The organism is Brasilonema angustatum (genome assembly GCF_059505445.1).
On sequence record NZ_JCACKO010000033.1, the window covers coordinates 1 to 52,458 of the forward strand.

Annotated in this window: 35 protein-coding genes and 1 tRNA gene; 18 read left to right on the forward strand and 18 right to left on the reverse strand. The window is 41.6% G+C overall.

The features are described from left to right. Positions 1-164 precede the first annotated feature (164 nt). The 4 genes from pheT (at position 165) to hetI (ending at position 4,953) form a co-directional block, all read left to right on the forward strand. Positions 165-2,597, forward strand: coding sequence for a phenylalanine--tRNA ligase subunit beta (gene pheT, locus AC5JM2_RS08200; RefSeq protein ID WP_495834402.1), 2,433 nt, complete (start codon positions 165-167; stop codon positions 2,595-2,597). Between the two features lie 98 nt (positions 2,598-2,695). After that, positions 2,696-2,965 carry a YciI family protein gene (locus AC5JM2_RS08205; protein WP_495834403.1) on the forward strand — a complete coding sequence of 90 codons (270 nt, stop codon included), beginning with the start codon at positions 2,696-2,698 and terminating at the stop codon, positions 2,963-2,965. A 132-nt stretch (positions 2,966-3,097) separates the two neighbouring features. Continuing rightward, positions 3,098-3,499, forward strand: coding sequence for a hypothetical protein (locus AC5JM2_RS08210; protein ID WP_495834404.1), 402 nt, complete (start codon positions 3,098-3,100; stop codon positions 3,497-3,499). Between the two features lie 734 nt (positions 3,500-4,233). After that, positions 4,234-4,953, forward strand: a complete 720-nt coding sequence (gene hetI, locus AC5JM2_RS08215) for a 4'-phosphopantetheinyl transferase HetI (protein ID WP_495834405.1) — start codon at positions 4,234-4,236, stop codon at positions 4,951-4,953. A 501-nt stretch (positions 4,954-5,454) separates the two neighbouring features. Here the strand turns inward: hetI and AC5JM2_RS08220 are convergent. The 8 genes from AC5JM2_RS08220 to AC5JM2_RS08255 all read right to left on the reverse strand — a co-directional run bounded on the left by AC5JM2_RS08220 (position 5,455) and on the right by AC5JM2_RS08255 (position 24,463). After that, positions 5,455-6,972: a thioester reductase domain-containing protein gene (locus AC5JM2_RS08220; protein ID WP_495834406.1), complete on the reverse strand. Its 1,518-nt coding sequence runs from the start codon at positions 6,970-6,972 to the stop codon at positions 5,455-5,457. Positions 6,973-7,029: 57 nt separating this feature from the next. Beyond that, on the reverse strand, positions 7,030-8,697 hold the full coding sequence (locus AC5JM2_RS08225) for a PfaD family polyunsaturated fatty acid/polyketide biosynthesis protein (protein ID WP_495834407.1): 1,668 nt from the start codon (positions 8,695-8,697) through the stop codon (positions 7,030-7,032). Between the two features lie 116 nt (positions 8,698-8,813). Further along, positions 8,814-13,652 (reverse strand): PfaB family protein, encoded by a 4,839-nt coding sequence (locus tag AC5JM2_RS08230; protein ID WP_495834408.1) that lies wholly within the window; start codon positions 13,650-13,652, stop codon positions 8,814-8,816. Between the two features lie 178 nt (positions 13,653-13,830). After that, positions 13,831-15,576 carry an SDR family NAD(P)-dependent oxidoreductase gene (locus AC5JM2_RS08235; RefSeq protein WP_495834409.1) on the reverse strand — a complete coding sequence of 582 codons (1,746 nt, stop codon included), beginning with the start codon at positions 15,574-15,576 and terminating at the stop codon, positions 13,831-13,833. A 65-nt stretch (positions 15,577-15,641) separates the two neighbouring features. Further along, positions 15,642-16,166, reverse strand: a complete 525-nt coding sequence (locus AC5JM2_RS08240; RefSeq protein WP_495834410.1) for a hypothetical protein — start codon at positions 16,164-16,166, stop codon at positions 15,642-15,644. A 156-nt stretch (positions 16,167-16,322) separates the two neighbouring features. Next, positions 16,323-21,863 carry a beta-ketoacyl synthase N-terminal-like domain-containing protein gene (locus AC5JM2_RS08245; RefSeq protein ID WP_495834411.1) on the reverse strand — a complete coding sequence of 1,847 codons (5,541 nt, stop codon included), beginning with the start codon at positions 21,861-21,863 and terminating at the stop codon, positions 16,323-16,325. Positions 21,864-22,060: 197 nt separating this feature from the next. Then, complete coding sequence (locus AC5JM2_RS08250; protein ID WP_495834412.1) at positions 22,061-22,348, reverse strand: hypothetical protein; 288 nt, start codon at positions 22,346-22,348, stop codon at positions 22,061-22,063. 753 nt (positions 22,349-23,101) lie between these two features. Further along, positions 23,102-24,463, reverse strand: coding sequence for a ParB/RepB/Spo0J family partition protein (locus AC5JM2_RS08255; protein WP_495834413.1), 1,362 nt, complete (start codon positions 24,461-24,463; stop codon positions 23,102-23,104). Positions 24,464-25,478: 1,015 nt separating this feature from the next. On the opposite strand from AC5JM2_RS08255, the gene AC5JM2_RS08260 reads away from it, so the two are divergent. The 6 genes from AC5JM2_RS08260 (at position 25,479) to AC5JM2_RS08285 (ending at position 32,597) form a co-directional block, all read left to right on the forward strand. Further along, the gene (locus AC5JM2_RS08260; RefSeq protein ID WP_495834414.1) at positions 25,479-26,705 is read left to right on the forward strand and encodes an ABC exporter membrane fusion protein; all 1,227 of its coding nucleotides are present in this window, start codon (positions 25,479-25,481) and stop codon (positions 26,703-26,705) included. 256 nt (positions 26,706-26,961) lie between these two features. Then, positions 26,962-28,140: an ABC transporter permease DevC gene (gene devC / locus AC5JM2_RS08265; protein WP_495834415.1), complete on the forward strand. Its 1,179-nt coding sequence runs from the start codon at positions 26,962-26,964 to the stop codon at positions 28,138-28,140. Between the two features lie 260 nt (positions 28,141-28,400). Beyond that, on the forward strand, positions 28,401-29,405 hold the full coding sequence (locus AC5JM2_RS08270) for an NAD-dependent epimerase/dehydratase family protein (RefSeq protein WP_495834416.1): 1,005 nt from the start codon (positions 28,401-28,403) through the stop codon (positions 29,403-29,405). Between the two features lie 117 nt (positions 29,406-29,522). Further along, complete coding sequence (locus AC5JM2_RS08275) at positions 29,523-30,512, forward strand: glycosyltransferase family 2 protein (protein ID WP_495834417.1); 990 nt, start codon at positions 29,523-29,525, stop codon at positions 30,510-30,512. A gap of 261 nt (positions 30,513-30,773) precedes the next feature. Then, positions 30,774-31,241: a DUF2141 domain-containing protein gene (locus AC5JM2_RS08280; RefSeq protein ID WP_495834418.1), complete on the forward strand. Its 468-nt coding sequence runs from the start codon at positions 30,774-30,776 to the stop codon at positions 31,239-31,241. A gap of 96 nt (positions 31,242-31,337) precedes the next feature. Continuing rightward, complete coding sequence (locus tag AC5JM2_RS08285) at positions 31,338-32,597, forward strand: glycosyltransferase family 2 protein (RefSeq protein WP_495834419.1); 1,260 nt, start codon at positions 31,338-31,340, stop codon at positions 32,595-32,597. A gap of 29 nt (positions 32,598-32,626) precedes the next feature. Here the strand turns inward: AC5JM2_RS08285 and AC5JM2_RS08290 are convergent, their stop codons facing one another. Together AC5JM2_RS08290 and AC5JM2_RS08295 are read right to left on the reverse strand one after the other, a co-directional pair. Beyond that, positions 32,627-33,589 carry an NAD-dependent epimerase/dehydratase family protein gene (locus AC5JM2_RS08290; RefSeq protein ID WP_495834420.1) on the reverse strand — a complete coding sequence of 321 codons (963 nt, stop codon included), beginning with the start codon at positions 33,587-33,589 and terminating at the stop codon, positions 32,627-32,629. 767 nt (positions 33,590-34,356) lie between these two features. Further along, positions 34,357-34,584 (reverse strand): hypothetical protein, encoded by a 228-nt coding sequence (locus AC5JM2_RS08295; protein ID WP_495834421.1) that lies wholly within the window; start codon positions 34,582-34,584, stop codon positions 34,357-34,359. Between the two features lie 41 nt (positions 34,585-34,625). Between AC5JM2_RS08295 and AC5JM2_RS08300 the strand changes: the two genes are divergently transcribed. Beyond that, a complete protein-coding gene (locus tag AC5JM2_RS08300; protein ID WP_495834422.1) occupies positions 34,626-35,891 on the forward strand; it encodes a glycosyltransferase in 1,266 nt (421 codons plus the stop codon). Between the two features lie 392 nt (positions 35,892-36,283). Here AC5JM2_RS08300 and AC5JM2_RS08305 read toward each other — a convergent pair whose 3' ends face one another. Next, positions 36,284-37,558, reverse strand: coding sequence for a tetratricopeptide repeat protein (locus AC5JM2_RS08305; protein ID WP_495834423.1), 1,275 nt, complete (start codon positions 37,556-37,558; stop codon positions 36,284-36,286). 393 nt (positions 37,559-37,951) lie between these two features. Between AC5JM2_RS08305 and AC5JM2_RS08310 the strand changes: the two genes are divergently transcribed. From AC5JM2_RS08310 to AC5JM2_RS08330, 5 genes are all read left to right on the forward strand, one after another. Next, entirely contained in the window at positions 37,952-38,569 is a 618-nt protein-coding gene (locus tag AC5JM2_RS08310; RefSeq protein WP_495834424.1) for a chromophore lyase CpcT/CpeT, read from the forward strand. A 42-nt stretch (positions 38,570-38,611) separates the two neighbouring features. Beyond that, positions 38,612-38,788 (forward strand): hypothetical protein, encoded by a 177-nt coding sequence (locus tag AC5JM2_RS08315; RefSeq protein WP_495834425.1) that lies wholly within the window; start codon positions 38,612-38,614, stop codon positions 38,786-38,788. A gap of 40 nt (positions 38,789-38,828) precedes the next feature. Continuing rightward, a tRNA-Cys gene (locus AC5JM2_RS08320) sits at positions 38,829-38,900 on the forward strand. 122 nt (positions 38,901-39,022) lie between these two features. Next, on the forward strand, positions 39,023-40,003 hold the full coding sequence (locus tag AC5JM2_RS08325) for a caspase family protein (protein ID WP_495834426.1): 981 nt from the start codon (positions 39,023-39,025) through the stop codon (positions 40,001-40,003). A gap of 27 nt (positions 40,004-40,030) precedes the next feature. Further along, positions 40,031-42,466: an NACHT domain-containing protein gene (locus AC5JM2_RS08330; RefSeq protein WP_495834427.1), complete on the forward strand. Its 2,436-nt coding sequence runs from the start codon at positions 40,031-40,033 to the stop codon at positions 42,464-42,466. A gap of 70 nt (positions 42,467-42,536) precedes the next feature. Here the strand turns inward: AC5JM2_RS08330 and AC5JM2_RS08335 are convergent, their stop codons facing one another. The 3 genes from AC5JM2_RS08335 to AC5JM2_RS08345 all read right to left on the reverse strand — a co-directional run bounded on the left by AC5JM2_RS08335 (position 42,537) and on the right by AC5JM2_RS08345 (position 43,666). Next, on the reverse strand, positions 42,537-42,878 hold the full coding sequence (locus tag AC5JM2_RS08335; RefSeq protein WP_495834428.1) for a DUF5615 family PIN-like protein: 342 nt from the start codon (positions 42,876-42,878) through the stop codon (positions 42,537-42,539). A 3-nt stretch (positions 42,879-42,881) separates the two neighbouring features. Then, the gene (locus AC5JM2_RS08340) at positions 42,882-43,208 is read right to left on the reverse strand and encodes a DUF433 domain-containing protein (protein ID WP_495834429.1); all 327 of its coding nucleotides are present in this window, start codon (positions 43,206-43,208) and stop codon (positions 42,882-42,884) included. 182 nt (positions 43,209-43,390) lie between these two features. Next, positions 43,391-43,666, reverse strand: coding sequence for a lipopolysaccharide assembly protein LapA domain-containing protein (locus tag AC5JM2_RS08345; protein ID WP_495834430.1), 276 nt, complete (start codon positions 43,664-43,666; stop codon positions 43,391-43,393). Between the two features lie 152 nt (positions 43,667-43,818). On the opposite strand from AC5JM2_RS08345, the gene AC5JM2_RS08350 reads away from it, so the two are divergent. Further along, positions 43,819-44,988 carry an LLM class flavin-dependent oxidoreductase gene (locus AC5JM2_RS08350; protein ID WP_495834431.1) on the forward strand — a complete coding sequence of 390 codons (1,170 nt, stop codon included), beginning with the start codon at positions 43,819-43,821 and terminating at the stop codon, positions 44,986-44,988. A gap of 221 nt (positions 44,989-45,209) precedes the next feature. Here the strand turns inward: AC5JM2_RS08350 and AC5JM2_RS08355 are convergent, their stop codons facing one another. From AC5JM2_RS08355 to hflX, 3 genes are all read right to left on the reverse strand, one after another. Then, positions 45,210-46,982 (reverse strand): multicopper oxidase family protein, encoded by a 1,773-nt coding sequence (locus AC5JM2_RS08355; protein ID WP_495834432.1) that lies wholly within the window; start codon positions 46,980-46,982, stop codon positions 45,210-45,212. Between the two features lie 433 nt (positions 46,983-47,415). Further along, the gene (locus AC5JM2_RS08360) at positions 47,416-47,874 is read right to left on the reverse strand and encodes an EamA family transporter (RefSeq protein ID WP_495834433.1); all 459 of its coding nucleotides are present in this window, start codon (positions 47,872-47,874) and stop codon (positions 47,416-47,418) included. Between the two features lie 410 nt (positions 47,875-48,284). Next, positions 48,285-50,081: a GTPase HflX gene (gene hflX, locus AC5JM2_RS08365; protein ID WP_495834434.1), complete on the reverse strand. Its 1,797-nt coding sequence runs from the start codon at positions 50,079-50,081 to the stop codon at positions 48,285-48,287. 157 nt (positions 50,082-50,238) lie between these two features. On the opposite strand from hflX, the gene AC5JM2_RS08370 reads away from it, so the two are divergent. Then, positions 50,239-50,883, forward strand: a complete 645-nt coding sequence (locus AC5JM2_RS08370; protein ID WP_495834435.1) for a Uma2 family endonuclease — start codon at positions 50,239-50,241, stop codon at positions 50,881-50,883. Positions 50,884-51,001: 118 nt separating this feature from the next. On the opposite strand, the gene AC5JM2_RS08375 is transcribed toward AC5JM2_RS08370, so the two are convergent. Then, positions 51,002-52,021 (reverse strand): DUF389 domain-containing protein, encoded by a 1,020-nt coding sequence (locus AC5JM2_RS08375; protein WP_495834436.1) that lies wholly within the window; start codon positions 52,019-52,021, stop codon positions 51,002-51,004. Between the last annotated feature and the right edge of the window lie 437 nt (positions 52,022-52,458).

Genomic DNA, 52,458 nt, shown 5'->3' on the forward strand with positions numbered 1-52,458 from the left:
AAAAACCTGGCTTCTTTGTTTTTATTGATTAATTTATTCTTTGGAAGTCCCTAAAACAGCTTTTGTGTGCATAATTCCAAAATGTGTGAGGAACTTCGTGGAATAGTTCTAGAATAGTCTATGCATTAATTTAGCTTAGATTTCAGACAAGGCAACACAAGACCATGCGTATCTCACTGAAATGGTTGCAAGAACTAGTGGAGTTGAAACTTAGCCCAGAAGAATTAGCAGAAACGCTGACACTATCTGGGTTTGAGGTAGAAGATATTGAAGATCGCCGCACTTGGGCTGCAGGTGTTGTTGTCGGGAAAGTGCTGGAACGACAACCGCATCCCAACGCCGACAAATTAAGTGTTTGCCAAGTCGATATCGGTACGGATGAAACTTTAAATATCGTTTGTGGTGCTTCCAATGTCCGGGCAGATATTTACGTACCCGTAGCAACTGTAGGCACTTACTTACCAAACATCGATTTAAAAATAAAACCCGCGAAACTGCGAGGAGTTCCATCACAGGGGATGATTTGTTCCCTCAAGGAACTGGGTTTGCCCAATGATGTAGACGGGATTTATATTTTTCCTCAAGATAACTTGGCACTTGGTAGCGATGTGCGTCCACTGTTAGGTTTAGATGATGTGATTTTAGATGTCACCGCAACTGCTAACCGTGCTGACGCCTTATGTATGGTTGGTATCGCGCGGGAAGTCACAGCCCTGACAGGGGCAAAGCTAACACTTCCCGAACCAGGTGAAGTTTCGATTTCCAATGGTGGGTTTAATTTAACTTTAAAAATTGCTGATACACAAGCTTGCCCAGCATATATTGGCACGGTGATTGACCAGGTAAAAATTGCACAATCACCTGAGTGGCTGCAACAGCGCTTGCGTGCTGCTGGAGTGCGACCCATCAATAATATTGTAGATATTACTAACTACGTGATGTTGGAATGGGGACAGCCACTACACGCTTTTGACGCTAACCGTTTACAATCCGTTGCTGGAGGTGAAAATCTCGCGATTGGTGTCCGCTTCGCCAACGCTGGGGAAACTCTCAAAACTCTCGATGGACAAACTCGTACTCTATCTACACAAAATTTGCTGATCACCGCTAATGATAAACCTGTTGCGATCGCAGGAGTTATGGGTGGCGAAGAAACCGAAGTCCATGATGGAACTCAAAAGCTAGTTTTAGAAGCAGCGCTATTTGATTCAGTCGCAATTCGCCGTTCTTCCCGTAGTGTCGGTTTAAGAAGCGAGTCCTCCGGAAGATACGAACGGGGAGTCAACCGCGCTGAGTTGGAAGTCGCAACTCGTCGTGCGTTATCGCTGATTACCGAACTGTCTGGAGGAGTGATAGTACATCAAGAAATTAATGATTCTCGTCCTGATCGTTCTACCTGGTCGCGTTCGATTGAATTACGCTTAGACCGAGTCAACCAGGTTCTCGGACCAATCGATTTAGATGAGCAAACAGGAGAAATCCAAGGCGAAGATGTTGAACGCATTCTCACAGCATTGGGATGTCAGCTAACTTCCATACCCGACCATAGGTGGATGGTTTCCGTACCTCCCTATCGTTACCGCGACTTAGAACGGGAAATAGACTTAGTTGAAGAAATTGCTCGTCTCTACGGCTATGATCGCTTTTGCGATACCTTGCCAGACAAGGCAGAAGCAGGTTATTTGCCTGTTGATCAAGAATTGGTTCGCAAGTTACGAGCACTATTGCGAGCAGAAGGATTGACAGAATTAATCCACTATTCCTTGGTAAAACCTGGGGAAGATAGACAAATTGTCCTGGCAAATCCCTTATTTGTTGAATATTCGGCGTTGCGAACTGACTTGATATCGGGATTAATTGATGCATTTCAATACAACCTCGAACGGGGTAATGGTTCGCTGAACGGCTTTGAAATTGGACGAATTTTCTGGCAAGAAGAGGGTTTGCAAGAAGCAGACGCCATTGCTGGGATTATGGGAGGCGATATTTCCTCCAGCAAGTGGACAAGAAGCGATCGCCCGCAACCTATGACCTGGTTTGAAGCCAAAGGTATTTTAGAAAATGTGTTTCAACAGTTTGGCTTGCAGGTAGAATATCAACCTGATTGCAGAGATTCCCGCTTGCACCCAGGACGCACAGCTTCCCTATGGCTAGGAGGTAATAGGCTTGGTGTGTTTGGGCAATTGCATCCCCAACTGCGGCAACAAAAAGGTTTACCAGATTCAGTCTACCTGTTCCAGTTGGATCTAGATGTGCTTTTGGATTCTCTAGACGATGATAAAATCTTAGTACGACAATTCCACCCTTACTCCACTTATCCAGCCGCAGACCGAGATATTGCTTTCTTTGCGCCTATTAAAGTGAGTGTTGCCGAAATAGAAAAAGTCATCACCAAAGCAGGTAAAGAATTACTCGAATCTGTAGAATTGTTTGATGAATATCGCGGAGAGCATGTGCCCCAAGGACAGCGGAGTTTGGCATTTCGCTTGATTTATCGGACAAGCGATCGCACCCTCACCGATAACGAAGTTGAACCAGTACATAATAAAGTCCGCGAAGCCCTAGCGGAGAAATTTGGCGTAACTTTGAGGAGTTAAGCCACAAGAAACAAGAGTGAAAACTAAAGAAGTTCTTTCCTCTTGTTTGTTCCTGTTTTGTTGAACTTTGATTCTTTGGATTTTGAATTCGTAAAATTATGCCTAAATATGTCATGTGGGGAACTTACTGCCAAGACGTTCTGGAAAAACGCGCCCCTTACCGTCAAGCACATCTAGATGGATTGGCAAAACAGAAAGAATCTGGTGTGTTAGTTACTATTGGTCCTACGACAGATGTCACTAAAGTTTTTGGCATTTATGAAGCGGAAAACGAAGCGATCGTACGCCAATTAGTAGAAGCCGATCCGTATTGGCAAAATGGTATCTGGACTGAGTATTCTGTCCAAGAGTGGATTCAGGTTTTTTGAATAAAAGGTACGGTAATCATGAAAGCATTTTCATTGAGAAAAAGTTTTTCATTGTTTAGACTAGAGAAAAGGTAAAAACAGGAACAACTTCAACTTTTATCTAGTCGGTTGATGAGTTGAAAAGGTGATTCTATGAACAAAATTTTGAAACGCGCATTTATGCCCAGCCTATTGGCTGCAACTTTAACTGGTGTTAGTTTCGTTCCAGCTCGACCTGCGTCTGCTGATGATAAAGTCCTTGAGGATACAGCCATTGGAGCCGGTGTTGGCGCTGTCTCAGGCATCATTAGAGGACGTAGCGTGATAAAGGGTGCCATTAATGGTGCTGGTACTGGTGCTGCTATCAATGGTGCTAATGGCCTTAGAGGCACTCGCAGAGAAAGAGACAAACGCAGCATCATTCAAGATGCTGCAGTAGGTGCAGGCGCCGGTGCAGTCACTAATGGTATTACTAACGGTGGTAGAGGTACCTTTGGCAGTGCAGCAACAGGTGCAGCAACAGGTGTAATTATCAATCAAATCAGAAAGAAATAGTAATATCGTCTCGAAATTAGACCGCCTCAGTTCAGAATTGAATTGAGGCGGTCTTGATATTAGAAGAACTTATTATATAGTTAAAAAATTAAAAATCGGTTACAAAAAAACTATTAGGATAACCATTAAAAGCTGTATAATAACGGGAAGTCAAAAAGCAAAACTGATTTTGACAACGCACTTTTTCTTGTATCTCTTGAAAAAAGCGACAAGACCGTTTGACTTTAATTTGAGTGTGAGATTGGGGTTTTCTGATGAAAACCCAGACGAGGGGAAACTGGGCTAAATCCACATATCACAGCGGTTTGCATGCACGAAGGGAACCCCCTGTACGATGAACAGCGCGCATGAGGAGGGTCTCCCGCTCTCACGGTGACTGCGTTAGCGTTAGCGTAGCGCCAGTCGCCTGACGCCACATTCTTCAACGGGGGGAACCCCCCGAAGCTTTGATCGGAGGAAACCTCCGCTCAAACTTCTCTCCGCACAGAAGTGGCACATGAGGGAGACCCTCCTACAGCGCTGGACTCACCGTAAGGCGTGGCGTCAGCCATAGGGCACTCTGCCTCACCGCAACCCACTGCCTCCTCTACATCTTGTCGCAGGAGTGGTAAATTACTGGACAATGAGTTAGGGACGATAGTTCACACTGGCGTTCGATACCGGTGCTAGCTATCAGTCCTCTCGAAATTTAAGTATCTAATTCAGGCATAAGCTGACTATTACTGCGTGACTCAATGACTGTTAATAATCATTTGTGGCTACCTGCATCGGCAGATTTAACTTTGTTGCAGGATGAAATTCATGTCTGGCGAATCGACCTTGACAGACCAGAAACACAGTTGCAACATTTGACAGCAACCCTCTCCAGCGACGAAGTTTGTCGAGCGAAGCGGTTCTATAAAGAACAGCATCGACAACGTTTTATTGCTGGTCGGGGTATACTGCGAACGATATTGGGTCGCTATTTGGGTGTAGAACCGCAAGAGTTGCAGTTCTGTTATGAATCCTCTGGCAAGCCAGTGTTAGCAGATACATTTGCTCATAGTAAAATATGGTTTAACTTAACTCATTCGCAAGGGTTAGCTCTGTGTGCAGTGAGTTGCGATCGCCTCGTGGGAGTAGATCTAGAGTACGTCCGCCCAATTTCCGATGTTCTCGCCCTTGCGAAACGATACTTTTCACCTGGGGAATATGCAGTGATGTGTGGGCTTCCTCCCCATCAAATGCAACAGGTGTTTTTCCGCTACTGGACTTGCAAAGAAGCATATTTAAAAGCTACTGGAGTAGGAATTGCTCAGCTAGAGCAAATAGAGGTTTCTCTGACTCCAGGAGGACCAGCAAAGCTTAAAACAGAGCAACAGTGGAGCCTGCTAGAACTTGTACCTGATAACAATTCTGTTGCGGTTGTTGCGGTGGAAGGTTATGGCTTGAATTTGAAGTGCTGGCAATATTGATACGCGGCTGATAGACATTGCCATTTAATTGAGATGGCAGTGTTGCCTGCATTGCTAACAGCAAGATTTGACAATTTTAAAATAGTTTTTGTTAAACCAGTTATCAGTGAGCCAGCGCTGCAGGAGGGTTTCCCTCCGTAGGTGACTGGCGTTAGCGCAGCGGAACCGAAGGTTCTCCCCGAAGGGTTATCAATGAACAATAAATTGATAACTGTTGACTGTTCACTGTCGAAATCTCACGCAAAGATGCAAAGGCGCTTAGAAGAACTTTGCGTCTTTGCCTCTTTAGTATCAACAAAAAAAATTGTTGGGTTTTGCATCTGCCTCAACCCAACTATGTCAATTAAATTACAAAAGCTAGGGGTGTAAGGGTGTGTTAGCGCAGCGAGCCGTAGGCTGGGTGTAAGGGTGTAAAGGGATAGGAATATAAATGCATTTTCCCTACACCCCTATACCCCTACACCCCTATCTTGGCTTACACCCCCTTTGAATCTTGAGGTTTTATGCAACGTTTAAAAAGCCACTCGAAATCAAGTAAGAAGAGTATGTCAGAAACAATCTAGAGTCTATTGGTGGACAGACAATAGAGCTTCCAGCAAGTGCCTTAAGAGTATCTTGGCAGCTAATAATTGGTCTTTTCGCTTGCAGGTACAAATCTGGAATGGTCAGTCCTTCTTGAGACCACTTCTGAAGTAAGAAAGGTCGCAGTGTGTACAAAGGATTTTGTTGGGAAGTGACATTTTTTACCAACATTGTTTGCCACTCATCGTAAGGAACCAATTCAATTGGAAAGCCAAACGAGTGCATCCACTCAACTAACATCTTTAAGGAGATAGGTTCAGGATGTTGCAAGTGGAAAGCTTTGCCTATGGATTCTTTCTGTCTTGATAGATAGGCGATCGCCTGACTGACATAGTCTACAGGAGACATATCCAGCATATAGTCCACGTCTGGAAAACATCCCATCTCAAGACAACCTTTGATCATCAAGTTGGTAAAATCATGGGTGTTAGATATACCTGTTTGACTGTGCCCTGCTATTAATGGTGGTCTGTGGATGGTAACGGGAAGTCCGCGATCGCCAGCAATTTTGACTAACTTTTCCGCAACCCACTTCGTCTGGGAGTAACCCAGAAAAATACCTTCCCAATGGTCAAAGTTATCCTGTTCTTTAACAACTTTGCCAGCATAAGCAGGTGATTCAAAAACAGCAACACTGGAAACGTAATGTAGAGGTTTGGCTTTGATTGAACTTGCCAAGCGTATGACTTCCTGCGTTCCCAGAACATTAGCAGTCTTCAATGCTGAGTAGGGATAGACATAGTTCAGCATGGCAGCACTGTGATACACAGCGTCAAGATTAGCTGCCAGCATTTCAAACCCTTCCGTACTCATCCCTAAGAGTGGCTGAGATAAATCTCCAGGAATAGCAATAATTCTGGGACTAAACTCTTCTTTCCAAAGTAAATATTGTTGCAAGTTTTTCTTTAGCTTCTGCTTACCTTCCTCAGAAGTCGTAGCACGTACTAAGCAGTAGATATCTGCATCAGTCGTCCGTAGTAGTTCATCAATTAGGAAAGCACCTAAAAAGCCTGTTCCTCCAGTTAAGAAGACGTTATTTAGTTCCGTGGTAAATTTATAACTCGATGAGGGATAGATGTTCGAGTCTAGAACAGCTTCTGCCTGCAAATTTACCGTTGTCGTTTTGGAAACAGAAACATTTGTTCTAGAGGTCACTTTGTCTTCAACTTGTGACTCTAAATCTTGCGATTCTTCAGCTAAACGCTCGGAAAGTGCTTCAATATTTGGGTAATGCCACAGCAGCATTGGAGAGACTTCAAATCCCAACATTTTTTCTGCTTGGGTGATGAGAAGCATAGCTTGGGCTGAGTTCAAACCGTAGTTTTCTAATGAATCTTGAACATTGATTTCATCAGGTGTGATTTTCAGTGCCTCAGCAAGAATAGACACCAAACATGCTTGAATTTCTTCCGCTGTATGAGACTGTTTTGAAGCCATTATTTACACACCTCTAATAGAATAGTCTACGATTTTTTAAAACCCTTTCTGTACCGCTTACAAGCCAGTAGAACTCACTGGATGATAGTGACAGTAATCATCTGAGATTTGCAGTCCTTGAAGTTTTAAACTTTGAATGCGGTATAAATATGCTGACCCGGTCATGATATGATGAGCAACATCAACCACTCGGCGATTTTTTGGCTCAGCTAAATAAGAACCACGAACCCAGTCATTAAAGCTACCCATCGCTGGACCGCACCAAATTTGATAATCGACTTCTCGACCCTTTTCTCCAGAACTAGACCAGCGAGAAGATAATCCTAAATACCAGCGAAAAATTGCTGCCATTTTAATTTTGGGATTATTGATTGCTTTAGCGAGTTTTTCTGGATTTCTTTGAGATAAATAAGTTGCAGTTTCTTCCCAAATCCGAGCAATACTCTGACGAAAAACTTGTTTCTCTAATTTTTCTCTTTCCTCAATAGGAATATCTTCAAGTGAGTTATAATTTCTGTATATCTCATACAGTTTTTGTGCTCGCATAGGGAACATTGTTCCTCTTTTTAAAACTTGAAGTTTGACTCCCATTTCAAACATATCTGCCGCTGGAGCCATCATCATGTCAGCCATTTCTGCTTGTGCTAACAATTTCTTGGTATGTTCAGAAGTTCCAGCTTCAACACACGATTGATTAACAGAACCAGTGACGACATAAGCAGCACCCATCATAAAGCCAGCTAAAGCTGATTCTGGTGTCCCAATTCCTCCAGCGACTCCAACTCTAATAGGTGTTGAGTAGCGATATTTTTCCTGAATTTCATTTTTTAATGCCAAGATAGAAGGCAAAAGACAAACCAGAGGACGATTATCTGTATGTCCGCCAGAATCAGCTTCCACAGTGATATCATCGGCAACAGGAAGTTGAGATGCAAGATTTGCTTGAAACTCACTAATAAGTCCTTTTTCAACAAGTTCTTTCAGAATTTTTAAAGGTGCAGGTTGGAGAAATTTACTGGCGACTTCTCGACGAGATATTTTGGCAATGACTTTATTTTTGATTTCAATTTGATTGGCTGCATTCACGCCTAACCCAGCCGCACGGTAATAAACAATATTGGGAGTCAAGTCCAAAAATGCTGAGGCTTCTATGGTTCTAACCCCATATTTGAGGTATAACTCCACAGCACGACGTTCAATAGCAGGTTCATTCGGACTATGAATGAGATTAAAAGCGTAGGGACCTTGAGGTAAGGCTTGTTGAATACAGTTAATAGCTGCTTCAAGACGGTCTGGACTTAAACCACCAGCACCAAAAGAACTCAATATTTTCTCTTTTCCTAGTGCAATGACCATCTCTTGTGATGCAATACCACCAGCCATCGCACCAGTTGTATAGGCATATTTTACACCATGAGAGGCAAGAAAACTCGGATCTCCTAAATGATGTGTTGGCATGGGTGGAGTTGTCATCAACAATTCCACTTGTCCTGTTTTCCCATTCTCACTAGGACAAGAATAACCTTCGTTGGTGACACCAATTTTTCCTGCTACTCTTACGACGTAACAAGGTTTATTTATATTCAGTAATTTATCTTTGATGGCTAACTGTTCAAAAGCAACACAATCTAAAGAACCTTTCCAAAGTTCATTGTGATTGAAGGAGTTAGCAAAAAAGTTAAGACCGTTATTGTATTCACCTAGTACTGCATCTTCGATTTTCACAGTGGCGATTCCCTTAAATGATTAATAGACGAGACAGAGGAGAGAGAATAGGGAACAAAGGATAAATGATAGGAGGTACGGGACAGGTTACAGGAAAACCTATAACCTATCACTCATTACTGATTGAGTAAATTTTCCGCACAAGCTAGTTGTAGTTGAATCATTTCACTGATTTGTTTGCTGAATTCTTGTCGGGATTTTAAGAAGTTAGCGTGAGTTTTATGAACCCGAAAATGGTTATTACTGAACTTTTCGTACTGAGACAGATGTAAGTTATTTAGAGGTGCTGATTTTTTCAGTTGATGAGTTGTGGTAATTGGAGGAAGAATGGATGAGGTAATGATTTTTTGACTTTCAGTCAACTCACCAGATTGTAACTGTTCTCTAGCCTGAAAACTGTTATTCGTGGTGTTTTTCACGTTTTCTTCTTCTTGCATAGGTATTGATGTGGAGATGTTGCGGGGATGACTTATAGCATTGTGGATACTGGTTGATTCTTGATGAGAATGTATGACTTCAGAATCTGTAGGTAGGGGAATGTTCTGATACTGCTTGTTAACAGCATGAAGAGGTTTTTTGATAGCTAAGTTTTGGAATTTTTTACGGTTTTCGTCGCTCAAGATTTTGGTAAGAATTCTGTTTCCAGAACGGATACTTCCCTCCGTAGGCGTCTGGCGTTGAGGAACTCCCACATGAGAGTTTCCTCCTAAAGTCAGAGTTTTCACAGTTGGTTTAAGTTGACTGGATGTTTCTGTTGCCTGAGTGTACAGTGCTGATAAGTCGAGAGAAACTTGATGACTGAAGAGTTTTGCTAATGCTCTGATTATAGAAGTATGGTCATCTACACCTCTTCTATTAACAGATACGGTTATATGCTCTTTGTTTTCTAGGATTTTATCAATCCATCGAGAGCAGATATTACCAGAACCTGCTTCGATAAAAATTCTTGCTCCATCGTCATAAACTCGGTTCACTAAGCGAGGAAAATCAAGCTGTTGGCACAAGCCTTGTGCAAGATTGCGACCGATGACACTGCTTTCTAATGTGATGGGTTGACACTCCGCTGAAGAATAAAACACAATACCTGGTATGTTGTGGGATGGTAAAGTGTTGACTCTAACGACTTCTTGGTACTCCGATCGCATTGGTTCACAATGGATTGCATGATTGAAAGGAGCGCGGAAAGCATTACAACCCAAAGTTTTTATCACTCGCTGACAAGCGGTTGTATCACCAGCAATTAAAACTTCTTCTGGTGTATTGATTTGAGTTAAATAAACGCGATTTTCATTTTTGAGGCATTCTTTAACTTGGGATGGACTTACCATCAAAAGATAGGTACTCCAGAAATCATCGTCTGATGATTGTTGTGCTGATGGTAATCCCCAACATTCGCGTACAGCGTTTTTCGGTCCAGATATCCTGTCTGCAAACAAAGAGGATGTGTGAAAAGCACTAATTCCTTCGCTAAAGTTGCTCCATACCCCCATTGAACACATCATGCTTGTCTCGCCGAGGCTATACCCAAAAACATACTTTGGTTTAACCCGAAAATCATCTCGGATAATTGTAGTAATGAGTCTGGCAAATGCCATGTCAGTTTCAAGGATTGCTAAGGAATCATTAAGCAATTGCTTTTCGAGATTTTCTAACTGCCTAGTTGATAGTTTATTCAAGCTTCTGGGAAAAACAAGCTGAGAAACTTCGGCGAAAAGACTGAAAAGATTTTTGATGACCAAGTCATCGTAAACTCTGGGAAATAAGCGGAAGAGTGTGCGACCGATACCAAGATAAGAATTAATCGCAGCAGGATAAACGTATGCTACACCTCCCTTTTTACCGACTGGCTTAGCCGTAAAATAACTGCCAGATGGTGTTTGCCAGTCTTCCCCCTTTTCAAAGGCATTATTTACACCTTTAAAAGCAGCTTCAATTTCTCTTACTAATTCGTTTTTGTTGCGTCCAAGAATTGCAAGCGCATAATTTGCCTCAACATGTTGTTTATAGATAGCAAAAGTTTGGCTGGCTGCAACGTTTAAAGAACTGCAATTTTCGATGGTTGTTTTGAGAGAGTTAATCTGGTCTAGTAAATCTGAGTGATTCTGACCTGCAATGGGGAACAAATATAATGGTGTTTGCTCTAAATACTTGCTGTGGCGCTGTACTTGCTCTGGTTCTTCTGACAAGATAACATGAGCGTAAGTCCCATCTATTCCCATGCTATTAATTGCAGCAACTCGCTTTTTCGCCTCTTTGCCTAAAAACCAAGGTCTTGATTCTGGGACGACATAAAAGGGACTACCTTGCCAAATCTCTTGGTTTTTGACACCAGACCATTTGGGAGTTGCAGGAATGTATCTGTGATGAAGACAAAGAGCAGTTTTAATCAGGCTGGCAATTCCTGATGCGACATACGTGTGACCAATATTTGCTTTGACACTACCGATCGCACAGTTAAGACCATTTTGATCTGATGGATAAGCTTGAACTAAACCTTTGATTTCTGCTTCATCTTCTTGGGGAATACCGCTTCCACAAACTTCCAAATATTCTATGTCTGTGGGCTTGATACCTGCTATCTGGAAAGCTTGCTGACAGACGGAGTTGACAGCTGCTGGTTCAGGTGTTGTTAGCCGATTGTGCAACTCATTAGATGTAGAATGCTGTTGTGCAAAACTAATAGCATCGACAACTGCATAAATGCGATCGCCCTCTTTTCTTGCTGTATCCTGGCGCTTCAGAACAACTGCTCCCGCACCTTCACCAACCATCCAACCATTCGCCTTTTGGTCGTAACTTAGGGTATTGACTCCTGTGTTGATTTGTCCGAATTGATTTCGCAACAAGATGTTTTCCACACCGCCAGCTAAATCAACACCACCCACAAGCACAGCATCCACTTCTCCTGCATTCAGTAGCATTTGTGCAATTTCCAACACCTTGAATATGGAATTCTCTCCAGCCGAGATAGTAAATGTTGGACCTGTCAAATCCCACAGCGAAGAAATGCGACTCGCCATGATGTTGGCGATGTAACTCAGATATTCGCCAGTTTCTACTGTGTGGTGAAGACTATCTTTAACAATGGTTTCTAATTCAGCAATCTTTTCTTCTGGTAAAGAAATTTCTCCAGCAACTAAGCCTTCTTTAATCTGCCAAGAGAGATTCCATCTCTGCTGTAACTGGTGAACAGAAAATTCTGTCTCTGCGGCGATGATGACTGCAACGTTTGCACCTTCTTTGATTTGGGCATCTTTTAGGGCGCGATCAGCGACTTTCAGAAGTAAGAGTTGTTGCGGATTCAGTTTGGACAGTTCATTCGGAGGGATTTTGTAAGATAGGGTATCTATTTCCAAATCTTGGATGTATGCCCCTACTGGTGCTTTACCATCTGGCAAACCGTACTTCTGGAGTAAGTCTTGTTGGTCTTCTAAGCCGTGCCATCTCTCAGGAGGAAGGGGTATAAAATGCTGCGTCCCATCGTAAATACTGCGGTCAAAGGCATCTAATCCATTGCAGGAACCAAAAAAGGCATCCATGCCTACAATGGCGACTTTGGCTGGTTGCACGGGTGCATTTTCTTGTCCCCCCTGTTCTACGGTTCCCTGTTCCAAAATCATGTGTGCATTAGTACCACCAAAACCAAATGCACTGATAGCTGCTCGTTTGACTGGTGCTTTTTGGGGCCAATTAGCTGCACTTGTAACAATTCGCTCAGGCGAAATGACGTTGTTTTGGCATCCTATGGAGTCAGCAACATGAATTGTCGGAGGGATAACACCCTTGGACATACTCAGAAGCACTTTAATTAAGCTGACTGAACCAGCAGCAACTAGCAGGTGACCAATATTTGCTTTGACGGAACCGACTAGAGGATTTGCTTGATGCTGACCAAAGAAGGTTTCTATTGAGTTAAATTCTGTGGTGTCTCCCAGCAACGTCCCAGTTGCGTGACACTCCATGTAATCAATGTCTTTCGGACTGATTTGTGCTTCTTTGTAAGCGCGTTCAAAAGCGAGGATTTGTCCTTTGGAATTGGGACTGAGGAAATGTTTTCCTCGACCATCGTTGGAGAGTCCAGTACCACTGATGGTGGCATAAATGCGATCGCCATCTCGCACTGCATCGCTATATCGTTTCAGCACAACCATCCCAACTCCATCAGCGGTGATGAGTCCTCTGGAAGATTTATCTAAAGGACGGCTGAGGTCGTTGTCTTCTGGATATCCTTGGATACCAGAAAATAACATCCGCAAAAACAGAGGATCAGAACAGCTAATTCCTCCAGCCAACATCACATCTGCTTTGTGTGTCCACAAATAATGAGAGGCAAGCTTCGCTGCATATAATGGTGAAGAACAGGCAGCATCAATGCATAAATGAATATTGGATAAAGACAGGGCTTGGGCAATGATAGCAGCTGGCAAACCGGAAACCATTGCGTTGTAAATTGAGGCTTCTGGTGATGCTTTCAAGTCAGCCAAATCGAAGTCTTCACACTGCAAAAGTTCTCTCAATGCAGGTGTTAGTACCTGCTGATATATGGAAGCGAATAATTGATTGGATAATTTCGTAGGTAAGGAGAGACTGCCTAATATGACTCCACATTTTGACAGAACAGATTCATTTCCTAAATACCCACTATGTTGCAAAGCTTGTTTGGCAACATCAAGTGACCATTTAAAGGTGTTATCTAAACTTTGTAGAAAGTCTGCTGGTAGTTTATATCCTGTTGGATCAAACTGAAAGTCGCGGATGAATCCTCCCTTTAAAGAATAGATTTTTTCTGATTTACCTTTGACTGGGTTATAAAAAACTTGCGGTTCTACTCCGATGTCCTCAGATGTGACTGATGATATGGAATCTTTCTGCTGAATAAGATTCTTCCAAAATTCTTCAGTATTTTTCGCATCAGGAAAGAGACATGAAAATCCAATAATTGCTATTTTTTCCATGATTGATTTTCTTTTTTTGAGTGAATGAAAAAATGTATTCTCTTGTTAGATTGCTTGTTGTCAGCTTCTGACTGGGAATGTATTGCGTCAGTTTCTCTCTGCTTCTAGCACACTGAAGAAGTCCTGGTAAGCATTCCCTAGCAATGCTAGGGAATAAAAGCTAAATTGTGTTTTCTCGTTAATTACTTCTCAAGGATTGAGTAGGTATAATAGTGCCTTTACCTCCCAACAGACGCGAGCAAATTTTTCCTTGAGCATCATGTACGATGAAATCAGCAACTATACTACTTGCCGTTTTCGTCTTAATTTCACAAGAAACGTAAAAAGGCGTATTGCAGGGAACCCGCGTGTATTGCTCATATTTTTGCTGTCCTGCGGGTAAGCAGATTTCTTGATGAAAATGCTGCATCCAAATCCATAAAGGATGGGTACTCAGGTCAATTGAATAAGGATTAACCCACCCAATAGGAAATTGTCCTTGTTGTTGATCTGTAATTTCAGACCAAATACACTCAGCTGTGATTTTTTCAGGACTAATGTTTAAAACCCTTTTGAGTTCTTGAAAAGAATCTCCATGAAACAATGGAAACAGAGATGTTGTTCTTGCTTGATAAAAATCTTTCCCAGTAATCGCGATGATGTTATCTTCTGCAAGATTTAATGCTTCATAAGTGGGACTGGTAGGCAGTTCTCCCACTAGTCGAACTTGAGCAATACTGAAATGATAATTAATTTTACCTTCTCGGGTTTTACTCCATATCTTTGCTTGAAAGATGATTTCTTGGGAATCAGTTTTAGAAACTTCTTGCAAGTCTAAAATATACTCACTTGCTAAAGTTTCATTAAAAGTAATTCCCTTCAAAACTTTGAAATCTGTGTTACTGAAAAATCTATAACCTGGATACAGTTGTTCGCAAGCATCGACAATCCAGGACACTGCACAAGTCGCTGGTAAAACTGGCTTATCAGCAATGACATGGTCGAGTAAAAATGGATTGGCTTCTAATGAAAGTTTACGCCTGATACGATAAGTTTTTAGTTCGGGGTTTAGTGGTGCAGGAGGCGGAACAAGAGGACTACCAATGACAACTTGTGCTGTTTGGTGATTAGCAGGATGCAGTTCGTTGACAAGCATTTGTGTTCCAACTTCAACAGGGATAATCTCAATACCACGTCGGGCAAACTCTTTTTTCAATTGTGGTGTCACCATACCACTATCCCAACCACCCCAATTTATAGCCACAACATGACATTCGGGGTAACGTTGCTTGACGAGATGGGCTGATTTGTTGAGAATTTCGTTGGCGATCGCGTAGTCTGTCTGACCGATATTACCGTAAAAACCTGTGACAGAAGAAAACAAAACCAAATACTCCAGTTCACTGGGTTTGATACAAGATAAAAGATTTTCTAGACCTTTAACTTTAGCCGTATAAACTTTCTCAAAATCTTGTTCTGTTTTCTTTTCAATCAATTTATCAGCTAAATTACCAGCACCGTGTATAATGCCATTAATCGGTCCCGTACGCTCAATAACAGTCTTCAGTTTCTGTTTTAATTCCTCTCCATTCGTGACATCAACGCTCAAGTATTCAGCATGACCTCCTACTTGTTGAATTGCTTCTAATGTCTGTTTGATTTCTCGATTGGATATGACTTTGTTATAGAGCTTTTGTACATTTACAGGTATGGGCTTCTCTCCCAGTGAGAGAAGGTATTCCATAATGCGCTTTTTCAACACTGGTTCGTCAAAACAATCTTTAGCCCAATCTGGTTCTTTGTCTAAAAGTTCTGAACGACCTATGAGAATAAATTTGCAAGGATAGTGCTGTGCCAATTTGATGGTACACTTAGCGGTGATTCCTTTCGCGCCGCCACTAACGAGAAAAACTGATGTAGGACGGATCGTAGTGATTAGTGTCATAAATTACCCGTTTACTTTGTCGGATTGTTAGAAAAAAGATTTTTAAACCTCTTGAAACCTTGGGATTAAGAGGCTAGTTCATAGCCGGATTTCTGACAATTGATTGAAAGAGAAAAACCTTGAATAACTGCTGGCTGGCTTGAAAAGTAAATATTTTGTTGAAGATTGATGCGAGTATCTGGCGTTTCTTGAGGCGGTGTTTCTTGAGGCGGAGGCAAAGTTAGTGCTGCTACAATTAAAGCTAACACTATCATGATTCCTGCTATAATTGTGAGTAAATTATCATTTTTTTCTTGTTGGTGATGAGAATGAGGATGAACTAGTCGAATATCACCAAGGTCTCTTTCATCAGGAAATAGTCTCATGAATGAATAATATGTTTTGTAACCTTTTGCTTCTATCGTTATTTCTCCTTCAAGAACATTGTTGTTATCAAATGGAACTTTAAAATGATAAATTCCTTCTAAGTCACTATAGACAACACATGAATAACCGGACAAATTGATTAAGACTTTAGCTCCACTTATAGGAGCTTGTTTCTCTCTATCGAGAACGCGACCAAGATAATGAATTTCTTGATTATGGAGCATGGTTTTAGGTGAGAGGAGGAAGGGAAAAAGGAAGAGAGGGAGAGAGGAAGAAAGGGAAAGAGGAAGAGAGGGAGAAAAAAGTTAATGCTCAATAACTTTTGTCCCACACTCCCACACTTGTTAATTCATCCCAACTTCCTCGTCTTTCCTATCTGATTAAATTTCGGGAGCACTAATCAAGGTGACTCTTTCGTGTGAATTGTAAGCTACTTCGGTAATATAACGATTGGGATCATGTAGCTCAGCAAAAATGTGCTGTGCTGACTGTTCTGCATCAATCTGAGGACTCAAGTCAATTGCTCGGCAAAACACCTGTTGCCATTCCCAGTTGAGAGTTTTAGTTAATCCAAATAAACCAGCACTGATGGGACAAAAGCTAACATTTTGTCCTAATCCAAAGGCTCCATCAAGACGAGTCACAGTGCAAAAACAATTACGTCCAGAATGTGCGGTTTCATTAAGGGATTTTTTCAGGTGTTTTGCTATGAGAAAGACGTGCTTAACAATTGCCTTTTCTTGTTCAAGATACGGAATTTTGCCGTTGTAGATGACTTCAAATAAGGGATTGAGATGGATGAAGGCATCAATTGAACCATATTGAGTGGAAATGGTGGCTAATTGTTGTTGCAGATGTTCCTCAGTTAAATCAACAAGATTTACGCGATTAACTCCTACAGGTAAAGGTGAGTGTTGTGGAACTAGAGATTGAGGAAAACTGAGAACAACGATTTTCCAGCCTTGTTCGGTGAGAAGTTGAGCCAATTTGGAAGTGGTGAGGGAGCCATCATCGGTGAGTAAACCGACGTGTCCCTCTGGTAATGTGAAATCTAGAAAATCTGGTTGAGGCAGAATTTTCAGTTTGACTTGACGACGCAGGGGATTGTTGTTTGAATTACCCGATGGGTTGGAGGACTTGTTCAGAGACTTTTTTTTTTCCGTACCAACTAACTTTTGCAGATACTCTACAATTTGACCGATGGTACGCAGTTCTCCCAGTTCTTCTACATTGGGTTTAGGCAAGTTGGGGTACATCTCCTGCATTGTCCCTAAGATTTCCACACGCTTAATGGAGTCAATCCCCAAGTCTGCCTCCATATCCATGTTCAAATCCAACATTTCCACGGGGTAACCTGTTTTTTCACTCGTGATTGCTAACAAGGTTGGACCGAGATCTGTCAAATCTGTGTCTGCTGCTTCTACTTCTTCTACTTCTTCACTAAGTGAGACACTTTCGTTGGTCACTAAAGTGGGGGAAGAAATGGGAAACTCAGGTGATAAGGTGACGGAAGAATTCTCAATCTCTACTTGATCCTGTATTTTTCCGTCCTCTTGTATAGAAATTGCAGTTTCTACAGCAATGGATTTCGCAGCAATGGATGGAGAAGCTGTCTTTTGCAAACATTCGACAATTTGACCAATCGTGCGTAGTTCTCCCAGTTCTTCCACGTTTGGTTTAGGCAAGTCTGGGTACATTTCTTGCATTGTTCCCAGGATTTCCACACGCTTGATGGAGTCAATCCCTAAGTCAGCCTCCATATCCATGTTGATATCCAACATCTCTACTGGGTAACCTGTTTTGTCACTGATGATTGCCAACAGGTTTGTACCCAAATCAGCTAGATTTACACTGATATCAGAAGTCGTTGTAGAAGGATCTGTGGGAAGGCTTTCTGTCGTGACTGCTACAGTTTCGGTGACTACAGGTGAGGAGATGGGGAGAGGGACAACGGATGGGGCATCAGATGTAACGGATAAGTTATTTGTCGGACTGAGTGAGAACTCATTCGTACTCACAAAATCCGTTGCTTTGTGTATCTGCGTTTGAGTGCCAATTTCTACAACTGAATGCAGCTGTGCTTCAGTTGCTGGTTTTTGATGAGTAGGAGGAACTGAACTGTCTTGTTTAATAGTTGTTGTATCTAAAGCAATGACACGTTCACGTTTTTTATTTGCGGCTGTTGTTTCGTCAAGGAACACCACAGGTTGAGTTCTTGGCACCTCAGCATTGACAACCTGTGCATACTCTTGCTGTATGAGTTGCAAAAAGTTTGTGGTGTATTCCACCTGAGTGTTGAGATATTGCTCGTGAACGCGTAGAGTTTCACCTTGTTGAGCGTGAAACTGCATCATACTACGCTCTAAGCTTTCCATAAGAACTGGCTTGATCTGTGCAGCTTCTTCAGAAGATTTGCTGTTGGCAAACAAAGAATTCTGCTGCTGCATCAGTTGGAAAAAGGTTTTGGCATATTCCATCTGATGGTTGAGGTAGTGTCCGTGAACTTGTAGACTCTCGCTTTGATTTTGCTGAAATTGTGTCAGGACGTATTCCAAGCTTGCTAAAACTTGTTGGTAATTCACGGGTTCATCTGGATTTGTTGGCATTTTCGGCTGTGGAATCGGTTGAGATGAAGCAGGAGGAGTGGGGGGAGTGGGGGGAGTAGGGGGAGTAGGGGAAGTTGGGGGAGTGGAGGGAGATGAGGAAGTAGAGGAAGATTCCAGGTTCTGAATTTTGAATTGTTCCGTTCCCTTATCCTCAATCTTCTCGCTGACGGGAAGTAGAGATTTATTTGTGTGTCCGTTACTTTCTGCAACCGTTAGTGTGGGAGTGGTGGTGATGGTGGTGAGTGTCGCTGAGAGTGACTTGGAGTCAATATGAGCATTATTTTCAGATGCGTTTGGAGGTAATTTGACTTTGTGTCCATCCTGCAAAGCTTGCTCAAATGCCATTTTTGTTTTTTCTGACACGTAGTTGATGCCATTTAAACGCACGTTCAACCCCTTGGTTTTCTCAGTTGCGGGTATAGGTTGTGGTAGTTGGTAGGGGTCGAGGTTTTTCAAAGACAAACCAGCTACGCGTAACTGGACAACGGCTTCGCGCACAGAGCGATCGCTATCTTTTTGGCTGCTGGGGTTCAAAGCGACGGTGAGGTGGGGGCGATCGCCTAAAATATCTTTCACCAAACCTGTGAGAATTTTCTTCGGACCGAATTCAACAAAGCAAGAACCACCACACGCATAAATATTTTCAATTTCCTGCTTAAACAGCACCGCATTAGACAGATGAGTTTCTAGAATTCTTTGAATATCTGTCGCTTCCTTGGGGTACTGCTTTCCTGTCACATTAGTGTAAACAGGTATTTTCGGATTTTGGAAACTGATACTCTTGATAGCTTGAGCAAAAGCTTTCTGAGCAAAAGCAATCAATGGTGTATGGAAAGCTGCTGACACAGGTAACAAAACGGCTGTACATCCTTGCTCTTGTAGAGTTTGCCGTACTTTGGCTATTTCCACCGCAGGTCCTGCTAACACCACTTGACGGGGAGAATTGAGATTCGCAATTGTCACCTGAGGGAAATGCTTGATAACTGCTTCCACCTTGCCTACTTCTTCTTTGACAGCCAACATAGCTCCCGCATCATAATCAGGATCTTGGGGAGCCGCCATTGCTTGGCCGCGAGCTTTTACCAACAAGCAGTAATCTTCTTCACTCAAAACACCCGCAGCCCACAAAGCTGTAAGTTCTCCAAAGCTGTGTCCTGCAACAAAATCTGCCTTAAATCCAGCTTGTTGCAGTATTTTATATAGCCCTGCACTCAACATCCCAATTGCTGGTTGAGCATATTCTGTACGCTGTAATGCAACAATTTGAGTATTTTTTTCCACTTCCTCAAATACAGGATGGGGAAAAACAATTTCCGACACTGGCTGTAAATTATCTTTGAGCAAAAGGCTATCCATGTAGCCGAAAAGACGCCGCAGGATGGGGAAATTCATCACCAATTCCCGACCCATATCCAAGTATTGAGAACCTTGTCCAGAGAATAAAGCAACGACTTTTCCACTCAACTCAAGACCATTCGAGCGGTAGTAAATTCCTTGGGGATGCTCCCATGAGGAATCTGACGCTCTGGTTTTGAGTAACTCAATACTGATTTGCAGCAATTTGCAAGCCTCAGCACAAGAAGCGGCAACAAATCCAACTCTGGCGGCGTTGAGAGGAATGTCTTTTGATTTAGACTCCTCCACAAGCTCCACATAATTTTTGTTACCCTCCTGAGATTGCAATTTACCCAAAGTCTCTTCACAGTTTGCTAATAACTGTGCAGGAGTTTGAGCAAACAGCAGCACTTCACTAGGAGTGTTGTGTATACGGTAGGCGCGTTCTTGTTCGGCTTCGTATTCTTCCAAGACAACGTGATAGTTTGTACCGCCAAAGCCAAAAGAACTGACACCCGCACGTCTTGGTGCTTCCCCTTCAGCACGAATCCAGGGTCTAGTTTCCGTATTTAAGTAAAATGCCGAATTTTGGATATTGAGTTTGGGGTTAGGTTCAGTAACGTTAATTGTCGGCGGTAGTATCTTGTGATGTAGCGCTAAAGCAGTTTTGATTAAGCTTGCAGCACCTGCAGCAGCTTTTGTGTGTCCGATTTGAGATTTCACACTACCAAGTGCAATGTACTGCTTGTGTGATTTTTCCCCAAAAAATTCTCTCAGTGACCCAAATTCGGTGGGGTCACCAGCCATTGTACCTGTACCGTGCGCCTCCATTAAAGTGATGGTTTCAGGTGAAAAACCTGCATCATCGTAAGCACGCTGTAAGGCTTTGACTTGTCCTTCTTGTCGGGGAGCATAAATGCTTTTATACCGTCCATCGCTGGAGGTGCCAATTCCTTTGATAACAGCGTAGATTTTATCGTTGTCTCGTACAGCGTCTTCTAAGCGCTTAAGGAGAACCATACCGATACCTTCACCTAGCATCATCCCATCAGACTTAGCGTCGAAGGGTTTGACATTATCGCTAGGAGAGACAGCAGGTGTTTTGCTGAAACACATATAAGCCATGATGGTGTTGTCAGTATCAACTCCACCAGTTAGCATCATGTCGCAGCGATGCTCAATGAGTTCGCTAATTGCCATTTTTAGAGCAGCTAATGAACTGGCACAAGCAGCATCAACAACGCAGTTTATTCCGCCTAAATTTAAACGGTTAGCAATTCTGCCAGCAACAACGTTACCTAACATCCCAGGGAAAGCATTCTCATCCCAGTTCACGTAAGCACTTTTAATTTTCTTGATAATTTTTTGTGTATCCTCATCGGATAAACCGCTACTTTTAAGCACCTTTTCCCAGACGGGATACTCCAACCTCGCGGCAAGTGGCAATCCCAATTGGTTTCCTGCGACACCTAAAATAACCCCAATCGTCTCGCGATTAAACTCGCGGGATGTATCATAGCCAGCATCTTCCATTGCTTCTTTTGCAATGACTAAACTTAAAAGTTGTGCCACATCCGTCACTTCTAAGATGCTGGGAGGAATCCCAAATTCCATTGGGTTAAAATCAACGTGTGGGATAAATCCACCTCTTTTACAATAGGTTTTTTCCTCTGGTGTTCTAGGATTGGGGTCATAGTATTCTTCTATGTTCCAGTGTGTCGATGGAACGTCAGTAATTCCGTCAATTTTATTAATAATATTTTGCCAGTACTCTCGTAAGTTTCGAGATTTTGCAAAAATAGAAGCCATACCAATGATGGCTATAGGATTATCTTGTAATTTTCTATTAATTTTGTTAACTGACAAGGATTTATCAGACATCATTTTTTTCTCCTCAATAGACTTATACACAGCCTTTTCAAAGTTATTGACCTGGGCTGACAATTCCGCCAAGGCAGTATCAATTGAATAAGCAGACATAGAACATAGACTCCGCCGTGAGTAGTGTGTTTTGTGTAGCTGCAGTAATTTCTGTGGCGAGTCAAAAAAGGACTATTTCCTATTTTCAGCAGCTATTCTATCTGCAAAAAGTAAAAGATTCAGTTCCAATCAACACCACATAAGAGATACAAAGTGTGGAGATTTTGGCAGTATCACAGCAATTTTTACTAAACATGCTATACAATGCCTGACTCCTGATGTTGTGGTAGTAGATCGATGACATTATTGAAACTTGTAAAATAGTCCTGTAGTGCGTTCGCTGCAGAACCTGTAAATTCCATCCATTCAGAAGGCGAGTGATTCTGAGGATTTTGAGAAATTGTTTCCGACTGAGACAATGTAAACTTGGGAGTAGCTATGAGGACAGAAACGCTTTTTTCTCCAGAGCTAGTTTGATGATTGAGTTTTACTGCGGCAACGTAGCTGGTGTTAATAACAACGTTCTCTATCTTGATAAATCCCATGGTCAGTTTCAACGTTCAAGATAATATATTCTATGGAGTCTGACAAACCAAATTTGACAAATCCGTTACCGAAAAAACACCCCTTTCAATCCGAATAAATGGGAAACATAAATCAAAAAGTACTCAGAACTGGCGCAGCCCGTTCTGCATTATGAGTTCTGGATTCTTCTTCAACAAATAATTGAATGAACACCAGGTGACAGCAGGCAGAGTGTTTTTGATTTGTTACTTTTCATTAACTCAATCATGTGCCTTATTACCTGGAAGCATGATAATTAATAAAAAGACTAGCATAAACTAAAAAAAATGAATAGTTCGTTTTTAGCAATTTGAAAATAAAAAATAGATTTTTTGCATACAGAAAGTTTTCCAAAAATTAAACAGTATAGGTGTTTACTATTGTTTAGTTTTTCTTAAGTTATTTATTAAGGTTTTCAGATAAAATTTGTTCTCATGAAACAAGTACTGTATTTTTTGTACATTCACGGGCGATTTAATAAATGCATACACTAACAGAATAGTTTGATAAGAACATGACAGTTATTGTAATTCTTAGCCGCCATTTCTATTAAGAGTCAAGGAAATCAACACCAGACTATTAAATCTTAGTGTTTGGAAGAGAAAGTTAATCTATGTAGTCCTCATAAGCATTTGCCCATCTGCAAGAATGAAAAGATTTTTTCCTTACTCGCTGACTTCCTCCTTCCTATTTTCAAGATAGGTTGGTTTGAAGTGAACCAAACCAACCCAACTTTATAGTTCAGATGATTCGGTTTTTGAAGCTGACTTACCAGTCCACTCTTGCCACCGCATGATTCCGCGACTGATCAATTCTGGATTCTCACCTCCAATAAAACAGGTACGTCCCATCCTCTCACAAGCAATCAGAATTTCACCGTGTCCCATAAATGGGGCTATGACAAAATTATTTGGATTTGTATACATATTTAGTAAGTAAGCGACTATTCCCTCCACTCCTTCTACATGAATTGGTATCTGTGGCTTGGATATTGATTGGCGTGAAAAAATACCTACATACAAATTACCAAGGACTAATTCGTACTGAAATGGCATAGATGTGCAACAGCAAAAGTTATAAATGTTGCCCTCGGAACGTAGCACAGCGACAATTCTAGCTTCATCTATTAAGTAATCATGATTCCAACTTGGGGAAAGGGTTGCAATCGCTAAAGCCGCATTACCAGGAAGCAGGTTTGTGAATTGTTTACTAGCAGTATCTCCACAATAAACGAGATGCTGTTGGTTGAGCATCCATTCGTCACCAACATTAACCCAAGGCTTGCCTTGGGTTAATGTTGGTTTTCCTGCTTGATGCTCCTCAACCAAAGATTTCGCTTTCTTTGCAGCCAACTTAGCTTCTCTGTTTGCCATAGCAATTTTAAAGGCTTGCAACTGTAACTCTTGTTGCCGAAGTCGCCATTGTGCCGCTATTTTAGCTTGCTGTTGGGCAAGTTGTTTGTCTGTTTTGGCCTGAGCTAACTCCAGAGCATGTTCTGCCTGTTCTGCTAAGGCACGTTCTTTACTCCCCGTTCTAGCTATCCTGAGCAGTTCAGTTTTTATATCGGCGATGGGCGTACCTTCTATTTTCTGTTTGACTTGTTGGTGAATATCTTTGGCTATCTGCTTATCGTGTTGCAAGCTACGCTCGCTATATCCAATTTCTTTGGCAAACTCTAAATTTGTTTTGGGAGGTGGTGAAATGATTTCACCACCTTTGAGGGTATGCTGATTATCCCCTGCTTTGGCCATGAGTCCGAGTCTGTCCAAAATTTTCTGGCGTTCCAAGAGCATTTCTGCTCGCTCTAGAGGTTTTAACTCATTGCGGATAAAGTTCTCGTCAATTTCCGCCAAACGCGCTTGATCAGCATCTTCGTAATCAACAACATTACACTCGATTTTTTCTAAACCAAGTAGCCGACAAGCTGTCAGACGGTGTAGCCCAGCAATCAAGTTCAGCTTTCGGTCTACTGTGATCGGGTTCAATAGACCATTAGCCTGAATTGATTCTTTCAACTCCTCAACGTTATCACCGTTGAGGGGACGGCGGTTATGACCTATTTTAATTTGGTGTATGGCTACTGACTTTATAGGCATAATTGCTGCTCTTTAGTGTTGTCAGCGAAAACACTAACAATAAGATATCGCTAGTTTATTTAATCAGTACTATCAAAAACAGAAATTTCATAATAACTTTGATTAAAATGTTTTATGTCTGTCCATTCTGCTGATAGTCATAGAAAGAAGAAAGTATAAATTTGATGGTGAATCGTAAATTTCACGGATTGCTCCAAAACACGGAAGAAAGCTATTGAACCAATTAATATTTTGGATTTCTGTTTGATTTTGGAGAATGACATCTGTATACTTATTCTCACTTCATTCTTAAACCTTTGTCCTTTATCATGATTGATTGCTCTCAGTACTGACTCGCTTAAAATTACGGAAGTTAATTGCCATCATAAAGTTCCCTGTTTTAGTATTTGAGTTATCTGCTTGGGCGTGAAAGGCAGAAGCTACAGCAACTTTCAGGTATATAGACTACGTTTTCAATAGAGAGGGAGTGAGAGAGTGAGAGAAGGAGAGATGTAGTGAAATCAATTGGAAAACGTTGTAGTGTTTTTCTTTTTTTGTAGTTTTGGCAACAACATTTTTTCTACATTCTGTTCTTTGAAACTTGAATAGAGTAAAAAAAATAAGATAAAACATATGCATTTGTGGTTGACAAGATAAAAGTTTTTTGCGAGTATGGAAGACAGGGTTTTGCAAATTAGATCTAACGTCGCTTCGTTTTACTTGAGACTGAGGTCTCTCAAATAGCATCTCTAGGTCTTTAAAGTCATTGATCCGATATTTCTATATTTTGATTGGATAAAATCGTGGATTTTGGTGTAACAATACAATCCATTTCACTATCGACATAGTTATTCTAGGTAGTTTTGTTCTAAGGAATTACGTAGAAGAGTTTCTAAAACTTCTTAAGACTTTTCCAGTCAAAAATATAAGAGCTACACAGGAAAAGTTCTCTTAAAAAATTTTCATATCCATTCACGGCAATCAACAGATATAGCTATTTAGACTAAGCTTCAACATGACACAATTGAGATGAAAGATGGCAACAGAAAAAGGAAGTCAGTTATACACGAAACCGACCTATCGGTGGCCAATTTTATTGGCAGCTCTTGTTGCTTCAGCAACCGGACTTGTATTATTTCATAACTTAGCAAGAAGATCCAACCTTCACACTCAGGCAGTAAAAGCGCCAAAGACAGCCCCAACGAGGATTGTCAGAGTTGCTGTGACTGCGTTGGGACGTTTGCAGCCTCAAGGTGAAGTTACTAGATTGTTTGCTCCTAGCTCACTCTCTGGTGTCCGAGTTGAAAAAATGTTGGTCAAAGAAGGAGATGAGGTTCGCAGTGGACAAGTTTTGGCTTTATTAGAAAACTATGCTCGGAGTAAAGCAGCTCTACAACAAGCTTCAGACAAAGTTCAAATTGCTCAAGCTCAACTGGCGCAAGTCAAAGCTGGAGCTAAAACAGGAGAGGTAGACGCTCAAAAAGCGGCGATCGCTCGTTTGGAATCACAATTAAAAGGAGATACGGCGACTAAGCGAGCGACAATTGCTCGTTTGCAGGCTGAATTAGAAAATGCTCAAACCGAAAACAATCGATATCAGCAACTCTACAACCAAGGTGCCATTTCTGCTTCCACAGCAGACAGCAAGCGTTTGCAACAACGGACAGTGCAACAGCAACTGACAGAAGCTCAAGCAGATCTTAATAGCACTGTCAACACAATCAACGACCAGTTCAGGGAGGCAAAAGCCAAACTGGGGAGTATCAAAGAAGTACGTGTTGTCGATGTTAAATTGGCAGATGTTCAAGTCCAAAGCGCTATCACTGCCGTCCAACAAGCAAAAGCAGACTACGATTTAACATATCTCAAATCTCCCATAGATGGAAGAATTTTGAAAATTCACGCCAAAACAGGAGAAGTGAACAGTAATGAAGGGATTATTGAGATAGGCAAAACATCTCAAATGTATGTGGTGGCAGAAGTTTATCAAACTGATATTAGCAAAGTCCGTATCGGTCAAAAAGCGACCATCACCAGCACTGCGTTCTCCAAAAAAATAAAAGGAACCGTAAGTGAAATTGGTTTGCAAGTTGACAGACAAAATATCCTCAGTGTCAATCCAGCAGCAGATACAGACCGCAGAATCATTCAGGTGAAAATCCGTATTGATGATCCAGCAGATAGTCAAAGAGTCGCAGGTTTAACCAATTTACAAGTGGATGTCGCCATTCACATTCAGTCAACAGTGAACAATCATCAGTGAACAGTGATAAGCTGTTGGATTTTTAACTTGCATATTGATCGTCTTGAGTGTTGACCGTTAACTGTTGAGTGTCAACTTAGGACAGTCAACAAACCTAACTATTAATTATGCAATTTAAATGTGTTTTAGCTTAGCTGATAACTGGAACTGATTTTTGGTAACTGATAACCCTTCGGGTTCGCAGTCGCCTACGGAGGGAGACCCTCCTGCAGCGCTGGCTCACTGATAACTGAGAAGTGTATTAAAGGCTGGAATAATGGCTGTTAAAATTCCTTTGGCATGGCTGCAACTCGTCCGAAACAAAGTTCGTTCTCTTGTGGCTGTTGCTGGTATTGGTTTTATTGTAATTTTGATGTTTATCCAACTTGGTTTCCAAGATGCTCTTTATACCAGCGCTACTCAAGTGCATCGACATCTCCAGGGTGATTTATTTTTAATCAGTTCTCAATACAAAGCATTAACAGCAAATCAAAGCTTTTTTCGGACTCGCTTGTATCAAGCTTTGGGGTTTAATGGTGTCGAGTCTGTCAGTTCTATGTATATAGGATTTGCCAAATTTAAAAATCCTGTCAACGGTCAAAAATACTCAATATATGTTATTGGGTTTGAGCCAGGAAAGCCTGTTATGAATCTGCCAGAAATTGAGGCAAACTTAGATAAAATTCAAATTCCTGATGTTGTGCTTTTTGATCGTAATTCTCGACCAGAATTTGGAAATATTCCTGAAAGATTTGAAAAAGAAAAGACAGAACAATTTATTGAGATTTTTCCTTTTAACTCATTATCTGGTTATAGAGTGAGAGTGGGTGGCTTGTTCAGCTTAGGTTCCTCCTTTGGGGTAGATGGAAATTTAATTGTCAGCGACTCTACCTTCTTGAGAATATTTCAAAATAGCCGTCCATCAGAAATGATAGATATAGGTGCAATAACCCTTAAGCCTGGTGTTAATCCACAAAATGTTCAACGAGAGTTACAAGCTAACTTACCTAATGATATCTTGGTTTTTACTCGTCAACAATTTATTGACTTTGAAAAAGAATATTGGGCTAACAGAACACCAATTGGTTTTATCCTGAATCTCATGTTATCAATGGCTTCTGTCGTTGGGATCGTCATTGTTTATCAAATTCTTTACAGTAATATTTCCAATCATTTAGTTGCTTATGCTACTTTAAAAGCCATAGGTTACGCGAACAATTATCTATTTCATGTTGTCTTTCAGCAGGCTATCATCTTGGCGGTTTTGGGTTACATACCTGGATTTTTCTTTTCTTTAGGTATATATAATTTTGCGATGCAAGCCACTAAATTACCAATAATGATGTCTGTAAACAATGGAATCATCGTTTTCATGTCAACAATATTAATGTGTATGATTTCTGGAGCACTAGCTATTAACCAGCTTCGCTCTACAGATCCAGCAGATATTTTCTAGCATTAGTCATTAGTTATTTTTCAATATACAGCGCTTTTGAGGTACGTGAGGTACACCAATTTCAGGGATAGTTTTTAAACTTTGAATTTGAATCGGTTGCTGTACCTCATAAACATCGAATCTGCTGTAAATGAACGCCACTTGCACTCCATGAGGGGAAACCCTCCAACAGAACGTAACGCGGTGGCTGCTAATGACGAAGAACAACTCCTTAAAAAGGACTCCAGTTTTTCATTACAATCCTCTATCCTTTATCCTCTATGAACCTCAACAACAAAACTCTCCTCATCACTGGAATTGGCGGATTTATTGGCTTGCGTGCTACAGAAGTAGCTATGGCGCAAGGGATAAAGGTTTGTGGATTACAAGATTCTTCAGATAAGAATAAAAAAGCACAAAACTTGGGTGCTAAGGTGATTTATGGCAGTGTCACTGATCCAACTGCTGCTGAAAAGGCATGTCTTGGAGTAGACATAGTTTTACACACAGATGAACTAGCTAAAGAAGGTGGTTCACTCGACCAATTTCGCCAGAGAAATGTTGAGGGAACAGTTAACATAGCTCAAGCGGCTAAAAATGCTGGTGTGAAAACTTTTGTTCATCTCTCAAGTGTTCTAGTCTACGGTTTTAACTATCCTGATCGCATCACAGAAGATGGACCATTACGTGGTGAAGATAATCCCTACTGTCAAACAAAAATAGAAGCTGAAAAAGCACTTTTAGAACTGAACGAGCCTGGCAATTTTGGCATCATGATTATTAGACCAGGAGATGTTTACGGACCTGGAAGTATTCCCTGGACAATTCGACCACTTATGATGATGAAGCAAAAATTATTTGCATATGCTAATGATGGGCGAGGAGTCATTAATCATGTCTACGTTGATAACCTGATTGATGCCATCTTTCTTGCTATCGAAAAAGAAGCATATGGGGAAATCTTCAATGTCACTGATGGACAAGAAACAACTTGGAAAGAATATTTTACACACTTAGCAGAGGTAGCAGGTTTAGCCGCACCCTTTTCTTTACCAAAAGATGAACTGAAATTATTTCTCAAATTGCGCTATCAAGGACAAAAACTTTTCCGCAAAGAAGCCGATCTTCTACCAGAAGTTGTAGATTTTATGACTCGCCCTTACGCGTATTCAATTGCGAAAGCACAAAACAGGTTAAATTATCAACCAACAATTGATTTAAAAGAGGGTATGCGGCTGACACAGGAATGGCTTAAAAAAACAGATCTTCAAAAATTTGTCCAATAAAGTTGTCGCGCGATACTTTACTTTTTACTCCAGACTCCAAACAACAAGAAGTTTCTCTATAAACTTCTTGTTAAGCAACAACTCTCATCTCTCACGGAATCTCTGCATCCTTTTTTTATGACCAACAACCAGCCAAGATTGAGCATTGGACTGCCTGTATACAATGGCGAGAAATTTTTAAAAGAAGCCATAGATTCACTTTTGGCTCAAACATTTGAAGATTTTGAGCTAATTATCTCAGATAATGCATCAACAGATAAGACTGAGGAAATTTGTAGAGCATACGCTATTAAAGATAAACGCATTCGTTACTACCGTAACGAAAAGAATATCGGCGGTGCCTGTAACTTCAACCGTGTATTTGAATTGTCTTCAGGTGAGTACTTCAAATGGGCTGCCCATGATGATCTGCATGCTCCAGATTTTTTGATGAAGTGCATTGAGGTACTTGACCAAGATCCTACCCTTATCTTGTGTCATTCCAAAACCTATTTCATTGACGAACACGGGAAATTTCTACAAAACTACGATATCCAACTCCAAACTGATTCACCAATACCACACGAGCGTTTTCATCAGCTTCTGGCTAAGCACCTCTGCTATCAAACTTACGGCGTGATACGCGCAAGCGCCCTCAGAAAGACACCACCTATAGGTAGTCACGGTGCTGCAGACGCCATTTTTTTGTTAAGACTTGGTCTGCTTGGACGGTTTTATGAAATTCCTGAATACCTATTCTTTGCTAGAAGCCATTCACAACAATCATTGAGTCTGTTCTTTCCACATCACTTGTCGTTTACTAACAATAATCCACAATACTCATTGAGTATGCTCCCTGATTTCTATGCGTATACAGTGTGGTTTGATTCTTCAAAAAAGGGGAAAATTCTGCTTCCACATTGGAGAATATTTTGGGAGTATTTGCTCTCGGTATGGTATGTTCCACTTAATTACTACGAGCGAATCTGTTGCTATATAAGTTTGCTGAAACAGCTAAAAGGGACAGAATATCTTTTGATAAAAGACCTGCTTATAGCTGCTCAAATGTTCTCGAAACGTTTGCAAATAAAATCAATACAAGAACAGGCAAGCTTTTTTGGTAATTAACTCTATTCCATTCTAATATCAAGTCTGTAACTGGCGATCGCCTACAGGCTTGATATTACAGACTCAAGACTTACGCCAAAATAACGTAGTTGCGTGATTGCGACGTCAGGAAGCAATCTCACAGTCTTCTTCTTTCGTAACTCGTGCGTAAGTCCCAAGACTAAAGCTATTTACTGTGCCACTCAAGTAGAAAAAGTGTTCTTGAGCTTTTTCTACATCTTAAAACAAAGGTAAAAGAACTTGTTGAGAACTGCATAGCTCATGCTTAAAATATCTCAAATCAACACTTTTTTTCTCGCTATCGTAGCAAGCATCAGTTTAATTAGAACAGTGAATGCAGAATCCACTGCAACACTCACTGTTGTAGTAAATGGGCTACATCACAAAAATGGTCAAGTTTGCCTAAGAGTATACTCCGGTGAAAAAGGATTTCCTGATAGTAATACCAGTGAAGTACAAAGTGGTTGCACTCAGATAACAGGAAGTTCTGTGAAGAAGCAGTTCTCAGGCTTGAAGCCAGGAACTTATGCTGTCGCCGTTGTTGATGACCAAAATGGAGACCACAAACTAAACAAAGACTTTTTCGGTATTCCAAAAGAAGGTTTTGGTATTTCCCAAAATCCTACTATATCAATATCAACGGGGACACCAAAGTTTCGCGATGCGAGTTTTCTGCTGAAAAAAAATACAACTATCAATATAGTCATGAAATATTCGCTCGATCCATAAAACGTCAAATTCCACTGAACAGTTATCAGTGATTTGAAGCTAATGCTGTTAACTGTTTACTGATAACTGTTCACTGAATAAAAAACTATACCAATTATGAAAGAGTTAGCGATTTTCCTGTCAAAGTCTTTACTGGGCTGGTTGGCTATTCAGGTATGTTTTACGGTTGTTTTTTTGTTGTACCTGCGCTTATCCCAGAAAAACTCATTACCAGACGAGCAGTTGCCCAAAACTGCGGTTATTCTCTGTTTACGCGGAGCTGATCCGTTTCTGACTCATTGCTTGCGATCGCTACTCAACCAAAACTACCCACAATATGATTTAAAGCTGATCGTTGATAGTCAAGAAGATCCCGCTTGGAAAATTGCTACTGATACCATCCGTGAGCAAAAAGCGACCAACGTCCAAATCAGCCCCTTGAGGATAGCGCGCCAAAATTGTAGTCTCAAATGCAGTTCCCTAGTGCAAGCTGTCTCGGAGTTGGACAATTCCTACAAAGTCGTTGCCCTAGTAGATGCTGATACAGTCGTCCATCCCAATTGGTTGCGTGAATTAGTCAGCCCTCTCGCCCATCCCAAAGTCGGGGCGACAACGGGTAATCGTTGGTACCTGCCGACAGGTAGATATTGGGGGTCTTTGGTGCGGTACGCAGGCAATGTATCTACAGTGGTGCAAATGTACTTGTTCCGAATTCCTTGGGGTGGGACTTTGGCTGTGAAAACAGAACTACTTCACCAAACAGAACTGCTAGATAAGTGGGGGCAAGCCTTCAACGAAGATACCATGATCCGCAAGGTCTTGGAAAAACATGGGATGCAAGTCAAGTTTGTGCCTTCTCTAATAATGCTCAATCGGGAAGAGTGCGAATTACCTAGCTTAAGATACTCGCTAATGCGCCAACTACTGTCTGCTCGGCTTTATCACCCTTTATGGTTGGCTGTAGTTAGTGATGTTGTTTCCAGTATACTGATGCCTACTCTCGTCATAGTGTTGTTTCTGGTGGCGTTGTTGAGCGGAGAATGGAATATTGCAGGTTTGTCGTTTGGCTGCTTTAGCATTTATACGGTGGGATTACTCCTAATGATGTTGGCATTGGAGCAAGGGGTACAGCAAGTGATTCGCAAACATGGTGAGCCGATGACAAAATTGTCAGCTCTAACAATAGTGAAAATGCTAATAGCGATTCCCTTGACACAGTGGGTTTATGGGTTAGCAATGGTATCATCCCTAGGGATGCGAAAAGTCAACTGGCGTGGCGTGACTTATCGAATCAAAAGTCCTTGGAACATCCGCCTAGTTGAATATCGCCCTTATCAGGTTTCAAATCGAGCTGATAATAGTAAGGTGTCTATATGACATCAGCTCATATTTCTTACAACTTGTTTCTATACCATCTCTAACAATCCCTCTTGTCGTGAAATCACTGGTGTATAACCCAGTTCCCGTCGTGCTTTGCTATCATCTACTGTGACTTGGGATCCGATCATAGACAACGCTGTTCGGGTGATTGAAGGTGAACCTTTAAGCTTTAACAACTCCCAAGCCCTCTCTAAACTCCATGCTAATGTCCAGGCTAACCAACGTGGTATGCTGAGTCTACCTGGTTCAACTCCTTGAGTACGTGCTAACTCTGTAATAAAGCTTCGGAATTCCACAGGCGAACCATCAGTAATGAAGTAAATTTCACCCCCCTTTCCTCGTTCTGCGACACAAATCAGCCCTTCACACAAGTTTTTTACGTGACAGGTAGAAGTCAGATAGCGACCTCCAGAAATCCAGGCAAACTCTCCATTGCGGATAGCTTTAACAAAGCGTGGTAACAATGTGGTGTCTCCTTTTCCCCACACAAAACGCGGACGAACCACTACTGTTGTGAGTTCAGGTGAGTTTGCTTCAATGACCTTTGTTTCTGCGATCGCTTTAGTCAGTGGATAAGGACCTAATGGTTTTACAGGACGAAGTCGAGTTTCATCAGCATTAATGATTGCTTTTCCTCCTATCAATACAGCTTCGCTACTCACATAAACAAGGCGTGATACACCTGTTTCCCTTGCTGCAGCAATGACTTGTTGTGTTCCATCTATATTCACTTTCTGGAACTCTTCTAAAACTCCCCAGTCATCTACCTTTGCAGCTGCATGAAAGACAACTGTACATCCTTCCATCCCAGACTTCAGTACCTCGAAGTCATTAATATCTCCAAAGATTGGAACAGCACCACAGGACTTGAGTATGTCAATTTCAGTCTCCCATTTTACCAGCGCCTGTACTTCAACTCCCTGTTGTACAAGAGTGGTTATTAGGTTGCGACCAACAAACCCCGATCCACCAGTCACAAACACACGCATCCGTTTGTCTCCTTAGTTTTACTACGTTTACTGTTCAAGCCTTTTTCAAAAAAACCATACAACTTGAACACAAGGAAAAAAAGCGTACTTTATAAGATGTACAAAATACGCAGAACATGTCTAAATTTCCCAGATTTTTCACTTAGCTTTTGATGAGTTTGTAATGGTATTTAAAGTGCTAGTTCACTTTTCAACATTGGGTAGGTAAGTGAAGCACCATAGTAGCTTCCTTTATCTTCTTTTAGAAGCTCTTCGGTGCTTAGAAATTTCTTCACCAGCCTACATTAACGCCCGTTGCAGTGAGTATGTGGAGTCGTCACTTTTTGCTTTATCTATCCTCTTAACACTTCGAGTACGAAATTTTACCAAACATTCCAAAACATATATACTTGCTAAAAATAAGGAGCAATAAACAACCGTATTCTAATTGATATGAGCCAGATTCACTCTAACATACAATTTCTTAATTTTTAGGAGATTTTATATATGATTTTAGTATGATTATCACTGAAAAAATACTACATCGACAACAAGCAATTTCTTTTTTTCTGTAACAGATGAACATTACCTAACTTTTGAGACAAACTCTAATTTGATAATTTTGTTGCAGATTCATCAGTTATCATTTGCAATAAAATATAAAATAGCAATCAATCAGCAAAAATTGAATTGACTCACAAGCAGTAAAATAGATAACCAAGGAAAATTGGTATTCCTGAAAAGGACTGGAAAGAAGATATCCAGAGTCACTGATGAGACTTTAACTTTCAAACAATATAAATAGCAGCCATCATGAACTGCAAACCACCGGATACATGAAAATTTATCTTCTTTTTTCTGTGTTCTGAGTTGGTGAGTTCTGAATTGATGAGTTCTATTTTCAAGTCAGGGTTAGTAAGAATAGAAAAATTTTTCTGCTTACTAAGAATCTCTCGCAATGCGTAAATCCTAAAGTGGTCTGGGCTATTGCTGAGAAGTGTACTTCTGTTGGACACCAGTTTTTAGCTTTCAAAAAAGACAAAAATACATAGAGATTATGAACAAGCAACCTCTTCGCATTGCGGTTTTTACAAGCTTGTATGCTCCTTTTTTATCAGGAGTTTCTGTAGCAGTACACCAGCGGGTTCGTTGGTTGTTACAGCAAGGACATGAAGTCTTTCTTATTCACCCTCAAATCAACGACCAGTATCCCAAATCTGTGAGCAATCGTCCCATGCCAGGGATAGAAGAGTTAAAGGCTTTCCCTAATTTTTCTGACTACGCATTTCCCACACAGCCGTTGATATTTTACAAGTCTCTTCCGCAACCATTACACTATCGGCATTGGAGTGATACTAAGTTATTAGAAAAGTTCCAGCCTGATATTATAGTCGTTGAAGAAGCGGCACAAATCAGAGGATTTTACTCACTTTATTTACAAGGTTACGGTCGTGCGATTGGGAGTGAATACGCAAAGCGAACAGGTACCCCGATAATATCTCTCTTTCATACAGATATTGTTGCCTATATCGAATATTACTTAGGAAATCAGTTTTTCAGCCTGATTCGTCCGATCATTCCCTTTTTGATTAAGCAGTTCAGTGAGATTTATGATGTCAGTCTCTTTCCTTCGCGAGAACAGCTTGCTAAGTACGAACAGATGAAATGCCAACGTAGTGAATATCTCTCTTTCCAAGGAGTTGATTGTCAAAAATTTAATCCGGCAAACATCTGTTATAACCCTATTCCTAACGATGATCGACCAACTCTTCTTTTTGTTGGACGCATTACCGCAGAAAAGAATGTTACCCAACTTCTAGACGCATATCCACTGATCGCGGCCAAAATTCCTGATGTGCATTTGGTCATTATTGGAAGTGGTCCTTACGATGCCGAAGTCCGCAAGCGTGCTGAAGAGTTTAAATCAGGTGTGACTGTATGGGGTGAGTCCCACGGAACAGAACTTTTAGGCTGGTATGCTCGTGCAGATGTTTTTGTCAATCCCTCACTAACTGAAAACTTCTGCACATCAAATAACGAAGCGCTAGCTTCTGGAACGCCTGTTGTCGCTGCTATTGCACCCTCAACCTCAGAGCAAATCAAACCCGGTTTTAACGGCTTGTTAGCCCAACCAAATAACTCAACTGATTTTGCTGACAAGGTGATTTCAATTCTTGAAAATCCTGACCTCAAGAAAGAAATGTCTCAACACGCTCGCTTCTCTATACTTGAATTTGATTGGTCAGTCTGTATGGAGAAGTTTGAGAATAAACTTTATGAGCTTGTTGGAGTACATAAACACTCAGAGGCAAAAGTTGTGTAAGCAATAAGAGCAAACAGAGATTAACTCATCTCCCGGCTATGAAATTTTCACTCCGTTTAATTTCATAAAAAGCCGGGAGATTTCGAGTCATTAGTCATTAGTCATTAGTCTTTAGTCATTAGTAGCTGAGGAGCGAAAAATAGTCATTAATTATACTAATGACTAGTGACCAGTGACTAATGACCAAGACGGGGCAAGGAGACAATTCCTCCCCGTTTTAGAAAAAGCGGGGATTCCTTGCCTCGTCTTCTTGAGGAGATGGGGTGAGTGAAGGAATGAGGGAGTGGGGGAGTGTGGGACAAAAGTTATTGAGCATTAACTTTTCTCTCCCTCTTTTCTTCTTTCTCTCTCTCTCCCTCTTTCCCTCTCTCCCTCTTTCCCTCCCTCCTTCTCTACCGCGAAGTTTGCCCAGATATTTTTTGAATTTGCTGGGTGAAGTATGTTTGATCAGAGTTTAATTGTTGTGCGATCGCAAGACCTTTTTGAAAAGCTGTTAATGCTTGTGGATAGTCTTTGCGTTGCAAATGAATTTGCCCAATTTGATCATAAGCACTCATTAAACCGTAAAAGTTGACGGCTTGCTCCTGTGCCTGTACAAGAATTTGGCTGGCTTGCAAAGCCTCTTCTACTTGTCCTTGAGAACGATACAGTGGAATTAACTTTTGCAAAACTTCACTAGCACGAATATATTGCTGTGATTGCCAAGCTATGGTGTATGCTTCTTTGTAATTCTTGAAAGCTTCTTGTAGGAAGCTGGGGTTTTCTCGTGCCAAAGATTCGTAGTCTGAGCCAATAGATTGCTTTAATGTTGCTAACTCCACAGGGTTGTTTTGGCGTTGGTAGATTTCTGCTAGCTTATTACGTATCTTTATTGATTGCTCTGGTTGTTTTAATTGCTTGTAAATGTAAGCAAGTTGTTGTAAATATGATATTTCGTTGGCAGAATCGTTTTTAGAGTCACCAAAAGTGAGCAATTTCTCATAAGTCGCTGCTGCTGATACGTAATCAAACCAACTTAAATGTAATTCTCCAATCGTCTTTAGGGTGTCTACTTCTGCTGCAGTATCTCCTTGCTGTCGTACGGCTGTCAAAACTTGGTCATAAACTTGCAGCGCCTCTTTAGGCGATCGCACTTGTTGGTAAGCTTGACCTATGGCTCGCAACAGTTGTAGATCTATCGTGTTTTCTATTGTGTTTTGGGCGATCGTGTTTTGGGATTTTGTTTTTTGGGGTTGCGCCTGTTTTTGAATAGCTTGCAATCGCTGTGTGATGTACTGCACTTCTTGGCGATTGTTTTCTCTCCAAGCAATTTCACCCACTCGCGACAGTGCTTGCACCTCAGCTAATGAACCCAAAAAGCGACGCAAGCGCAACTCTCGATTCCAGATATCGAATGCTGTTATCTTGTCTGCTGCTTGTAGTGCCGCTGTAGCTTGCTGATTGAGCTTATCTAGCGCCGCCTGCAAATTTTGACTTTCTTCCAAGGTCAGCGGCTGCTTATCTTTTGGTGAACGTGGTAGTAGTGGGTCAGGTGTGGTAATCTCTAGCGGATTCGGGGGAAATTTATCTGGCTGTTGAGGCTTTGTGCTCGCTGCTAATGTTAGCGAATTGCAAAACAGACAGAATGTAGCAGTCGCAGTAATGGTAACACTTAAGCGTCGTAGCATAGACATTTTACCTTTTCGTCGGATCACAAAGGGACAAGGCGTTAACAATTCAAAATTCGCTCATTCAAAATTCAAAACTCAAAATTCAAAACCACCGTTCGCGCAGCGTGCCCGTAAGCGCAAAGCGCACACTTCGTGAACGCGCAGCGTGTCCGTAAGGACTTAGGGCATAGTTCTGATCCCCAGAAGCCAGCGATCAGACTTCTCTCAAAATTTGCAATCTTCCTCTACCTGACGAGAGTCAGCAAAAAAATTCTCCTGAGAAAACAGTCAACTACAAGCTATACAATACTTTCTAATACAATTTATATTTATCCAGCTACACACTGGTAGCTTTAAATACCAAGTAGCTTGGTTGACCCAATTCAAAATCTGGAATTCAAGATTGGTATAATGACTCATTCTACTGATATTGCCACGTTAGCCCGTTGGATGGCAGCAGATTTTAGCAATCAAGAACAAGCTATAGAAAACCCACCTTTTTATGCCCACATCCGTGTTTGTATGCGTCCTGTGTTTTTGGGGTTATCATCAGGCGTGAGTTTGTTTCTTGAACAAGCTTATGACTACATGATCAATGACCCCTATCGTTTGCGGGTGTTGAACTTGATAAACGCAGAAAACCATATTATTTTGGAAAACTATACTGTCAAAGAAGAACAACGGTTCTACGGTGCATCCCGTAACCTTGAGCGCTTGAAAACTCTCAGCGCCGACGATGTGGAAATAATGCCAGGCTGCAACATGATTGTAGAGTGGACGGGTCACAGCTTCAAAGGCAAGGTAGAGCCGGGAAAAGGTTGTATCGTGTTTCGCAATAATAAAAAGACTTATCTTGACAATGAATTTGAAGTCAATGAACAAAAATTGATTAGCCTTGACCGAGGACGCGATATAGAAACCGATGAGCATGCTTGGGGGTCGATCGCTGGACCATTTTACTTTTTCCGTCGGGCTAATTTTGCAGATGAGGTGAAACTCACTCAAGAGTCGCAGAGTTCTAACTCTTGAGTGAGTGCAAAAGCACCTTTGAATAAAGGTTAGTGTTGAGTTTTGAGTTTGGAACAACATCCAATCACTTGGAACTTAGCACTTGGACATTCCTGTGATATCCTAGTTGCTGCCAAATTCACGCTGACTCTAACTTTCACACCAAAGGTTGTAATTGGTCATGAGTTAAACTATAATGGATTAGCACTTCAAGATATAGCTATTCAAAAGCTCATATAAAAAGCAGTGCAATTTGTCAAGTGCAAATAAGCGCACAAGCGGCGACATAGCCAAGTGGTAAGGCAGAGGTCTGCAAAACCTTTATCCCCCGGTTCAAATCCGGGTGTCGCCTTTAATAAAAGTTTAAACTTCAGGGCTTTCAAGCCCTTTTTTAGTCGAAGTTTTTGGGTAAGTCTCAGTAGTTTTTGAAACTTATTGATGGTATTGAGTTGATGGTATTGAGGATAAATATTTATGAGTGATACATTTACTCACGGTTATGCTTTGTTAATTGGTGTTGGTGAGTCTGCTTATAGTCCGTTATCTTTGCCAGTAACCGTCAAAGATACTCAGACCATTTATGCTGCTTTAATTGATCCTGAACTGTGTGCGTATCCCGATGATAAAGAGCATATCCGAGTGCTGAATAATCAGCAAACAACACAGCAAGGCATCTTGGATGGTTTGAATTGGCTAAAGGAAAAAGCAAACACAGATCCAAGTGCGACTGTATTTATTTATTACTCCGGACATGGCTGGTTGGAAGAGGCTAATAAGAGCTACTATCTCCTGCAACATGACATTGATCCCTTTGACTTAGCGGGATCGGCACTAGCAGCTGAAACTTTTACTAATGCATTGCGACAAATTCAAGCTGAGCGTTTGCTGGTTATTATTGATAGCTGTCATGCAGCAGGTATGGCAACCTCTAAAGAAGGTAAAATCACCCCTACTCTAAACCTTCCAAAAGGTTTTGTAGAAATTGCTCCTTCCAAAGGCTTAATTGATGAATTGAAACAAGGTAAAGGCAGAGTTGTTTTTACATCATCAGAGGGAGAGCAATACTCTTGGATCAAAGATGACTCAAACAGTATTTATACATATCATTTTCTTGAAGCTTTGCAGGGTGCAGCAAATAAACCTGGTGACACAGAAGTTAAAGTTTCTAACTTAATGAATCACCTCAGCAAAGCTGTGCCTGAAAGTGCGTCGCAGTTATATGGTGCAGAACAAACTCCTCACTTCGACATGGATGCAGGAGATTTTGTGATTGCTAAACTTAGAGGTGGTAAAGGTTTACCTGCTAAAGGATGGGAGGAAGTTCAGCCTCAAGCTACTCAAAAAATTAACCAAATAGCTCAAAATATTCAGCAGTATGGAAGATACATCACCAACATCAATGAAGTTCGTGATGTCCAAAACTTCCATATTGGTGATGTTGTTCATAACAATTAATTGCTGAAATCTATAGCAGAATTATAAATGGCGATTGAGGATGAAATAAGCTCTATTTTGGATCGTGTTGCCAGACATCAACACACTGAAGCGGATATTACATATTTGCTTCAGTTATCTAAGAATGTTGGTAACGATCGCGATCTGGTGCAGCTAGGTAAGAATATTGTTAATATTGGACACCTACACGGAGGGGAATTTCAGATTGGCGATCGCATTTATCAGGGTGCTGATGCAGAAGCCATAAAAGAAGCATTGCGTTTGGTTTTGCAAGAAAAGCAAAAAGCTCAACGTCCTCGCAATGAGAAACAATTGCTGCAAGAAGTGAAAACGGAAGTTGTTACCCGACTTAAACAATCCTTGCATAATGCAGTTTTGATAAATTTGGGGAAGGAAGCGCAACCTGAACAAGTAAAGTGTCCTTATAGTCCAGATATAAAAACATGGCATAACAAGCGCGAACCGATTCCCAATAACCGAAGTATTTTAGAAGTTTTTGAGCAGGAAGAAATAGCGGGTAAATTGCTAATCTTGGGTAATCCTGGTGCTGGCAAAACTACTACAATGCTAGATTTAGCGAAAGCTTTGATAGCACGAGCCGAACAAGATGCTGATTATCCAATTCCAGTGCTGTTTAATCTCTCGACTTGGAAGGATGATAAGCAGTCGATCCGTGAGTGGCTAGTTGCAGAGCTTAAATCGAAATACGGGGTGCGGAAAGATATTGCTGCAAAGTGGGTAGATGATACCAAGTTATTACCGATGCTGGATGGGCTGGATGAATTGGAATCAGTGCGTCAAGAACCTTGTGTGCAGAAGATTAACGAATTTTTGCAAAGCGAATGGCGATCGCACTCTTTGGTGGTGTGTAGTCGTCTAGAAGAGTATGAGAAAGTTGTGCGAGGACAATGGCAACAAGATGTTGCGCAGGAGTCAGAAGAAATATCACCGAGGCAGGGGATACGCTTACATCTGAATGAAGCCATTCGGCTACAACCGCTTACAGATGAAGAGATTCAAGCATATTTAACACGGCTAAACCAAATAGAACTCTGGAAAACGCTTTTACTAGATTTAGAGCTATTAAATTTGGTGAGAACACCTCTATTTTTGTCAGTTTTAGGATTGATTTCGTTTCAGGAAACACAGTTTCTTCAAGATTGGAAAACACTCACTTCGAGCGAAGAACGTCTAAAATTCCTCCTTGATGCTTACTGGGAACATGCTATAAAAAGAGAGCTTGTGACTCCACAGAAAAATTCTCCTAGTATAAAAAAAACTCGAAAATGGTTGGTGTTTTTGGCACAACAGTTGCAAAGTGAATCACAAACAGAGTTTCTCATAGAGGAAATGCAACCTCAGATCATTGGCAAAAAACTTTATCAATGGCAATACTGGTTTCTACTTTTCACTATTGCTATATTTTGTACAGGAATCATTGTCAGAACTAGTTTGCTACCCTATTTTCAGCCACCTAGTAGTTTAGGAATTTTCTGGCTTATTCTAATCTTAGGTTTAGCTCCTGGTTTCATGCTTGCAACAGAGTCTAAAGCTGACGGAGCGCGACTAATACTTTACCCTTGGGTTAGCCTCTTTTGTTGGCTGTTTAAACGTGATTTACCAACAGAGTTTAGGCAATATATACCTATAATACACAAAATTTCTCTTTCTCACAGATTACGTGTAAGGATTCCGTCATTTCAGGAAATAGAAAGAGATGTTTTATTCCCATTAAGGTTTATCTCATCATTATTTTCCTTAATTTACTTGATGCCAATAATATTATTAATGCACCCACTACATATATTGCTAGGAGACGTAATTTATAGTTTTGGCTTTAAAAGAGTCGGTATTTTACTAAGAAAAAGCGCCAAGAAAGTAACCCGTAATACCAATTTAGCCATGAAAGAAGATGGTGAATCCAAGTCGCCCTATCTTCATTATGATTTCCTCTTTTTATTGACAATTGAGTATGTGAAATTCATTGGAATAAAAAGAACTTTTTTACTAAAGATATTTTATTTTTTAGACTTAATTGTATCGATACCACCCTGCATATTTATCACTCCATTTTTATTGATTAGTGTATGTTTATTTGCTCAAATAGAAAACTCAGACAAACCCAATCAAGGTTTTCATGAAGAATTAAAAACCGCATTATTTATTGGTATTATTCATATTTCCTATACTTGTTTTTTGATGTATTTTAAGATTAAACCAACAATATTGTCTCAAACGATTTCTCTTATTCTTGGTTTCTCACTAAGCTTTGCTTGCTTATCTCTAATCAAGCATCTTTCTCTTCGTACTATTCTCTGGTGTCATAGATACATCCCCTGGAACTATGCCCGCTTCCTCGACTACTGCACCGAACGCCTTCTACTCCAGCGCGTTGGTGGACGCTATCGCTTTATCCACAAACTCTTTCAAGAGCACTTTGCCGCCATGCCCTTGGAAAAATAGCCTATATATACTTTATAAAAAATAAGACTCACTTAACTCTCTATTTTATGTGTTTTTACAGAAATATTTTTTAACTGACTGGACGTACCACACGAATTAGTTTTGCTTTCAACGATTCTTCTGCTGTCACAGCCTCATGTATCCGTGTGGCAAACTGCTCCCAATTACGATTGTTGGTACAAACAATAATGCCGAAGTGGTTATCATCACGACGATGCAAACGGATAAAATCATCTCTGTTGATAGTTAATATTGAGCGTTCTTGACTTATGGCAAATGCCAGCACATCCTCATCAGGTATACCTTGATCTGCATTTCCTGCTTCTTGAACTGTCAAAACATCATGCCCCAAACTACGTAATAATTCCACAACTGGAAACGGAAACTGCTCATCTGCGTAAAATCGTGCCATCGACTAAGCTACCTGATTACGCTCAATTGCCAATTCGATTTCATCAGGATGCGTTTGTGCATATACCCAAGCATTAGCTAAATCTGTAGTTGTAATAGTTGGATAGCTCGTCAAAAGGTCAGCATCACTATATCCAAGACGGCGAGCTTCCACAAGTACCCAGACGGGAATACGAGTTTTCGCAATGCGTGCTTCTCCACCACAAACTCTAGAGGTTTTCTCAATTCCTTGCCAATTGCTACCGAGACTTTGAGCCAGTAATTGTATGGCTTGCACTTTTTCAGCAGGACTGAGGGCAAGAAGTTGTTGTTCTAACTCTTTGAGTGTCACGGATATCAATCCTCTGATGTTTTGTCAGGCTACATTCACAATTTTATATTTCACCCCAAAACTTAAGCGCAATTTTGACCGAATTGCTAATGGTGAAGAAACCAAGAGTGATATACAAGGTGTGGGAGTGTCAACTGCTCATTCTTTTTTTTGGCGAAGGTATTGTTTGATCTACCTGGTTCTCAAAACTCCTCATCGGCGAAGAATTCGTTTTCATCTTCTGATCTCAAATTCCTTCGCTCAGAACCAGCAACACCCCACAAGGGTTGCAGCAATGCTACACCAACTATCCCTACAACAGCACAAAAAGCTAGCACTAAACCTACTGGAATTTGAATGGACTGGAAGGTTAGAAATTTTAAAGAGACTGGTTGAGCGTTTTGTACTGAGAGGATGGCTACTCCCATCACCCATGAAGCTATAACTATCGATATCAGCAGACTGGTAAAATTTTTCATAGCGCTACAATATTATTCTTTATACGGTCGGGATAATTACTGATAAATTATTATTACCTCGTTTTTCTGTAGTTTTGCTGGCAATCAGCCGTCTGATCCAAAAATGACTAAAGTCGAGTACAACTTACAGAGTTATTTAGGAGAAAGAAAATATGTTTAAAGGCGATGTACCTCGGCTTTCGACTATTAGGACGCATCAGAGGGTATCTGAGGTGGGTTGGTTTGCCGATTTATGCGGGGGTGACACTGATCGTTTAGGAAAGCTTGACCCCTCTCGGCGCAGCAACTACGAACATTGCCGTGATATTGTGCTCACAGCTGATTCCTTGGGCTACAAGAATATTCTACTGCCCACAAGCTATATGTTGGGTCAGGAAGTGTTACCTTTTGCGGCGGCGATCGCATCCCAAATCCAGCAAATCAGTTTACTCACCGCAATACGCACAGGGGAAATTCACCCTCCCATGCTCGCACGTCATCTTTCAACCTTAGACCATTTGTTACAGGGACGGCTGACTGTAAATATCATTAATTCCGAACTCCCCGGACTTGTTGAAGACGCTGAGTATCGCTATCAACGGTGTAAAGAAGTGATCCAAATTCTTCAACAGGCGTGGACGCAAGAAAAAATAGACCATCAAGGGGAGATTTATCGCTTTAGCTTACCAACTTACCCAGTCAAACCGTATCAGCAACATGGCGGACCACTGCTTTACTTCGGCGGAATATCACCAGGTTCTCGCGATGTCTGTGCTCAATACTGCGATGTTTTTCTGATGTGGCCCGATACTGAAGAAGGACTGTTTGAAAGTATGCAAGACCTTTCCAACAGGGCTGCTGCTTATGGACGAAGTATCGATTTTGGACTCCGTATTCATGTAATTGTACGCGAAACCGAGGAAGAAGCTCGTTTCTGGGCAAAAACTTTGATATCGGAACTCGATGCAGCTCGCGGTGTACAGTTGAAATCTCGTACACAAGATTCTCGCTCCGTAGGCGTCTTGAAACAAGATGCCCTGCGAACAGTTGCTGACGAAGATGACTATATTGAGGGGAACTTATGGATGGGAATAGGACGAGCGCGTTCTGGGTGTGGTGCAGCATTAGTGGGAAATCCTTCCCAGATACTTGAACGACTGGATCGTTACTTGGATATGGGAATTCGAGCATTCATTTTTTCTGGCTATCCCCTGATTGAGGAGTGTCAGTATTTTGCAAAGCTTGTGTTACCTCATCTGCCAAATGTTAGACTTGCAGAACTTCAAGAACGGTTACCTACGGTGCAGCCGGTGACACCTCTGACAATAGGAGAACTGAGATAGGGAGTCAGGGAGGGAAGGAGTGAGGAGGCAGTGCGCCCTTGGCGGTTCCCTCGCCACTGCACCCCGGCTGTACCGACAGTACTATTTGCAAAAAATGCGTATGCACCAAAGGTCACAATTCCCAACAACCAATCCCAAAGAGTACTCGCCATCGTTAGCTATTGTAAGTACAGAAGGTTAAACCTTGTACAATAATTACAGCCTACTAATAGTTTCCATCCTCAACTCTTGACTGTAATCGGTGCCATCATGCCGTTATCTTCGTGTTCAAGGATATGGCAGTGGTAGACAAAAGTACCTGCGATACTCGTATTTTTATCCTTGCTCGCGCCTCGGAAATCCATTTGCAGTTTAACACGAGTCCCAACAGGGACGTTGATCGTGTCGCGCATCATCCCTATCTCACTCGAATCAGGGCTTTCCAGCACGCGGAAGTGGATCTGGTGGATATGAAAGGCATGGGCTTCCCGAGCACGGTTTTCCACGATCCAATCCTCAGTCGTTCCCTCTTGAACTGTGATATCTGGAGTCTTGAAGTTTGGATCGTAGACTTTAGGCTGATTCGGCTCCACAGTGATGTAGAACTCCGTTCTTGTTGCTGTCGGATCGCTTGGAGTTGGAGCGGGAAAATCTTTTTGAGAGAAGTAGAGCGTGCGCTCTTTTATAGACTTCTCCTGACTTAGTCCAGAGAAGCGATCGCCCGATACCTGGGTTAAGTCAACCGAAAGCTCGGGAACTAAGGCTGAAGTAGATGATTCGGCATTGCGAGTAAGTTGTGCTTGTCTCTCAATTCTAGCGATCGTTCTTTGTGGGTCATTGTCGCCGTCTGGTCCTGTGTCAAAGTTCAGCGTCAAAAACTTGGCATCTTTGACATCGCCTCCAGGACCAGTGATCATAAACTCTACTCTTCCAGCTGGCGGTAGCATAATGTGCTTGACTGATTTAGTCTGGTCTTGCAGTTGAACATTAGCATTGATTGGAACGCCATCCATGGCTACCAACTTAAGCGGTTGAGCAGTGCCATCATATTGAACTTGCAAGTCAAAGTAGGTATCTGCTGCGGTATTAGCCACACGCCAAAACTGTTCTTCGTTTTGTTTCATTTGAATGACAGCAGGCGGATCGTAGTTACCCCCTCCTTTATACCTAATTGGAACTGAGTTGATGGAAATATCCTTCGCTGGTGGTTGCTGAGTGTCGTTGGGGAAGGAATTTGATAAGTCCATATCACGTAGAACAAACACCCGTTCGGGTAGTTGAGCTGCTCGCTTGTTAAACTTCCCAATGCCTTCAACAATGATCGCACCTGTTAATCCGCTCAGCACCTGATTTTCGCTCTGCATGTGGACGTGCGGGTGATACCAGTATAGTCCCGGTGGCTCGTCCTTTGGAATTTCAATCTTATACTTGAAAGTCTCCCTCGGCTCAATCACCGTCCTTACAACTTCGTCCTGATGGCATTTTGGAGACACATTCAGACCGTGGAAGTGGAGGTTGGTTGAATTTTGGGGTGCCATTCCTCCTGAATATTCGCCGCGCTCACAGTTATTGTCTTGCTTTTCTTTTGCTTTTCCTGGCAGTCTGTTAGTCAATCTCAGTACAAGGTCTTTTTTACCAGGACTCACCCTAAGAGTTGGTGCTTCGACGTTACCATTAGCAAGATAGCAGTTTTGTTCAGGGGCGTTTTTCTCAGAGGGAGGAATGTTTAGAACCGTGAAGTTAGCAGGATTCGATGCATCGGGATTCCGGATTTGCGGTGGGTTATTAACAATGCTTCCTGCAGTTGGACGGGCGGGACAAACAGAAGTTGAGGATAGGGTTTGCGCCTGGGCTGGCAACGCAAATATTACAGCACTTCCTGCAATAAGAACGCAGCAAGCCATCAAATAGAGTAGCCTCAGTTTTCTACTAAATGCAATGGCGATGTCTTTTGACTCGCCGCTGGGCGTCTGCGCACCGAGCTGGAATACAAGTCGTCTAATAATGCTTTTCATGCTAGTTTTCTCCTGACTTGACATACACTGTTGTCAAGACTTGCTTTGAGTTATGATTCAACGAATTCAGGATTAATTCCAGATATCCTTACAGCAATTTTCAGGTAATTGAACCACAGACTAAGATACACTGAAGAGATAGTATTGTTTTAATATATGCCAGTATCTTACTCAAAGGATTTGCGTGAGCGCGTGATTATGACGTGTGTTGCAAAAGAGGGATCTCAACGCCGTCACATGGACTGACGGAAGGAAGGAGTGCAATACACCCTCGAATTCTATGAGTTTCTGGTTGAAAGATTTAATGACAGTAATATAGCAGTCCTAAATTATTCGTTAACAACAAGATTCCCGACTTCGCAAAAGTTGTCGCAAATCTGAAAATGCGGGATTTTCAAAGAATCAAATAGGATTGCAATCCTCAATAATCTTATCAAAAAATTAACACCAAAGTTCCTATAGCTATTAAGAAAGTTCCTAAAAGAATTTTCCAATTTAACGGCTCATGAAGAAAAACTACAGAAAACAATAAAACTAATACCAAACTAGATTTATCAATTGGTGCAACAAGTGAGGCTCTTCCTTGTTGTAAAGCTTTGAAATAAAAAATCCAGGATAAGCCAGTAGCTCCCCCAGAACATAATAGAAAAAACATAGTTTTTGGGGGAATCTCTAAAATATTAACCATACTGCCTTGAGCAAATACAATTCCCCAAGCAACTACTAAAATTACAACAGTTCGGATTGCTGTTGCCAGGTTGGAGTTTACATTTTCAACCCCAACTTTGGCAAATATGGTTGTTAATGCGGCAAAACAAGCTGAAAATAATGCATAGATCCACCATGTGTTTGTGTTGCTCATCATTCTGCTTCCTATTTCAGTAGTCATCATACTCCCGAACCGTCCGAAGAATACCTATACTAAGTTTCATTCATGAGAATTTCCCCTCTTTCTATCTCTTTACGCCAGTCTTCTCTGTGTTCTGGAGCGCCTCCCTACGGGTTCACCAGTCGCCTGCGGAGGAGCCAGTACTTGATGAGGGTCTCCCGACAGAGGTATCTGGCGTTGGAAACCCTCCCAAGAGCGCTGGTTCACTGCGGTTTTTTATTCTCTTTGAACACAACTTGGTATTAAAAAACCGCAAAGAACGCAAAGGACGCAAAGGAAGAAAAAAGAAGATAGGTAATTTTCTAGCGGTTCGGGATATGTTAAGCTACTTACATCAAAAAATTAAGGTGTAAGGCTGTGCTGATTCTGCACTAACACCCCACACCCATATATTGATACAAAAGAAAATTTATTTAATGATAAGAAACGGCATATTCAACCAGTTGACCGAGACGTTGGCGTAAGGTTTCTAATCCTAAACGCTGACTCGCGGAAATAAACACCGCTAAAGGAAACTCTTCCTGCGCTAATGCTAAATTTTTGGTATCGACTTCATCAATCTTGTTAAAAACAACTAGTGCTGGGCCGGGAGTGATGGGCATTTGTGCCAGAATTTCTCTGACAGAGCGAATATGACTCAACCAAGCAGGATGAGACAAATCTACCAAATGCAACAAAGCATCAGCTTCTGTGACTTCCTCTAAGGTGGCGCGGAACGCATCCATTAAAGATGCGGGCAATTCGTGAATAAACCCTACTGTATCTGTTACCAGAATTTCTTGAGGTTCATCCGTTTCGCCGTGGGGAACAACCAAGCGGCGTGTAGTGGGGTCAAGAGTGGCAAATAATTGGTCGGCTGTGTAAACCTCTGCATTGGTGAGAGTATTTAGCAGCGTAGATTTGCCAGCGTTGGTGTAACCAACAATAGCCACTGAGGGAACTTCTTGATGTTGTCGCCGCTGGCGCAACCGTTCCCGATGTGCTTGTAGTTGGTTAACTTCTTGTTGTAGTCTGGAAATACGTCGCCCAATGGCACGGCGTTCTGTTTCTAATTTGGTTTCACCAGGACCACGAGTCCCAATACCACCCCCCAACCTAGACATTGCTTGACCTCGACCAGCCAGTCGTGGTAGCATATATTCTAGCTGTGCGAGTTCGACTTGCAATTTACCAGCACGAGATTGAGCGCGTTGAGCGAAGATATCCAAAATTACTTCGGTGCGGTCAACTACCCGAACTCCAATTTGCAATTCTAAATTACGAACTTGGGTGGGTGAGAGATCGCGGTCGAAGACGATGAGGTTTGCTCCTAAGGTTTGAGCAGCTACGGCGATTTCTTGGACTTTACCTTCACCAACGACTGTTTGAGGATGAATGCGCGATCGCTTCTGTCGCATCATCTGCAACACCTCTCCTCCAGCCGTATCCACCAACCGTGCCAATTCTTCCAACGTGTCTTGGAATTGTTGGGCTGTCGTATCATCAGTCATAACGCCAACAATCAGGACGCGATCATTGTCGGTGTCTACATCTTGGGCGACAAATTCCCGCCGGAACTCTGCTTCGAGTCCTTCCACCAACTCCATCAAGTCCTGATTTGTCAGCATATCCACACTCATGGGTGGCGAAACGCTCCAACTTGTGTATGGAAGGTTGTTCTTTTGTTCTTTACCCTCTTTATTCTCTCCGCCTGCAGGTGGAAGATGAGAAACTTTTTCTATTGCTGGGCTGCTGATCAGCGCGCGAGCGTCTTGGGGTGTCAAATGAGCTAAGTAAGCTTCCTTGACATAGCCCGTCGCGCCGCCACCGCGTCGTTGAAATCCCGTCCCAGTAATGTTTAGCATCACTAAGGCATCCAATCGTTGCAATGCCATAGCAGTCAGCGCCGCTTCGTTAGGCGGTTCTGGCTTTAGGTGAGTGGCGATGCAACGAATACCGCTCAATCGTTCTGCGCCATAACGGGGTAATTCCAAAGGTGGAATTTGCGTTTGGCGCGGTGTACCTACCCCTACGCGGATGACTTGTCCGCGACGGTTGAGGTAAGCACACACTGGCTGATTGATTTCAGTGCTAATTGCTGCCAGTCGCTGAGAAAACTCGGGCGTTGTGATGCGATCGCCCGCTATGCGCTGGTGATACAGTCGCTGTATTTGTTTCAGCTGACTAGACTTTAGACCTTGGAGATTACCAAAGATAGTCTCGATAAGCATTTATGACCAGTAAAATGGTCCCCCGAATCCTACTTCTTTTATTTTATCTCACTGTTTTTCTGTCACAAATCTTACTTAGGGAGGATGCATTTTTTGGAATACTTTTATTTTTATATGACGCTATGGTGTATGATATGAGCCTGTACCCAATAGAGCAATGGTAACAACACGCGTCCCCTCAGAATCAAGGGTTATTTTAAGAAACATTAGCTGGCAGACCTTTGAAACCATGTTAGCAGATATGGGGGAAGACCGAGCTTCCCGAATAGCTTACGACAGAGGTACCCTGGAAATTATGACGCCACTCTTGCCTCATGAATATTGGAATAGATTAATTGAACGTCTGATTTTTGTTCTTGGGGAAGAGTTGAATTTAGAAATTCTTCCTACAGGTTCCACAACCTTGAAACGCGAAGATTTGCGGCGTGGTGCTGAACCTGATAGCAGCTATTACATCCGGAACGAAGCACGGGTGAGAAACAAAACAGAAATTAATTTAAATAACGACCCGCCACCCGACTTAGTGGTAGAAGTAGATTTAACCAGTTCATCTTTGGATCGATTCCAGATTTATTCTTCTTTGGGTATTCCTGAACTTTGGCGCTACGACGAAGGTGTGTTGCACATTTACCAATTGGAACAAGGGGAATATGTGGAGTGTAATAATTCGCCTACTTTTGCACAACTGCCTTTAATTGAAATCTCTCGATTTTTGGAGGAAAGTCAAAGAATTGGGGTGATGGAAATGACGCGGATTTTTCGGAATTGGGTGAGGGAAAGGATTTACAGCAGCAATTCCTAAGTCAGAAGTAAAAAAGTGTTGATGTTTGGCTTTGAGCCATTATTTTTTGTACTTCACTAACTTGTAGTAGTCAATCGCTTCCCCCTGTCCCACAGATTTTACTTAGAATGATTCTGGCTCAATTACTCTCCTTGACATCAGAAGTTGGGGTATCTGTTGTAATTTCTTTAACTTGTCCAACTTCAAATATTAACCGAAATGGTCGTCCCATTTCTTTTGCCAGAAATTGTTCTAATAATCTTACTTGTGTAGGTGTCACAGGTTCTTTTGCACGCACACTTAATCGTACTTCTGGAGGATTAGTTAACCAGTTAGTATCACTTTCAATTAGATTGAGACGCTGAAAAGTGACAGTTCTATTCAATAATGCCTTTTTTACACTGTTTTCTAACCGTGCTTGTTGGACTAATCGACCAAAGCTGACTGTTAAAGGAATCAGCAATGCACCTGTAAAAATTAAGGTTAAAATTAAGGGTTTTCTGGCTTTTCCTGCTGGAGAATAGCCGACAACTAAAAATGTCAGCATACAAGCAAGAGCAATGCCCAAAAGATTCGTCAGGTAGAGTAAAGTTGCTCCCTGACTAAGTGCCCAGTTTGCTTGCGATAAACCCAAACCAATCACACAAACAGGTGGCATTAGTGCAACAGCGATCGCTGTTCCTGCTAAAGTACTAGAAATCTTCGGTTCAACTTTGGCGTAACCACTAATTGCACCAGCAACGACTGCAATACCCAAATCTAACAATGTCGGTTGAGAACGCGATAACACTTCGCTACCAAAGTTGGAAATACCAACGAGTGAACCCAAAGTACAAGCGATCGCCAATGCCAACAAAGTTCCTACTATTATCGAAATTAGACCCTTACGAAACAAGTCAACATTACCCGTCAATGCACCAAAAGCTAACCCGCGAATTGGTAACATTAGAGGTGCAACAATCATAGCTCCAATAATTACCGCAGTGCTATTGCTGAGTAGCCCAAAAGTAGCGATGGCACAGGAACCAACAATCAAAATTAAATAAATTGAACTCAGCTTAGATTCATCGAGCAAATCTGTTTGCAATTCATGGATTGTAGTTGGTTCTAGTCGATTTTGCCTAAATATCCTGAAGCGATCGCGAATAATTACTAGCAAAGTCAAATCCTCTGTTTGTCACTTCATTCAATGTTGATTGTCTGATTAAATATCAAGTGCTTAAATCCAGTCATCTACTATTGGTGATAATCTCTAAATTGGAATTTATTCCAAACGTTTAAAAATCAGCTTATTTGCAGTTTCACTTCTACAATGTATGCATTAGCATCACGTTTCATCGCTCGTGATTTGAGAATCAACCTTGCCATTTCGTTGGGCTTGTAATTGTGCTAATTGTCTGATACTATCACTAATACGACTAGGTTTTGTGTGTCATAGGTATTTCCGTTCTTTCAGGCTATTGCAAGACAGGATAATTGTGAAGTTAGCGTAACAATTATCCTGCCAGTTCTTAACAATTCAAGAGGTAAACTCTTTCAATAGGAGGGCTTGAGGATATGAGCGTAAATTTTGTGTGCGTTGTTCTAGATATTCGC

What these genes read in the sequence shown, in the direction of transcription:
- AC5JM2_RS08310 (WP_495834424.1), top strand. Translation starts at nt 37,952, where the DNA reads ATGACTCATTCTACTGATATTGCCACGTTAGCCCGTTGGATGGCAGCA.
- AC5JM2_RS08305 (WP_495834423.1), bottom strand. Translation starts at nt 37,558, where the DNA reads ATGCTACGACGCTTAAGTGTTACCATTACTGCGACTGCTACATTCTGT.
- AC5JM2_RS08285 (WP_495834419.1), top strand. Translation starts at nt 31,338, where the DNA reads ATGAAAGAGTTAGCGATTTTCCTGTCAAAGTCTTTACTGGGCTGGTTG.
- hflX (WP_495834434.1), bottom strand. Translation starts at nt 50,081, where the DNA reads ATGCTTATCGAGACTATCTTTGGTAATCTCCAAGGTCTAAAGTCTAGT.
- AC5JM2_RS08260 (WP_495834414.1), top strand. Translation starts at nt 25,479, where the DNA reads ATGGCAACAGAAAAAGGAAGTCAGTTATACACGAAACCGACCTATCGG.
- AC5JM2_RS08355 (WP_495834432.1), bottom strand. Translation starts at nt 46,982, where the DNA reads ATGAAAAGCATTATTAGACGACTTGTATTCCAGCTCGGTGCGCAGACG.
- AC5JM2_RS08210 (WP_495834404.1), top strand. Translation starts at nt 3,098, where the DNA reads ATGAACAAAATTTTGAAACGCGCATTTATGCCCAGCCTATTGGCTGCA.
- AC5JM2_RS08330 (WP_495834427.1), top strand. Translation starts at nt 40,031, where the DNA reads ATGGCGATTGAGGATGAAATAAGCTCTATTTTGGATCGTGTTGCCAGA.
- AC5JM2_RS08300 (WP_495834422.1), top strand. Translation starts at nt 34,626, where the DNA reads ATGAACAAGCAACCTCTTCGCATTGCGGTTTTTACAAGCTTGTATGCT.
- AC5JM2_RS08270 (WP_495834416.1), top strand. Translation starts at nt 28,401, where the DNA reads ATGAACCTCAACAACAAAACTCTCCTCATCACTGGAATTGGCGGATTT.
- AC5JM2_RS08350 (WP_495834431.1), top strand. Translation starts at nt 43,819, where the DNA reads ATGTTTAAAGGCGATGTACCTCGGCTTTCGACTATTAGGACGCATCAG.
- AC5JM2_RS08250 (WP_495834412.1), bottom strand. Translation starts at nt 22,348, where the DNA reads ATGGGATTTATCAAGATAGAGAACGTTGTTATTAACACCAGCTACGTT.
- hetI (WP_495834405.1), top strand. Translation starts at nt 4,234, where the DNA reads ATGACTGTTAATAATCATTTGTGGCTACCTGCATCGGCAGATTTAACT.
- AC5JM2_RS08370 (WP_495834435.1), top strand. Translation starts at nt 50,239, where the DNA reads ATGGTAACAACACGCGTCCCCTCAGAATCAAGGGTTATTTTAAGAAAC.
- AC5JM2_RS08235 (WP_495834409.1), bottom strand. Translation starts at nt 15,576, where the DNA reads ATGACACTAATCACTACGATCCGTCCTACATCAGTTTTTCTCGTTAGT.
- pheT (WP_495834402.1), top strand. Translation starts at nt 165, where the DNA reads ATGCGTATCTCACTGAAATGGTTGCAAGAACTAGTGGAGTTGAAACTT.
- AC5JM2_RS08205 (WP_495834403.1), top strand. Translation starts at nt 2,696, where the DNA reads ATGCCTAAATATGTCATGTGGGGAACTTACTGCCAAGACGTTCTGGAA.
- AC5JM2_RS08280 (WP_495834418.1), top strand. Translation starts at nt 30,774, where the DNA reads ATGCTTAAAATATCTCAAATCAACACTTTTTTTCTCGCTATCGTAGCA.
- AC5JM2_RS08345 (WP_495834430.1), bottom strand. Translation starts at nt 43,666, where the DNA reads ATGAAAAATTTTACCAGTCTGCTGATATCGATAGTTATAGCTTCATGG.
- devC (WP_495834415.1), top strand. Translation starts at nt 26,962, where the DNA reads ATGGCTGTTAAAATTCCTTTGGCATGGCTGCAACTCGTCCGAAACAAA.
- AC5JM2_RS08275 (WP_495834417.1), top strand. Translation starts at nt 29,523, where the DNA reads ATGACCAACAACCAGCCAAGATTGAGCATTGGACTGCCTGTATACAAT.
- AC5JM2_RS08240 (WP_495834410.1), bottom strand. Translation starts at nt 16,166, where the DNA reads ATGCTCCATAATCAAGAAATTCATTATCTTGGTCGCGTTCTCGATAGA.
- AC5JM2_RS08220 (WP_495834406.1), bottom strand. Translation starts at nt 6,972, where the DNA reads ATGGCTTCAAAACAGTCTCATACAGCGGAAGAAATTCAAGCATGTTTG.
- AC5JM2_RS08245 (WP_495834411.1), bottom strand. Translation starts at nt 21,863, where the DNA reads ATGTCTGCTTATTCAATTGATACTGCCTTGGCGGAATTGTCAGCCCAG.
- AC5JM2_RS08230 (WP_495834408.1), bottom strand. Translation starts at nt 13,652, where the DNA reads ATGGAAAAAATAGCAATTATTGGATTTTCATGTCTCTTTCCTGATGCG.
- AC5JM2_RS08255 (WP_495834413.1), bottom strand. Translation starts at nt 24,463, where the DNA reads ATGCCTATAAAGTCAGTAGCCATACACCAAATTAAAATAGGTCATAAC.
- AC5JM2_RS08360 (WP_495834433.1), bottom strand. Translation starts at nt 47,874, where the DNA reads ATGATGACTACTGAAATAGGAAGCAGAATGATGAGCAACACAAACACA.
- AC5JM2_RS08325 (WP_495834426.1), top strand. Translation starts at nt 39,023, where the DNA reads ATGAGTGATACATTTACTCACGGTTATGCTTTGTTAATTGGTGTTGGT.
- AC5JM2_RS08335 (WP_495834428.1), bottom strand. Translation starts at nt 42,878, where the DNA reads ATGGCACGATTTTACGCAGATGAGCAGTTTCCGTTTCCAGTTGTGGAA.
- AC5JM2_RS08290 (WP_495834420.1), bottom strand. Translation starts at nt 33,589, where the DNA reads ATGCGTGTGTTTGTGACTGGTGGATCGGGGTTTGTTGGTCGCAACCTA.